The organism is Rubripirellula obstinata (assembly GCF_001642955.1).
In the GTDB taxonomy this organism is placed as follows: domain Bacteria; phylum Planctomycetota; class Planctomycetia; order Pirellulales; family Pirellulaceae; genus Rubripirellula; species Rubripirellula obstinata.
The window spans coordinates 1-52,439 of the sequence record NZ_LWSK01000033.1 but is presented as its reverse complement, the minus strand read 5'-3'; the positions used below and the strand labels follow the sequence as shown (position 1 = coordinate 52,439).

The window sequence follows — 52,439 nt, the reverse complement described above, 5'->3', positions numbered from 1 at the left end:
GACAACACAAACTGCAGCGTTGTAAAGCACGGTGGCAACGGCACATTTCCCTGATCGCCAGCATGTAGGCCGTAGCGAGCCATAGCGAGTTACGGCAATTTGCGCACCGCCGTAACTCGCTATGGCCTACTTTCTGGTTCCCGGACAAAGCCTGGCCTGATGAAAATCATTGCAACGCAGCAAATTGGGCAAGTAACAACATGGCAGGCAACACGAACTGGAACGCTGGGAAACATTGTGGCAACGGCACAATTGCCTGATCGCCAGCATGTAGGCCGTAGCGAGCCAAAGCGAGTTACGGCAATTTGCGCACCGCCGTAACTCGCTATGGCTCGCTACGGCCTACTTTCTACTTTCAAGGGTCGTGACAAGTTGACAACGACACATTTTCATCACCCCAGACAACGCCCCGCGCGTTCGTCCTGGATCTGAAAAGCACAGCGCAGCGCGCGGGGCGATGCCCACGCGGTTAAACGATGCGCACGAAAAAAACCACCTGTAACTCACAGGTGGTTTTTCGATGATTTCAACGAACGGCTGAATTAGCCGGCGGTTTTGACTAGCTTGACCAGACGGCTCTTGGTTCGAGCGGCGGCGTTCTTGTGCATGATGTTTTTGCCGGCGGCTTGATCGATTCGCTTTTGAGCCAAACGTAGCTCGGATTGCGCCTTTTCTGCGTCCCCTGCTTGCACTGCTTCGCGTACCTTGCGAATTTGGCTGCGAAGAGCACTCTTGCGAGAACGGTTCAGGAGACGGAGTTTGTCGTTTTGGCGAAGTCGTTTCTTCGCACTTGCTGTATTTGGCATAGTTTTATTGGGCCAGTTCTTTATTTTTGGTGAGGGCCGCGGTTTGATTTTTGAGCCGCGTAGTATGGCGACATGGACGGCTGCTGTCCAGAGTCTATTTTAGGAACCTTGATGGGTATAGGACGAGTCTTTTTAATCGGTGCAGGCCCCGGCGATCCGGGCCTTTTGACGCTGCGCGGGGCCGATCGGCTGGGAAAAGCCGATGTGGTGCTCTACGACGGCCTTTCCAACGTCGATTTGCTGGCCCACGCACCCCACGCAGAGCACATTTGCGTTGGAAAACACGGGCAAAGTCGCATTTGGAAGCAACCCGAGATCATCGCAGAAATGCTGGCCCACGCAGTGGCAGGGAAAACCGTTGCCAGGCTAAAAGGAGGCGATCCAGCGGTTTTTGCCAGGACATCCGAGGAAGTCGACGCACTTCGAGAAGCGGAAATTGACTTTGAAATTGTTCCTGGAATCACCGCAGCACTGGCGGCCGGGTCGTTTGCTGGGATTCCCATCACTCACCGGCGTCTGGCGTCCGCCGTCGCCCTGGTGACCGGTCACGAAGAACCTGGCAAAGTCGAATCAGCTCTCGATTGGCAGGCGTTGGCGAATTTCCCTGGTACCTTGGTCGTCTACATGGGCGTCACCACTGCCCAGGCCTGGACGAATTCGCTGATCCAAGCGGGCAAGGATCCAGCGACCTCCGCCGCGATCATCCGCCGCTGCAGTCTGCCCGATCAGCAGGCGATCCATTGCCGGCTCGACGAAGTCGCCGGGCATCTAACACCCGCGTCCAAGTTTCGTCCGCCCGTGATCACGATCATCGGACCGGTCACCGAACTGGCCGAGTCGATGGACTGGGTCACTCGCCGACCGCTCCACGGGCAAACCGTTCTGGTCACTCGTCCGATCGATAAAGCGGAATCACTGGCCGGTCCGCTACGCGATTTGGGGGCCCATGTTTTGGTCCATCCGGCGATCAAAACTGGTCCAGTCAAAGACAGGACTGAATTACAGCAAGTGACTGATCGCTTCGATGAATTTGATGCGGTGATCTTTTGCAGCGAGAACGGTGTTCGCTATTTCATGGATCACTTCACGCAGCAATCCAACGCTGACATCCGCAGCTTCGCAGGCAAGTTGATCGGATGCATCGGTTCCAAAACCGCCAACAGACTGTTTCAAGACTATCACTTGCGAACCGATGTGGTTCCGCAAGATTTCAGTGCCGAATCGTTGGCCGACGCCATAGCGGATGAATTGGCCGGAAAGCAAGTGCTGGTCATCCGAGCCAGTCGCGGTGCCGACACGTTGCCAGTACTTCTTACTCAGTCCGGCGCGATCGTTCATCAAGTGATCGCCTATGAAAATAGCGATGTCGAAAAAGCTGATCCGGCCGTCATCGATTCGATGCGAGATGGCAACATTGATTGGACCACGATCACCAGCAGCGCGACCGCCGAAAGCCTGTCGCGAATGTTTGGCGATGCTTTAACAAAGACAAAGATCGCAAGCCTGTCACCGATCACTTCCACTGCGGTTCGCAAAGCTGGACTAGAGATTTCCGCCGAAGCCAATCCCTACACCATCGATTCCCTCATTGAACAGATCCTGAAATCATGATCCCAAAGTCCTACAAGAAAATGCACGAGTCCTATCCTGACTTGATGCAGGCTTACGAAGCGTTTGGCAAAGCCGCCAAGGAAGCTGGCCCACTCTCCGCTCGTGAAGTCGCCTTGGTGAAGCTGGCAGTTTCCATCGGCGCAGCCCTGGAAGGCGCGTCGCACTCTCACTGCCGCAAAGCAATGGAAGCCGGTTGCACCGCCGAAGACCTACGACACGTCGCCGTCGTATCCGCACCCACGATTGGATTCCCAACCATGATGCGTGCTCGCAGTTGGGTCGAAGATGTCGTCGGTGATCAACCAAAATCGTGAACCACTCTTCGTCGATCCTGGGTGTTGTTCTGTGCGGTGGAAAATCGACACGCATGGGACAAGACAAAGCCGCCCTGCCCTGCCCTGCTCCGCCAGAAAGCAATGCGGCTGAGTACCACGCAGTCGGCAATTCACTCTTTGACGTCGCAACCAAACGACTAGAAAAACAATCCTTGTCTGTCGCGATCAGTGGGCATTGCTCTGTTGAACATTCGTTTTCACTGATCGAAGATCAAGTTGCCGACCAGGGCCCGATGCAGGGCGTACTTTCATCGCTTGAATTTGCCAAGGCCAATGATTTCCAAGCATGCTTGTGTACGCCAATCGACGTTCCCTTCTTGACTGACCGAGATCTGTCCTTGCTGATCGCCACTTGGAATCAAAAGCAAGAACCAGCGGTCGCGTTTTCAGATCGTATCGAACCGCTGATCGCGATCTATCCAACGTCGTTGATCGAAGGCTTACGCGTTAGCCTCGCGAACGATCAACGCAGCCTGATGAAATGGATCAAAGACATTCCTTTTCAAAGTGTCGCCCTTACGAAGACTTCCTGCCGAAATATCAATCGTCCGGAAGACCTAAAACTAGGATGACGCGGCCATCGCTTGTCAGAATTGTAGGCCGGAACAAGCGGAGCGCAGTTCCGGCCTACGTTGCTTGTGAAGCCCACGCGATTAACTTTTTGCTTGATACATTACTGACATGAACAACAATCAATACGCCTTTGACCATCCTGACGACGCACTGCGTGCCCTCGCCGATCGTCTTGCCATCCAACCGATCGACTCCGGTGCAAACGAGTGCATTGGCCGAGTCCTAGCCGATCCCGTCAACGCCGATCGCGATTCACCTGCGGCCGATGTATCGGCAATGGATGGCTACGCGATTCGCATGTCAGACCTGAAGATCACTGGTGCCATTGAGGTCGTTGGTGAATCCGCGTGTGGACAATCACCTCCGCCGATGCCAGCCCAAGGAGTGCTCAGAATCTTTACTGGGGCAATCGTGCCTGATGAATGCGAGGCGGTGATTAAACGCGAAGACACCGTTGAGTCAGACAATGCGATCGAGATACGAAGCGAAGGCAAGGTTGTCGAAACAGGTGCCAACATTCGCAGGTCCGGCGAAAACTTGGCTGCTGGTCAGTCCGTGTTCGAGCCCGGGGTTTGGATCTCGGCGGTAACTCAAGCTGCGTTGGTCAACTTCGGTCATTACTCTCCAACAGTTTTCAAACGCGTCAACGTTTCGGTGTTGACGACCGGCGACGAAGTCATTTCGCAACACGATTCGCCTAAGCCTTGGCAATTGCGCAACAGCAACATGCACTCGCTCGTCGCGATGCTGAGCAATAAACCCTGGTTACAAACTCAGTCGTCACAGCATTGCGGTGACGATCGTGACAAACTGGCAACCGCTTTACAACAATCGCTCGGCAACAGTGACGCAGTCATCTTGACCGGCGGTGTTTCGATGGGCGACTACGACTTCGTTCCTGATGTGATTACTGAAGTTGGCGGGCAGATCATTTTCCACCGATTGCCCCTGCGTCCCGGAAAACCAATCCTGGGCGCAGTAACTCGCGAAGGGAAACTGATCGTCGGATTGCCGGGAAATCCAGTCAGCGCAATCGTGAACGCTCGTCGAATGGTGCTGCCGTTGCTGGCCAAGAAGAGCGGCCAAACGAACTGGCTTCCCTCGCAGCCCAAGATTCATGTCGAGGGACTTAAGTCAAAACTGCTACCGCTGCATCAGATGATCCTGGTCAAGATCAACGAAGCGGGTCACGGCGTTGTCGTTCCATCGAAAGGTTCAGGTGACTTGGTTGCCTTGGCCCACAGCGATGGATTCATCCAAATTCCACCCAACACTGCTGACAACGAACCACGTCCGTTTTATCGCTGGTAGAGCGATAGCGTTGTTTGTGCTGGAAACGGCTGATCAGTTCGGTCTATAATCTGGGCATGAGCACAGCACTTCGCCTAACCGCTGATGAATACGATCAGATGATCGCCAAAGGGGCGTTCGATGGGATTCCTCGTAAAATTGAACTGATCCGAGGAGAGCTACGCGAAATGAACCCAGCCAGCCCAGTTCACGAAGACTACATCGACTATTTAAATCGGTGGTCCACTGACGCAACGACTTCCCGCGATTGCGTCGTTCGAGTTCAGTCAAGTATCGATTTGCTTGACAGTCGCCCTGAACCCGATTTGACCTGGCTTCGCCCTGGTCGTTACGCCGCTCGGCGTCCGCAAGCAAGTGATGTCTTGTTGCTGATTGAAGTCGCTCATTCAAGCCTCCCATCGGACATGGGAGAAAAGGCTGAACTGTATGCTGAATTCAACGTTGCCGAGTACTGGGTGATCGATGTGGCGTCTCGATGCATCCACGTCTTTGCAGACGCTGTGAACCATGCCTATCAAGACCGCGGCCAATTGACGGTTGGTCAAACACTATCGCCGCGATGCAGACCGGATGCAGTTCTCGTTCTGGCAGACTTGTTCAGCGAGACCTGAACGCCAAACAGCATCGATCACTGTTGGCTGTAAAGCGATCCGTGTCGCTTTTTGCTTTCGCACGGTCGCTGAATTGGTTGTGCATCGGATTGATATGACAGAATTTTTGAACCGCTAATCTTCGCTGATCGAACGCTAACAAAACATTAGGTGTTCTACATCACGACCGTTGGATTTGTTAGCGTTCGATCAGCGTCGATTAGCGGTTCTGTTGATAGCGATACCAAGCCGTGCCGTGGCCAAACCACTACCCTGGTTAGACCACTACCCTGGTCAGACTCCTAACCGACGCGTTGCATGACCGTGTCAAGCGTCTTGCGAAGGGCCGCACCGCTCTGAACTAGGCCTTGGACTTCCTTTGGCCACAAATCAATTTCCATCGTTGCTTGAACGCCAGTTCGGCCCAGCACCGTGGGAACGCTGAGGGCAACGTCGCGGATTCCGTAGCAACCATTTTGAATGCTACTGACCGGCAACACCGATTGCGTGTCCAAGATGATCGCGTCGATACAGTCACGGATTGCGATACCAACGGCGAATCCCGCACCGCCCTTACGACTAATGACTTCCGCACCACTGCCGCGGGTTCGAGTAAACAAAGCACTCGATAGCGACGGATTCCAACCAGGATACTTATCCAATGGCAGACCAGCGATCGTCGCACTGCTCCAGATCGGAACCATCGACTCGCCGTGTTCGCCCAAGATCAATGCCTTGGTCTGTGACGCGGGAGCCTTTAATTCTTGTGCGATCAGCGAACAGAATCGGATCGTATCAAGCTGTGTTCCCAGTCCGATGACTTGCTGTGGCGGCAAACCGAGTTTGTCGGCGGCCACGTAAGTCAAAATGTCAACAGGATTGCTGACCACCAAAACGATCGCAGTTGACTTTGGACCAGCCGCTTTGACGTTCTTCAGGATGTCAACAAACAAGTCGGTGTTGCGATTGATCAAATCCAAACGCGATTCGTCCGGTTTGCGACGCAGGCCCGCGGTGATGCAGATGATGTCCGACGTTGGAATGTGCTCGTAGCCACCGCCCGCGTAGACCGTGTTCGAGACGCTAGGTCCGCCGTGCTGCAAATCCAAAGCGTGACCGACCGCCAATTCTTCGTTGACGTCAAGCAAAGCGACTTCGTTAGCAAGTCCGCCGCACTGCAATGCGTAGGCAGCACAGGAACCGACGAGGCCACCGCCACCGATGATGGAAACTTTCATTTTTTTTGGCTCATAGCGATTAGCTGTTAGCGATTAGCCAACAGCCGATCGGGGATAAGGAATAGTAAGGATTTAGGAGACTGGGTCGTAGCCGTTTCGGCGAAGACCGGGCATATCAAAAGCTAATAGCTAAGTGCTAAACGCTAAAAGCTACTTAGACATTTGACGAATCACTTCATCAGTGATTGCCTTGACCAACTGAGCTTCATCGACACCTGCTGGCATCGCTGGTTTGGCCGACGGTGATGCGTCGCCAGTCGACTTGATTGGCGGAGGTGCTGGGAATGCACGACGCTCGACACCGGTGTCGGCCCACGATTCGCGGAAGATATCGTTCGCACAGATGTCGCAATCTTTGTAGTCCTCGGTGTTTCGAGGATCTTTGTAGCCCCACTTGTCCTTCAGGTCGAGCAACTCTTGCGACTTCTCGGCATTCAAGAACGACACGTTGCCAAGCTGCTTCGCCAGCAACAACATGCGGCAATATGCGTCAAGGATTTCGGTCCACCAATAAGCTTGTTCAACCGTTTCGCCGTAAGACACCGTACCGTGATTGGCCAGGATCATCACGTTCGTCTTGTTGACGTAGGGAATGATCGTATCGGCGAACGATTGACCGCCGGGTGTTTCGTACTTCGTGATCGGAACGTCACCCAAGAACACTTCGACCTCAGGCAGAATGCACTGTGGAATCGGTTCACGTGCGATCGCGAATGCGGTCGCGTGCGGTGGGTGGCAGTGAACGACGCTGCGAATGTCTTCGCGTTGCTTGTAGATTTCCAGGTGCAACAAAGCTTCGCTGGAACGCTTTTTACGACCCGACAATTGCTTGCCAGTCATGTCAACAAGTGAGATGTCGTCTGGCTTCAAGAAGCCTTTGCAATGCAACGTTGGTGTGCAAAGCACTTCGTTTTCACTGACCCGCACGGTGATGTTTCCGTCGTTGGCCGCAGCGAATTGTCGGTTGTAAATACGGCGTCCGATGTCGCACATGTCTTGTTTAATCTTGTGCAGGTTTTCCATGGTGAAACTCGTTGATGAAAAGGAAAAGTTAGCGGGTTAATGGAGACTAATTCGGCTTCTGGATATCGTAGGAATCCAAAATGGCCACGATGGAGGCATCAATGGGTTTGATGTCCGGTTTGAACGGTGCTGCGGCTTCGGGGCCCTCGGCGAGTGCGACGAGGTCACCGACACTGGATCCGCAAGTATCCCAGGCGACAATCAAGTCGCCGCCCGGTGTCAGATTGTCAATCTCGTCGATCGATCCAATCACTTCGACGCATCGCAAGGTCGACGAGTGCATTGCAGGATGCATCCTTGCCAGCGTTGTGTTCCCGACGACTCGAGCCATCTTCATTTTTGGCCTCCGTGTCTAGCAATTTGAGCAATCGCATTGACGATCGCGATCAAATTCAGGTGTTGCGCGTCCAGCACGTAGACCGACGGCTTGAGTTCTTGTTTGAACCGAATCACGTCATCCATTCGGTTGATCGAAACCGCTGAAACATTGTCGCTGATGCAGCGATAGACTGCGGTTGCCGGGCGACTGGATAACATCACGCCGCGACTGGCTCGATTGCAAAGTTTGATGCCACGAATCGAAAGCTGTTTTTTAACGGATTCCAAAAGAGCCGCGTCAATCGATTCATCATGTTGCAGATGGATCGGGCGAAACGGCGAGTGAGCTTTTGATTTCGAGCCGGACTTGCCGACTTGGCTAACAACTGGTTTCGACGTCGTGCGCGAGATTGAAATCCCTCGGCTACGAAGCACGTCACGAACTGCCGGTGTGACAATTCCGCCCGCTGGTAATTCAATCGTGTTCATCGCGGCTGGCACGCCGTCGATATCCGACAACGTGATCACGCGATGATCGAACACAAACGTCGTCGCTCGCGTTTCGACAGGCTGCTCGGAAATCACTTCGTCCACTTCCATTTTCTTCAGTTCATGTATCACTCGCCGAACAATCGACGCGATGTCGATGCTTGGGGTGATTTCGGCAGGAAGATGAATGGAAGACACAGGTTTTTTTAAGTAACTTTCAAGTCGTAATTTCTCAGTACCGAAGGCACGACAGCATTTAGCCTGGGGCGTAACGGCTTGTCGTTTAAATCATAGTCGCCTTTCGCTCCGCGAAAGTTGCGTCCACAAACGCTGCTTTTGCGGAGCAAAAGGCGACTATAAATTTGGATCTACTATTCAATCGACAGGCCGGTAAGCCCCAGGTTTCGCGAGTCAACCGAGTCACAAGCCCCAGAGGGGCGAAAGCAATCAATCGTCGCGTTCGTGTCGCCCCGTCGGGGCCTCTTGAATTCTTCTTTCTTTGTTCCTGGGGCTTACGCCCCAGGCTAAGTGCTGCCGCCACTTCGTGGCTTAACAGTACGATCAGTTCAGTCAATCAACCCGCACACACTCCATCGTGCGGGACAATTATCTACTCCGGTAATGTCATCGACAGCGGATCCGTCGCTGGTGATCATCACTTGGTCGCCGACACGGCATCCGAGTGAATCCAAAATCAACAAAGGCGGTCCATCCGGGCCACCTTCGACGCCAACCGGTTGAGCAATCACCAGCCTTTGTCCGACGAGCGAACTGTGTTTCGTGGTCGCTCTTGCGTTACCGATAACGTTGGCGGTTTGCATTAGACGACTCGCAATTCGTCGATCATGCTGCATCGGCGTTCGCGAGTGAATGTGTTGGGATTCGTCACGCCTTCACCCGTTGGTCCGGCGATTGAAAACGATAGGTAACCTTCGCCACCCAGCCCAAGGCTGGCCATGCTGGGTCCATTCTTGATGTACAAAGTCGTATCAAGTTCGCGGCCCATCTTGGTCATGTTGCTAACATTGCGTGAGTGAATGATCGCGGTGTGACGGAAACCATGTTCGTATTCCTTAGCCATCGCGATCGCGTGATCAACGTTGCGAGCACGGACGAAAGGCAAGAACGGCATCATCTGTTCGACGGTGACAAACGGGTGATGTTCGTCAGTTTCGCCAAAGACAAGCTCGCAACCTTCCGCGGGATGAGCACCAGCCGCACGGGCGAGGACTGCTGCATCTTGGCCGATGAATTCTTTGGCGGCAGCGTCGTGTTGGTCGTCGCCAACTTTGACGATCGCTTTCGAGGTGAGCGTTTGAACTTGCGTGGCGTCCAATCGCAAAGCACCCGCTCGCTCCATCGCAGCCATCATGTCGTCGAAAACTGAATCAACAACGAAGACTTCTTTTTCAGCAATGCAAAGCAGATTGTTGTCGTAAGCAGCACCTTGAATGATGCACTTCGCTGCGTTGTCCAGATCAGCAGTTTCATCAACCACCACTGGCGGGTTGCCGGGCCCTGCGACGATGGCTCGTTTGCCACTGCGAAGTGCGGCGCGACCGACGGCGGGACCACCGGTAACGCAGATCAGTGAAACGTCGCGATGAGTGAACAATGCGTCGGCCGACTCCAACGTTGGTTCGGCGATCACGCAGATCAGATTGTCGATGCCAACTTCCTCCGCGATCGCAGCGTTGAAGCGGCGAACGCCTTCTGCAGCAATCTTCTTACCCGATGGGTGCGGATTGACGACGACTGAATTACCGCCGGCAATCATGCTCACGGAGTTGCCGGTGATCGTGGGCAAGCTGTGCGTGACGGGAGTGATCGCGGCGATGACGCCGAACGGAGCACGCTCGATAATCGCCAATCCGTGATCGCCGCTGAATGCTTTTGTTTCAAGCATTTCAGTGCCGGGTGATAGCTCGCCGAGCGTTTTGAGTTTTTCGATCTTATGCTCAGGACGTCCGACGCCCGTTTCCTTCATCTCCATCAAGCCCAACTCTTCGCACTGATCGATGCTGATCCGGCGAATGATGTCGATGACTTGTTTGCGTTCTTCCATGCTTCGCAGGCGAAGCTGTTCTTGAGCATGTTTGGCGGCGGCAACCGCTTCATTGACATCGGTGAAGACACCATTGCGACCGGCACCGGGTGCAACATGCTTGTGAAGTGGACCAGAATTACCAGCGGGCATGGGGCCGACTTCGGATAAGACCTGAGCCACGACATTGCGGATAATGGATTCGTCAAATTGCATATTAGAAGACTCGGGTGAGGTTCGTTGTTTTGGTTTGACCGTGACTTGGGCGTGTTGCCCGAGATGAAATTCATCACAGGCTAAAAGCCTAGGCCACGGTTATTCATTCAGTCGTCGCTGCGGTCGTAGACCGCCTTCTTTTCAACATGGACGCTGTCGATAATGCCAGTGATCACGGCATCAATGGGCAACGTTTTTGTTTCGGGCGTCAGGCGTGCCGAACTCCCCTGGCACACCAAAACCAAGTCACCTTCACCTGCACCAAGCGTGTCACACGTGATGAAGGTTCGTCCCGTCGTGACCAGGCGATCACGCTTCTTCTCGTCCAGCCGATACGGTTCGACGATCAGCAGTTTATGGCCCGTCATCGTTGGCACCTTTTGAGTGCTGACAACGGATCCGGTAACGCGTGCTAGAAACATGTTTGGACGTTTGAAGTGTGAAGGGTGAAGAGTGAAAAAAGCTAATCGCTAGTGGCTAATGGCTAAGTGCTAACTTGGTGCGTTTGGCGACAATCCATTCTTCGTTGGTGGGGATAACCCAAATTTGTGTCGAACTCGATTCCGCATGCAGATAGCCCTCGCCCGGATTTCCTCCTTCGGGCGGACTGCTGCCACGGTGGTTCTGGTTTCGTTCTTCATCGAACTGGATGCCCAGTGAATCCAAGTTCTTACAAACTGCCGATCGAACGATGTCTGAATTCTCGCCAATGCCTGCCGTAAACACGATCGCATCGACGCCGCCCATGGCGACAATCATGCCACCCATGTGCCGACGAATTTCTTCGACAAAAACGTTCAGTGCTAGTTGGGACTTGGCGTCACCGTCCTCGGCGGCCAATTCAACATCACGAAGATCGCCACTTCGTTCGCTGATTCCTTTGATCCCACCTTCGCTGGCAAGTTCAGCGAGCAGTTGTTCGAGCGTTTTGCCACTTCGCTGCATCAACAGCGGCAGAGCAAACGGATCGAAATCACCGACTCGATTATTTTGCGGCAACCCAGTTTGAGGCGTCATGCCCATCGTCGTCATCACGCTTTGACCGTTTTGGATCGCGGTCAATGAATTGCTTCCGCCCAGGTGACACGAAATGATTCGTGCATCTTTACGGCCTAACAATTCGGCGGCGCGTTCGGCAACGTAACGGTGACTGGAACCATGGAATCCCCACTTTTGAACTTGATAGTCTTCTCTCCAATTTGGCGGGATCGCGTAAACGCGACGAGCCTCGGGGATCGAATCATGAAACTCAGTTTCAAAGGCGGCGACCAACGGCAAGTTGGGGAACCGATCTCGCAACAACTTCATTGCTGCGATGTAGGGCGGGTTGTGCGCGGGCGCGGCCGCATTCATTTCCGCCATCGCTTCAAGCACATCGTCATCAACCAAAAACGTTCCACTTTTGCGACCACCGTGAACGGCTTTAAAACCGATCGCAGAAACCGCCGAAGCATCCTTCAAGCAACCATGTTGCGGGTCGGTCAACTGATCCAAACACGATTGCACTGCGATGCCATGATCGGGAACCGGCATTTCGTAGACGTGGTGGTAGTCACCAATGGTGACCTCACAACGGCTAGTCGGTTCACCGTCACCTTGGGCATCACCGATTCGTTCGACCGCACCGCGTGCAAGCACACGATCATCGGGCCGAACGTCGGCGGTTAGTTCGCCACTGACGTCTAGCAATTTGTATTTGAAACTGGTGGAACCCAGATTTGCAACAAGAATAAGCATGAGGGGAAATCTTCCGTGATGGGTGGGATGGTGTGACGAAACGCTGATTAGCTAAAGTAAGCGCCAATCAAACCTTCGGCAGGCCGAGGAATGATGTGGCTGCTGACCAATTCGCCTGCGGAGGCTGCGGCAGCGGCACCTGCTTCGACAGCAGCGCGAACGCTACCGACGTCACCACTGACCACGGTTGTGACCAATCCGCCGCCAAGGTCAACTCGCTTTACGATTTCAACGTTGGCTGCTTTGGCCATCGCGTCGGTTGCTTCCACGAGCGGCAGCAAGCCTTTGGTTTCAATCAATCCAATTGCGTCGTTCATCTTGTCTATCTTTCTTTGATGGATAATTTATGGAGTAGAAGTTGCGGTTGTTACTTCTTGCCAGTCGCGGCGGGCAACTTGAGAACTTTTTCCAGGTCGCCGTGGGGACGTGGAATCACTTGAACGCTGACGACTTCACCAATGCGTCCCGCAGCAGCGGCACCAGCGTCGGTTGCAGCTTTCACAGCAGCGACGTCACCGGTGACGAAGACGGCTGCTAAACCAGCACCGACTTTGTCCCAGCCGAGGAATTGAACATTGGCGGCCTTCATCATTGCGTCGGATGCTTCGACCATGGCGACAAAGCCCTTGGTCTCGATCATGCCGAGCGCTTCACTAATTTTTGCCATCGAATTGGATGCCTTTCGTAATCAGAAACAGGAGGTAAAGAATCGTTTTCATCTTGACTGGACCCGCCAGGGTTCAGTCTGTGCTGACTGAACCCTGGCGGGCCCAGCTACATCAATCAATGTCCGCACGCACAATCGCCGGGCATCTTTTGCAGAAACACTTCCGAAGCCGCATCCAAATTGCACGCGTTGCCTTCGTCAGTATCAATGTGTACTTCTAGCTTGGCGGCCTTGTCTTCGCGGACAAGGACATCGTCAAAGATGACCGAGCAGTCGTTGCTCTTGATCACCAATTGCATCATGTCGCCATTTGAAACGCCGTAGAAATTGGCGTCATGTTCGTTGAGGTGGACGTGGCGAGCGGCGCGAATCACGCCCTGTTCAAGCTGCACGCTTCCGGCAGGCCCGACCAACACGCAACCCGGTGTGCCTTCGATTTTTCCCGAATGGCGAACCGGTGCGTCGATGCCCAGTGAAATTGAATCGGTAAACGCAAGTTCCAGTTGGCTGAAGGGACGCGTCGGCCCCAACACTCGTACGTTGGGCAACATGCGGCGACGCGGGCCAACCACCATCACGGTTTGCTTGGCGGCGTAAAAGCCATCTTGGTAAAGATCTTTGTCGGGTTCCAAAACGCTGCCAGCACCAAACAAGATCTCGACGTGTTCGTCGGTTAGGTGACAATGGCGAGCCGAAATGCTGACTCGCAAGTTTGGTTTTCCATCGACCCAACCGGCCGGCTGCGAAGAAGGACTCGCCGAAGAACTTGCGGGCGAAGCGGCAACACCCGCGCCAGACATGGATTGACGAATCGCATCGCGAACGAGGGATTCAATTTGAGATCGATCGACAGTCATGCTCATGATGAAATGGACGAACCGGATTGAGGAGAATGGTTTAAAGGCGGCACGCCGCCGGAATGATTTTGCGAAGTTTTGCGTGACGTATTCGGGTCTGCGTGTTCGGCACTTGATGCCAACATTAGTTCGACGCCCGCCGTTTCCAATACTGAATTCCACTTGGAATCGAGTCCGGTGTCGGTGACCACCCGGTCAACGTCTTGCAATCCACATATCTGGGACAGGCTGACTTTTCCGAACTTGGTGTGATCCGTCAAAACGATGGTCTGATCCGCGGCGGCGATCATCGCCTTCTCGCTTTCCACCAACATCATGTCGCTGTTGAAAAAGCCTCGCTTGGTGACCCCGGCAACCGAAAGAAACGTCTTTGAAACGTTGATACCAGCCAACATCGTGTCAGCCATCGGACCGATCGCGACCGAAGTTCGACCGCGAACGCATCCGCCAACCATGATCAGGTCAATCGAATCACTGGTGGACAAAAGATGAGCAACGGGCAGCGAGTTGGTGACCACCTGCAGCGGACGATTGACGATTCGCCGGGCCAATTCATAAACCGTGCTTCCACCGTCCAGCAGAATCGTGTCGCCGTCTTCGATCAGCGTGTCAGCGATTTGGCCGATCGCTTGCTTACGAGGCCAAGCGTCATCTTGTCTTGATTGAAAGACGCTAATCGTCGCCGATTGACCGGTCCAATAAACGCCGCCATGGGTTCGACGAGCCTCGCCAGCTTCCTCGAGCGATTCCAGATCGCGGCGAATCGTCGATTCACTGACATCCAGCAAGCACGCAAGTTCCCCCAACGCAGCAAACCCGGAGGCCTGGATATGGTCGCGAAGCTTCTCGCGGCGGTTATTAGTGGACAAAAGAGCATCTCTCGCAAAGCGACGGATTTCTATCACAAGATGCTAGTATTCTATCAGTTGAATCCGAAAACAAGTACCTACTGGGCAACAAAGGTGATTTAGGTCAAATAAAAGGGCGACATGACTGCCGCTAGATGACAGTTATTTGTCATGCAAATGGTCGTTCAGCAAAATGCCGGGCGTTTCAGACGTAGGCCGGAACAACTTCCCGATTTCCCAACCCGAACGCGTAAGCGAGGGATTTCCGCGTCAAACAAAATCCCTCGCTTGCGCGTTCGGGTTGGAATTGGGGTTGGAATTGGGATTGGGTGGCATCGCTGTTCGGGACAGTTCCTAAGCCAGAATGTCCGTGGCGACCGATCCATGGACGTCGGTCAGCCGGAAATCACGACCGGCGTAGCGATAAGTCAGTCGCTCGTGATCGAGTCCCATCAAGTGCAACAGCGTTGCGTGCCAGTCGTGAATGTGGCACTGGTTTTCGATCGCTTCGTAACCATGTTCGTCGGTTTCGCCGTAGCTGTAACCGCCTTTGACTCCGCCACCGGCCATCCACGTGGTGTAACCCTTGTTGTTATGGTTGCGACCATCGCCACCTTGGGCCGCAGGCGTTCGACCAAACTCGCCGCCCCAAACCACCAACGTGTCCTCGAGCAAACCACGTTCCTTCAAGTCTTGCAGCAGACCGGCAATCGGCTGATCGCAACCGAGTGCTCGCGCCGCATGGTCGGTCGTCAATCGCGTGTGTTGATCCCACCCGCCATGCGAAACTTCGATGAACCGAACACCCGCTTCCGCAAATCGACGAGCCAGCAGACATTGCTTGCCAAAGTTGGCGGTCGATTCATTATCGATTCCATACAGGTCACGCGTTCGCTGCGTTTCGTCGGACACGTCCATCAACTTGGGCATCGCGTCCTGCATACGAAAGGCAAGTTCATAAGATTCGATCACACCTTCGACGCCGGGCGCAAACTCTTCGCGTCGCAACTTTTCTCGGTTCAGCGATTGAATCAGGTCGAGTTGTTTTCGCTGCTGACGAGTATCCATTCGCGATGACTGAATGTCGGGAACCGCTAAACCGCCGTTTCCGACGCCCAACCGAGCGAGTGCCCGCGAACCGCTGCCACCAACAGCAGTACCGCCATAGATCGCAGGCAAGAACGAGTTCCCATAGTTTCGCGAAGTGCCAGCCGGCGGACTAAGCGAGATGAATCCCGGAAGCGATTCGTTTTCGCTGCCCAATCCGTACAACGTCCACGCACCCAGCGAAGGACGAATGAACTGCGCCGTGCCGGTATGCATTTCGGTCACCGCCGACGTGTGAACCGGTTGATCGCACTGCATCGATCGGATCAGGCACATGTCATCAGCGTGGCTGGCGACCTTCGGAAACAGATCGCTGATCCACAAACCACTTTCGCCACGTTGTTTGAATTCCCAAGGAGACTTCAACAAGCGACCGCCGTACTTACCAGCTTTCCCATGATCCTTTTCCAATTGCGGTTTGTAGTCGAACGTATCAACGTGCGACGGCCCACCCTGCATGCACAGAAAGATAACGCGCTTGGCACGAGGTTGTAGGTGCGGCTTTTTCGGTGCGAGCGGATTGGTGCTTGGCAACGATTCTTTTTCCGCCGCCAAGCTACTCAGTCCTGCAAACGCCAAGTAACCAAAACCGGCGGACGTGCTTTGCAGCAATTGTCGTCTAGTAAACATGGTATTTTTAATCCAAGTAGCGGAATTCAGCGGAAGCAAAAAGACTTTGGCAGATCGCGGACAACGTTTCGGTTGCCGAAGCGTCTCTGCCAGCGGAGCGAATGTACGATGACACGGCACTTCGTTCACCGGATGTCGGGTCACGCAAGTAGATCACCTGAAACGCTTCGGAAATCTGATCACCAACTCGCTTGTGGCGACTGGCAATCTTGTTGGCCAACGCGTCGCTTTGAGCGATCACAAAAGGGTTGTTCATCATGTACAGCGATTGATTGGCGGTGTTGGAAGATTCACGCGTTCCGATGACAGAGTTTGGATCGGCAGCGTCAAACACTTCCATCGAACGAGCCAATTCATCGCGGACGACCGGCAAATACACGCTGCGGCAAGTTGCATCTTCCATATCCAACTGGTTTCGGATTTTTGAAATTGCGGCTGCGAAGGATTGACGATCTGGACGACCACGGCCGAAGAAACCGGATCGAGAGCGTGAACGTTGCATGGTTCTCATCTGACTCTGAATCATGTCACGAGCATTCCCGAGCACTCCATCGCGGACACGCACGTAGCCCGCCTTGGCGACCTCGCTGCCATGAACCCGATCCAAATCTAATTCTCCGCTCGCCTGCAACATCGCGTCTCGCATTGCTTCAGCATCCAATCGGCGCGCAGAATGACGCCACAGCAATGTGTTGTTCGGATCAGCATCGAAATGCGTTTGATCGAAATCTGAACTCATTCGATAGGTCCGCGAAGTCACAATGTTGCGGATCACCGACTTGACCGACCAATCGTTTTGCATGAAATCGACCGCCAGGTAATCCAGCAACTCGGGATGCGAAGGCGCTTCGCCGGTCGTGCCGAAATTCTCGGGACTGGCGACGATGCCGCGTCCGAAAAGATGCTGCCAAATTCGGTTCACCATGACTCGCGCCGTCAAAGGATTGGATTCGCTGCCAATCTCTCTGGCGATTTCAAGACGACCACTTTTCTGATCTTCGATTTCGATGGGTGTGCTGCATAAGACTTGCGGAAAACCTCGCGGCACGGTCTGTCCCGGCGCGTCGATTTCGCCGCGGACCAAAACCGGGACATCTTGTTGAATCTCGTCGTCTTGCACGCCCATGCAATACGTTCGCGGTTTCCCTGATTCGTCAACCGTTGAAATCTTGGATGACAAATCAGCAATCTGATTGATCAATCGAATGCGTTGGCTCTGCACTGCCCCGCGTCCAAGCTCTCGCAGATCGCCTTGAAGACGACGAATCTGATCACGCATGCCATCGAGTTCATCCACGGTGTACGAACGACCGATCGGATTCGGATCATCAACGGGCATGATCAACAAACTGCTTTGACGTCTTAGCTGAGCCGTTTGGATCTCACCAAATTCGGAGGGTGGGTTTCCAAAGTACGTTTTCATGCCGGCAAAGATGCCCGCCATCGCGTAGTAATCGGTTTGCGGAATCGGATCAAACTTGTGGTCGTGACACCGGGCGCAGGCGACCGATTGTCCCAGGAAAACTCGAGTCGTTACGTCGATCTGTTCATCCACCAAATCGGCTTTGAACTGAACCGGGTTCCGTTCGTTCAAGTCCTTGGAACCCAATGCCAAGAACGTCGTCGCGACAAGGTTCTCGGCCCACTTTTCATCCGTCGGTGCGGGCATCAAATCGCCCGCAATCTGTTGAACAACAAATTCGTTAAAAGGCTTATCGTCATTAAACGAATCGATCACAAAATCACGATACCGCCATGCGTTGGGATAGGTCATATTGACGCCGCGTCCGGTTGATTCAGCGTACCGAGCGACATCTAACCAGTGTCGTCCCCAACGCTCGCCGAATTGGTCGCTAGCCAGCATTCGATCGGCCGCATTGGCAACCGCCTGATCAGGGTTTGCTTTCCAATCGGATTCAAAATCTGCAAGCTGCGCCGGAGTAGGCGGTAGACCGATTAAGTCAAAACTCAAACGTCGCAGCAACGTTCGGGCATCGGCACCAGGTGCGGGTGCGAGGCCTTCTTGATTAAGTTTGGCGATGACGAATCGGTCGATTACATCGCTGGTAGTGGATCTTGTTAAAGATCCGATTGTTGACCGATCTTTAGCAAGATCCACTACACCAGTATTCGCGAATTCTGATTTAGGCACATCAACTTTGCGAGGCGTTTGATAGGCCCAGAAATTCGCTTTGGCGTTTTCGATATCGTCGGCACCAATCGTTGACTTGATGGCGGTGACTTTGGTTTCGCGAGGATCCGGTGCCCCCATTTCGATCCACTTTTGGAAATCGTCGATCGTGCTTTGCGGCAACTTTCCTCGCGGCGGCATTTCGTAGCTGTCATAGTTGATCGCCGCCCAAATCGAACTTTCGTCCAAGTCACCCGGCACCACCGCCGCGCCGGCATCGCCACCGATCAGGCACAACTGCCGCGTGTCCAGTCGCAACCCGCCACGCGCGTTACCCGTCTGATTGGAATGGCAGCTATAGCACTCTCGGATCAAAACAGGACGAATCTTTGATTCGAAAAACGCGACGCCCGCCGGATCCAATTCCTCTGCTTTGACGTTTGAAACCATCCCGGCCAACATGACAAATCCAACAACCAAGCAGGCGATTGAGCGGCGGAACAAAGTGGTTTTCGTCATCAGTTCGCTCGCGATAGGGACATTGAATCGACGATCATCGACCACAGATGCTGTTTCGATGAGTTTCAGATGGTCGTGGGTCGCTAGTTGAATAACCCCTGTGCTCCGCCCAAGTTTCGCTGCGTCCTTCCAACAAATCGCTAAAATGAACAGGATAGAGAGCAAGATTTACAAAAAACCGTTCCGCAAGACACCTTCATCAACATGAATCCGACCCTATCGTCGTCGAAACCGCCCCTGATTATTGGTGAAGTGCTGCTGGATCATTTCCCCGACGGAAAGAAAATCCTCGGCGGTGCTCCGTTCAACGTCGCCTGGGATCTGCAAGGACTGGGCGTGGAAAGCCTGTTCTTGTCAGCAGTGGGCGATGACGCCGAAGGAAAACAAATCCGCGATCGAATGCGAGACTGGGGAATGGATGTCGCCGGACTGGCAACGGTTGATTTTCCCACCGGCCAAGTCGCTGTCACGTTCAACGATGGACAACCTTCTTACGACATCGTTCATCCCGTTGCGTTTGACTTCATCGCCATCGAAGACGCCAAGACGTTCGCAGACAAGCATTCAATCCTGTATCTCGGATCGCTGGCCTTTCGTGGAGAGGTCTCCAAACGTTCCATCACCAATCTGATCAACCACGCCAACTTGCCCCGTTTCGTTGACGTCAACATTCGACGGCCGTGGTTCAAAGAATCAGACTTAGAGATTTTGATTGGCGGCGCGACGTGGGTGAAACTGAGTGACGAAGAACTCCCTGAACTAACATCGCTAGATTCCTGCGAAGACGAAGCAGCGATCACTCGCGGTGCCAACGAACTTAGATCGCACTACAACATCGATCATGTTTTGGTGACGGCCGGTTCCAGCGGTGCCTACCTGATTAGCGATGAATCCGTCATCCATGCGCCGGCACCCAAGCCACCCAAAATGGTCGATACCGTGGGAGCTGGCGATGCATTCGCTGCCGCCACCATCGCCGGACTGGTTCGCGAAGTTGAGCCCCACGAATTACTTCACAAAGCGGTCGGGTTTGCATCGCGAGTGTGCTCACTTGGCGGAGCAACCACCAATGACCGAGACTTCTACCATCTTGATTCGTAGATTTTCGGAATTAATTCTTCTTTGCGTCTTCGCGGCCTGGCGACTTTGCGTTCGATTCATTGAGAAGACATCGAGAGTGGGTTGTGGAAGATTTCAACGCAAAGACGCGGAGACGCTAGGTCGCAAAGGTTTTGGAATTAAATCTTCTTTGCGGCTTTGCGGCCTAGCGACTTTGCGTTCGATTCATTGAGCGAAAATCGAGGGTGGGTTGTGGAAAGTTTCAACGCGAAGACGCGGAGACGCTAGGTCGCAAAGGTTTTGGAATGAAATCTTCTTTGCGTCTTCGCGGCCTGGCGACTTTGCGTTTCTATTCCTAGATCCCGATTTATAGATTGTTCACTACCCGATGAATGCCATCTTTGACCAACTTCTCGCCGAAGTTGACGATTAAGCCAAGTTTCAAGTTGCGTAGTCGTAGGTAGGTCAGGACTTGGGTAGCAAAAATCGCATTGTATTGAGCGACCGCTTTACATTCGACGATGACCAAATCATTGACCAGCAAGTCGATACGCAGCGGCGTGGCGAGCGTAACACCTTTGTAATGAATAGGAGATTGCGATTGTCGCTGGACGTCGCATCCTGCTTGCTGTAGTTCGTAGGCCAACGCTTCCTCGTAGACGGATTCAAGCAGTCCTGGCCCACCAAGCGTCCGGTGTACTTCAATCGTGGCAGTAACAATGATCTTGCTGATTTCGTTTTCATTCATTAGTTGAACCCAGGTTAGAAGTGAGTGGCTGTCTAATGATTGAACGCGAAATCACCAACTAACAAACGCAGAGTTTTTTCGGAAATAAATCTTCTTTGCGGCCTGGCGGCTTTGCGTTCGATTCGTTGAGCGGAAATCGAGGGGCGATAGTGGAAGGTTTCAACGCAAAGACGCGGAGACGCTAGGTCGCAAAGGTTTTGGAATTAAATCTTCTTTGCGTCTTCGCGGCCTGGCGACTTTGCGTTCGATTCGTTGAGCGGAAATCGAGGGGCGATAGTGGAAGGTTTCAACGCAAAGACGCGGAGACGCTAGGTCGCAAAGGTTTTGGAGTTAAAACTTCTTTGCGTCTTTGCGGCCTGGCGACTTTGCGTTCGATTCGTTGAGCGGAAATCGAGGGGCGATAGTGGAAGGTTTCAACGCAAAGACGCGGAGACGCAAGGTCGCAAAGGTTTTGGAATTAAATCTTCTTTGCGGCTTTGCGGCCTGGCGACTTTGCGTTCGATTCGTTGAGCGGAAATCGGGGTGGCGATGGTGGACGGTTTCAACGCAAAGACGCGGAGACGCTAGGTCGCAAAGGTTTTGGAGTTAAAACTTCTTTGCGGCTTTGCGGCCTGGCGACTTTGCGTTTTGATTTGGTCGATGCCACGTAGAGCTGCGTGTTGCGCGCGGCTTGCTTTATTGATGCCGTGTGTCGTGGAACTCCACAGGGCCTACCATCACGACGCTTCTCGTCCAGAAAACTGGTGCTTGGATCAGGTTCCGAATGCGCTACGGAAGGCGGCGAAGTCGGTCAGGCCGATGATTGCGTCGCCGTTTGAATCTAGGCTTGGTTCGTATCCGCCGTCACCGGCTTGCAGACCGAATGCGCCACGGAAAGCTGCGAAATCGGTTAGGCCTACCTGGTTATCGCCGCTGAAGTCGCCGTACTTGCGGAAGAAACTATCCGTCGCCTTTGTGCCGTACGAAACGTCGCTGGCCAGGTTCACACCGCCGCCGACGGATGCAATTTTTGAGCGATCAATTTCTAGTCGGTAACTCGCATCGAGTAGTGTGAAGTATCCGCCGACCGGATTCGGGCTGACGAGATTGCTTGACGCAGCAAACGTCAACACACTGACAGTCCGGCCGTCGACCAATAAGGAATCGACGTTCAGACCATCCAGGACGGCACCTGAATCCTGATCCACAATCGAAAACGCTTCGTCGGCTGCAATGACTTTGGCGTCAAACATGACTTCGATTTGCGTCAGAGCACTTCGTTGAGATTCCCCGCCGTTGATCTCGACACGCTCCACCGCCGGAGCCCGACCTGCGGTGATGGTGACCGCATAATCCTCGACTTCGCCATCGGCCGCCAAACCGGTCACGCCCAGGTTACCAGCAGAACTGACACGCACGCGAGCAAACGTTTCGCCGGCGACAACGTCAGCGGGAATGGTGTAGTTGAAGGTCTGCAATCCACTCCGCACCGACTCGCTCGTTAAAACCTGTTCGTCAAAATCCCACGAACCATTTCCGTCAAAATCGATCCACGCATCCACGTAAGCTTGGGATGCGTCTTGCAGGTCGATATTGATTCCACCCAACGGGTTACCGACATCGATAACTCCAAACGTTACGCCATCTTCGTCGCTGCCGTCGCCGTTGGCGGATGAAGTCGCCGTCCCATCGCGTTCACGATCGCGATCGTCACCCAAACGCGGACCTTCGGCGACATGGCGAGCACCATCGCGAACCAATTGTGTTGGATAAGAGGTCGGCGCGTCGCTGAAATCCAGTCCGTCGGAAAGCTCAATGAACAGCTCTTCAGAACTGAGCGCCCGATCAAAGAACTTGGTTTCATCCAGCGATCCAGAGAACAACGGATTCCAAGATGCTTGGCTCTTGCCCAGATAGTTTTCGGGCGAATTGATCTGCGATGGATTCAGAGTCATCGAGTTGTTCGTCGCCACGACTTCGCCATTGACGAACAGTTTGCCGGTGTTCCCGGAAAGCGTCACCGCCACGTGCGTCCAAACGCCCGGTGACAGTACCGGTGCGTTGAGTTGTTGAATGTTGCCGCCATCTCGGATCGTGAACTGAAGGTTTCCGCTGGGCGATCGAGGAGTCAAGTAAAGCGATTCGCTATTGGTTATTCCGAGGTCAAAAATTCGTTGACCTGCGGCACCGCCATCCCAATTGACCCATGTGCTGAACGTGAAGTCTTCACCGTCACCCAGGGCAGGCGAGAGTTGCAAGAAGTCATCTTGCCCATCCAGTTGAATCGCTGAACCGTGTTTGCCTTCCACAAACGTGTTCGCACCTGATTGCAGGATCGGATGACCGTAACCGGATTCGTCCAGTGCAACATCATCGAACGAATAGGCGGCGTTGGGGTCCGTTCCGGGGTCCGGCAGGGCTTGCCTGTATGAAATTTGCGAAGCCGTATCGCGATAGATTTCGCCTGCTGGCAACAAGGTTCCCAATGGATCGTCCCACTGGAATCGCCGTGTCCGTTCGACCCAGTTGAACGGTGCGTAACGTTCGACAAAGGGTGCGTCTTCAAGCATCTGCACCATTTCGGCAACCGCGGCAGCTTGCTGATCCCAGGTGGGATCGTCGTGAGTCGTCCAGTCTGCACCGTTGTTCCATTCCGTCACCCAAATCGGCAACCCAGTCCGATCGTGAATGCGTTCTAGGAAATTGTAGAACTGAGTCGCGGCACCGACGGGATCTGCCGGATCGCGACTGCGGTAATAGTGAACGGGAATGAAGTCGACCCGCATCCCTTGGGCTTCGGCACCGTCGAGAAATTCGTACAGCCAGTCCAACCCGCCGTCGGTGACCGCAGGCGCGCCCAGTCGCAAACCGGTACTTAACAAGTCTGGCCAAGACCACAACGCATCGACCACTTCGATGTCTGCTTGGCCAGGACTGTCGGGTTCGTTGTAGCCGAGCAAATGGTTAACGCCGCGTGCCTGCCAATCCTGTTCCAGTCCAGGCCACCATCGCACGTGGCGAATCGCGACGTATTCCTGATCCAAGCTTGATTCGTGGTTGATGTTCCAGTTGTACCACCACTGCGTATCCAACTGCTGACCAATGTCACCGGCGATACCTTTCTTGGTCACCCATCGCCACGGAAAGACTCGAATGAAACTGATGCCATCATCCAAATCATCCGGCAAGAGGTTGATGTTTAGATCGCCGTCCTGCGCAACGTAGTTGCGGCTGGCTCCGGTGCCGTTTGAATTCACAGCTACGGTTGCGGTGTAGCCACGTTTCAGAGTGAAAGAACTGATTGTGTTGTTGAAGCTGCCCAGCGACACGTTGTTGTACTGCGTGTACTGGCTGACTTGCAGCGACGATCCACCAAAGTCGCTATCGGTGAACACTTCCAAAGGCGTGAAGTCGGGAGCGTGCGGAATCACCACCGCACCTAAACCATGTTGCACCACGCGAACGTTGTCATCAAGAACCGCGGCGGCACCATTGACCTGGATTTGGTCCAGCAGCGTTGCCGCGACCGCCGATGGTCGGATGCTGTTGAAGAACACCCAGGAATCGGGCGAGTTCAGGTGGACGACGCTTCCCGCGATCGGATCGCCGGTTCCGGTCAGATGCAGTTCCGACGTTCCAGTCAGGATCGCAGTGGTGTCGGGCAGCGTGTCGGCACGATGGATGTCGTCTTGAATGGCCAGCGATGCATCCATGACGACTCGCTGTTCAAGGTTCTGGATGCGTGGCCGATACGTGGGCCGTTTTATCGACTTCGCTTTTTCACTGCGAGAACTTAAGCCAACAAGATTTCTTAGGCTGCGATAAAATGCGGGTTCATCCAGGGACACGTGATTTGCTTTCTAAAACGCTAATTCATGGTCAGTGAAAGATCTCCAAAAGGGACTTTGATTCAAGCAAATGCCCGCCTGCATATTCCGAATGCCCCAACGCACGATGGGAAGCGATTTGAATTCACAGCGTTTCCCGCGGTTAGCATTGATACCGCCTGATTCCCAATCATCCATCGTGCACGCACATGATACACAGGTATTTCAATCCGGCGTTTCACGATCACCGCATGGCTTTTCTGAAATGCGTCTAATTGGTTCACAGCGAGACCTTTTAGGACACTTCTCGGTGAACGCCACCAATTACCGGGAATGGAAGATCGGAATTTGGCAAAAAATGGAAACCCGTTCTTCATTGGTTTCTCCTGTATTTTCATTCTTTGCCCATCCAGCTTTTGCCATCACCAAACTGTTCCAGAACCAGACGAGTGCTGATCAAATCGTGAGTCCCAAGCCGACCACTTGGTAGCGTTCACCGAGAGTTGTTCTTTTTAGGAACTGTCCCGAAATAACTTCCCGGTTTTCCCGTAGCTGGTCCCGCCAGGGTTCAGTTCACTACTAGCTGTACCCGACTGAACCCTGGCGGGCCCAGCTACGAAGGACTTCGCCAAATACGGAACTTGTTTCAGGACCGTTCCTTCGTCCCGTTTAGATTTCCCACAATCAAGTTCACCCATCGTAACGGAGCCGACTGTGATCGACCCAAACGAAGACCGAGTTGACCGACCGAGATCGGCAGAGAATTTACGCAGCAATTGAAAAGCGGAAGGAAGAAATCGGCACGACGGAGTGGGATCTGATGGACGACTCGGTTGGCGTGCTGCATGGGACTGTTGGACTCGTTCACTACCGCAGGAACCACTACGCCGGATCAGGGATGATTTTTCCCGTTCGGTCGTCGACTCGGTGCAGACGCGTGGTCTCGGCCGTGGCACCATCGCCGGTTTTTAGCGAGACCAACCAATACGGATCGTCGGGCACGTTGGCGGCGACCATCGCTCGCAGGACTTCGAGGTCATGAACGCCGTTCTCGCTGTACAGTTTCGCGTAGAAATCTTTCTCGCGAGCGATCCTGTGTTTGTCAAAGAACACCGCCGAACACTTCGTGCCGGGGGCGACGTTGCCGAAATGTTCGATGACGATCATGATCGCCGCTTTTTGGTCCATCACGCTCTCGGGAATTTTTGGTAAACTATGGAAATGTCAATCTCTCTTCGTATCTCACCTTTGCTAACCCGTTTTACACAAACAAGATGACCTCAGCATCCTCGTTTGATCCGATTCGATCTCGCGTCATGCAGGCTAACAGCATATCGCCCGAGCAACGCGTGCTGGCAGGCATGGAGCAATCGGAAGTGGCGTTTCGAGTGGTTGAAGATGGGATTCGCGACCACCATCCGCTTGCCGATGAGGCGACGGTCAAACGACTGTTGGCCGAACGCATCGAGTTGATGCGTCGCATGCAAAACCGGGGACCATCCAGCCCGTGAATCTTCAACAAGCAGTATCGCGACTCATTGCCGCACTGAATGAGGCGGGATTGGACTACATGCTCGTCGGTTCGTTCTCAAGCATGTATTACTCGTTCCCACGTTCAACCACCGACGCGGACTTTGTGATTGGGACGGCTGATCTGGACGTTTTCTCGCTCGCGAAATCGCTTGGCGGCGAATTCAAGTTCGACCCGCAACTTTCGTTTGAATCTTTCGGCGGATCAATCAAAAACGAAATTCACATCGAAGGGACTCCGTTTCGGATCGAGCTGTTTCGGCTGACCGACCAGCCGTTCGATCGAGCGCGTTTTGACCGCCGCCGGAAGGTGACCCTTGCGGGCGATGAGGTGTGGCTTCCAACCGCCGAAGACGTCATCCTGCAAAAACTCATTTGGTCGCGGCGCAAAGACAACGACGACGTCTTGGGCATAATTGTGGCGAACCACAAAACGCTTGATCGAAAGCATCTCGACGAGTGGGCAGAGACGCTTGGCGTTACCGATGAGCTTGAAAAATTATGGGCACTGGCGTTGGAGTCCACCGAATGAATGTCGATGCTTTCACTTGTTTGATTGAAATCTAACCAATGCGAATTGTTTCTCTATTGCCCAGCGCGACCGAAATCATCTGCTCGTTGGGGCTGCGTGAACAGTTGGTCGGCGTGACGCATGAATGTGATTTTCCGGCCGGGGTGGAAACGCTACCCAAGGTGACTCGGACGTTGATCCCGCACGATGCGACCAGTGCGGAAATTGACGCGTTGGTACGAGAACGGTTGAAGACGGAGAAGGCGTTGTATTCGCTCGACATGGATACGTTACAGCGGATTGCACCGGAGTTGATCGTAACGCAGGCGTTGTGCGACGTTTGTGCGGTGGCTGAGAAAGAGGTCAACGAGGCGGCTTGTTCGCTGCCCGGATCGACGCGCGTGATCAACCTGGAACCGACTTGTTTGGAAGAAGTGTTCGATTGCATCCGAGCCGTCGGGTCGGCGGTTGGCATCGAAGGTCACGCGGCCGAGGTGGTCGCCCGGCTGAAGGCTCGTGTCGATGCAGTGATCGAGCGTCGCGAATCGCTTTCGCACCGGCCTTCGATGATGTTGCTCGAATGGATCGACCCGCCGTTTAGCGCGGGGCACTGGAGTCCCGAGCTTGTCGAGATGGCGGGTGGACGTGAAGTGATCGGTGTTGCCGGTCAGCGATCGACGACGGTGGCTTGGGAACAGATTGTCGAAGCGGATCCGGAAATGCTGGTCATCGCGTGTTGTGGGTTCACGGTCGAGCGAACACGGCAGGATTTGCCGATCTTGGAATCGTATCCCGGTTGGTCGTCGCTGGCTTGCGTGCGAAATGACCAGGTTCACATCGTCGATGGTTCAGCGTTCTTCAGCCGGCCTGGTCCGCGACTGGTCGACAGTCTTGAGATCTTGAGCGATCTGATCGGTCGCTATCAACCAGCGGCCCCGCTGACATGACCAAACCAGATTTGCCAACGATGGCGATCCTGATCACCGCGGCCAGCTTTGCGGGGTTCACGGTTTGGTTGGGCGTGGCTGGTTTCTCGTGGCGAGGCGACTGACGATGATTCGGAGCTTGGTGGTTAGGAGCTTGGTGGCTAGGACCGGGCGGGAAAAACGAATCTTGAGCTGAGGCCTAACGCGAGGCAACCAAAGGCCAAATAGCAACTTCCTGCCCGTTTTTTATCTTCAAGTGTTTCCACTTCGCTCAATGCGATTCGTTACATTTAATGGAAGGCCTTTCAGCGAACACAGAAGGAGTGAGAAAATGGACCAGGAAAACGGTGCGGTCGCGGTGGTCGTTATTGATTCGTCCGGGTGGCAAGTGGCGAACAATCTTAATGTTGATACCGCGACGACTCTGATTGCTTTGGCTTCCGAAGATCCGGGCGATTGGGCGGAAGCGATGGGCGTTTGGCCTCGCTATCGAACGCCGGCGGTTTGTGAATTCGTCAGCTGTGTGCCGCTCGAACAAACGGATTCGGGTGATGCGATGAACCGCTTGCTTTCAGCGGAAGCCTTCGTTGTCGTCGACTTTTGTGACAAACGTGTCTTGATCGGTGGCGACTTCATGCCGGTGGGGCGCGATGCGGCGTTTGCGATGAGCAAAGACGAATCGGGCAAGCAGCATTGTCCGCTGAGTGTCCATTTGCCGCCGTGGTGGGAATTACGTGAAGGCGTTTCGCCCGATGCGGTCAACGATCCTCGCCAGACGCCGATCAACAAACCGTATGTCGATCGCGAAGTACTGTTTGGCGACGCGTTGCTTGCCGACATCGCCGCGCGAGTTCTGCAAACGGTGCAAACCGATGCGTGGAAAGAGAGTGAGGCGTCCGGCGAGCAACAGGCCCGCTATCCGTTCACGATTTCGGTTCATCGCGATTGGTTGATGACGCCGCGAGAAGATTTGGACGGGCGGACGCCGCGTGAGTTGCTGCACGGGGCGCAGGATTGGAGCGATCAAGTGACGTGGGGTCAGCGGATGCGGTTTGAAGACGGCGGACCGATGGTCGCCGCGCCGGATGATTGGGACGGTTTTGAAACCGCGCCGATGGGTAGCCAAGAAATGATTCTGTACTTCGATCTTTGTCGCGAACTGATCGGTGCGGCTTGGTTTTGGTGTGAAAGCGAGCAGGGAACTTCAACGCGAGCCAACCGTGACGATGCCGCAAATGAATTGGTTGGCTTTTTGCGTGGCGTCCGTGACGAATGGCACGAAAGCCCTTTTGAAGGCGGTTCGCCACCGAGATTCATGATCGAATGTGGTCGGCGGCGGGTTCCGCGTGGGGCGGGCGTGACGATCGAGGGCATCGACGCGGTTCAGACCGAGCAACACATTGCCGATTGCGATTGCCCGATTTGCGAAATGATGGCGGACGGATTGTTCGGCGTCGGATTCACCAGCCTAGACGGACATCACTTGGACCTGGACGACGAGTTCGCTTTTTCGATTCACGAGACGCGTGAAGCTTGGGAAGAGCAACAGCGCGAGTATGCCGAATTCAATGCCGAGATGGATCGCAAGCATGCCGAGCGCGAAGCGGCCGGTTATTTCGGTGACGAGCAAGACGATCCGCTTGCGTCTGCGTGGTCAGGAATCCAAGACGATCGTCCCCTGCCCGGCGACGCAGGCGGCCATCTAAAAATGGCCTTCATGGTCGCGGAAATCGTTTCAGACCTGGAACGGCTCGACGCCTCCCGCGAGGAAATCCAATCCCTCAACGCGTGCTTTGCCAATTACCGCCGCGCCGACGAAGAACACCTTGACGAAGAGGCGTCACGTTTGAAAGCGAACTTGCAAACGCTTGCCGAACATCATCAAGAACTGCTCTCGAAGTCCGCCGACTTGCAAAGCCGAATCGACGAGGCTCAGCGTACGCTGGCAACACCCAACGACGATCCCGACGTACCATTTTGAAATATGGGGAGTGGCTTCGCCGGGGTCAGGGCTTGCGATGGATTTTCGTTTGGCTGAATAACCAACATAAAGCCTGGCGCTCGTGAAGCGTTGCCGGGTTAGCGATCAACTTTTGGGCAAAACGATGAAGGGGCAAAACGATGGTGCGCGGATGGTAGAGCCAGAAGAAGACTGCGCACCATCGTTTTTCCCCTTCATCGTTTTGCCCATTTTCAGAAAACTCGGCTCGATCAAAGAATCGCTGGCTAGCCGTCACAACGAGATCTCTGCACCAAACTGGTCTTCAATCGCTTTAAAAGCCTCATCTCTCGCTTGACTTCCTGGGCAGATTAAAAGTATCCCCTATTTGGGAGCGAAGGATCGGGCCACGGGAGGTCTGCCGCCGCGGACGCACGACGGAAGCGTCATCAAATAAAGGTCGATGGGATGCCCGCAGTTTTCTTCGCTTTGCTATTTTTAGCATTTGGCTTCTGTGTGGGCAGCTCGGATGTTGCTGCGGACTCGATGACCGACGGCCTGGTTAACGGCAATGCGGACCTGATCGCAGCCCAGTCTGCCGTCGCTGGTTTCCAAAGGAATCCTGATCAACTGCATCTACTTCGGCTGATCAATGTCACGATGGCTCATCAGCAATCGGCCAATGTGGTGTTGAAAGATCTACAGACTCAACAAACTCAGTTGCAACTGGATCTAAGCAGGCTCGATCAAGGTCAGATCGATGAATCGCCGCCCTATTCGATCTTGCTTTTTGATCGACTGACCGATTCAATCACCCGCAACGAAGTGAAACGCGAATCGCTCGAAGAGTCACTGCTGTCAGCACGCGGCGCGGTCGAACGCGCCAGTGGTGATGTGGCGGATCGACAGCGATCCATCAACCAAATCAGCGAATCTGATTCCGCTCTTTTTGCAAACCTAATCAGGACAGCGGAGTCCGAACTGCGATTGGCTCAGGAAACACTGATCCTGCGAAGACAAGAACTTGCGACCCGGCAGACCGAATACTCGATCAACCGTCTGGAATCGCGTTTCCTAAAAGGCAAACGAGATTTAATCTCCCCGTCGGTCGTTTTCAACAAAGAAACGATCGACGCGAAAACCAAACAACTCGATTCACGAGAAACCGAGATTCGCCAGAAGGCAGACTCAATTCAGTCCGACATTCAAACAGCCGAGCGGCTTTGGATGGACGCTCGGCAAAAGCTTGGCACGACTGCGTCACCAACCGCAGAACTGGTCGCGGAAGTTGACGCATTAAAGACTGCTCTGGAAACGCTTCGCATCGCCGGCGGCGTCAACCACCAGCGGATCGTGCGTTTGCCGATCATGCGTCAGTACTGGCTTCGGCGATATCACTTGGTCACCGGCCAATCCACTCGCCCAGATAGACAGGCTTGGTTGGTCGAAACAAATGAACAGATCGAGCAGTTCGATCGAGAACGTCGGTCGCGTGAATTGGCTTTGCGAGAAACAACGTCGGCATTGGCATCGGCCACAACCCAGACGCAAGAACAGGATTTACAGAGCGAGGAAATTCATCAGTGGCTGACGCGAATGACCGATTCGCTTAGCCAGCAGAGTGATCTGCACAACCGAGCCATCATCGGGATCGATAGCGGCAGACGAGCGCTAACGCGTTTGCAATTCGAGTTGGAAGGCGGCCCATCGCGCAGCCTGCAGGAATGGGCGGCCGACGGTTGGGCGGCGATTCGGCGATGCTGGAATTACGAACTGACCCGAATCGAAGACACATCGCTGACCGTCGGTCGAGTGCTTAGCAGTTTGCTGTTCATCATCTTTGGGTACTTCGCCGCTGGATTGATTAGCGGCTTGATCGCTAGGCGTCTTCCAAAACTTGGCGTTAACCCTGCTGCCGCCCATGCAATCGAGTCGCTGTCGTTTTATGCACTCGTGATCGCGTTTGGAATGACGTCGCTGCGATACGCCAACGTGCCGTTGACGGTATTCACATTCTTGGGTGGTGCAGTCGCGATCGGCGTTGGATTTGGAAGCCAGAACATCCTCAATAACTTCATCAGCGGTCTGATTCTATTGGTCGAGCGACCGATCAAGGTGGGAGACTTGATCCTGATTGATGATACGCACGGCACCGTGACTCAAATCGGCGCTCGCAGCACGCAGGTCCGTACGGGTGACAACTTGGACATCATCGTTCCCAACAGCAAGTTCCTGGAAAACAATGTCGTGAACCTAACGCGGCTTGATGATCGACTTCGTACATCGATCAAGATTCAGGTCGCCTACGGGTCATCGCTGGACCATGTGATGTCTCTGTTGAAACAGGCGGCGATCGGGACGCCGGGCGTTCATTCGGAACCTGAACCGTTTGTGTGGTTCAACGAGTTTGGGGAAGAGTCGCTAGAGTTCGAGGTCAATTTTTGGCTGAGCGTGCGATCGGTCACTCAGCGCAGGGACTGCGAAACGTTGGTCCGACTTTCGATTGATCGCATCTTCCGAGAACACGGCGTATCGATTGAACTACCGCGTCCGGACATGCAATTGTCATCGTCCACGCCGATTGAACTTCACATGGTCGCGGCTGCAGAAGACGCGCCCAACACGATTCCCCTGACACAAGTCAGGGACCGGGCAAGATCCCGCCGTGAGGTACAAGGCGGCAAGACCAAGCCGCGAGCGGCGGGATGAGGAAATGCACCAAACGGTTTGCAGAAGATGACTGAGTTTGCTGGGGTCCAGGCTTTACAGAAAGTCTAGCCTAGAAACGTTATCAATGCTGCGCTACCCAGCCAATCTAGCCGCGGAGCGGTGAAAGCCCTTTGCCGGGTGCGCAGCACCCGGATCATGCCGCCCCCATGTTTGTCTCAGCCTCGATCGATCGGCGGCTTTGCCGCCGATCGATCGAGGCTGAGAGGGTTGTTTTTTGCTTCGTATCCGGGTGCTGACGCACCCGGCACCGAGCTGTCGTTAGGACAGTCGGAACAATAAATGGCGGGACAATTGGTAGCGAAAGTCGCCAAGACTTTCGGTTTGTCGAGTTGCCGAAACTCTTGGCGAGTTTCGCTACGCCAGTTGTTGTTCCGACGCTCTCTTCAGACGCTCTTACTCACAGGTGGAATCGCGAGAGCATCACGTGTGAGTATGAGCGGCTAAAGCCTGGACTCCAACGGTGCGGGCTGCAAACTGTCAGTTGCACTTCATTGCTACGCCGGCCCCATGCCGATGGCTCGACGCCAAGCACTGATTTGGCCCATGTGAATCATGAAGTGACCGCCAACGTAAAAGCCGTGCATGGCTCCGGTGGTTGGAAACTTCTTGCGCATGACTTCGTTGGAATTCTCCGTCAGGAAAATAGTGTCGTCGGACTGTTCCAATGCGTCGGCGACCGCGGTGTAGCCTTCAATCAGAACGCGACGTAGCTCATCGGCCGACGGATACAGCTTTTGATCGGAATCGTCTTGGCAAGTCGCGTCTTTAGAGAACAACGCGTCGTAGGATTCCGGCGGCCCGATTGCGGAGGCGTCTTGGCCCAGGTCGGCCAAAATCTTCGGCGCATACAGACTCAAGTGGCCACACACGAATGCGGGATGGTTTGATTTGATCTGGCCGTTACCGACTTTTGCGAAGGCTCCGAACTTTTCGGCGGGCACATCACCGAGCAGTCGCTCCGCGTATCCGAGCCCCAAACGGGCGGAAGCGGCGATCATGGGACCAATGTTCTTTGTCATTTGAGATTTTTCATCGAGGTAAAAACGAAATCAAGCACAATGCCAGCTTGTGTGGTTCACGGTATTCTAAGCGAGTTCCCGTTTAAGCATATTCCCCGCGTCCCCAGTTTTAAAACCATGCTGAAACACTTTCCATCCGCCGTCGCTTGCGTAAGCCTGTGCGTTTTCAATGTCATTGGCCCCAACGCCACCGGCCAAGAAGCAGCCCACCAATCAAACACCATGAACTATCCCGAAACCGCGACGGTCCCTGTTATCGATGACTACTTTGGCCGCAAAGTGGCCGATCCCTATCGATGGCTCGAAGACACCGAAAGCGAAGCAACCGCGGCTTGGATCGAAGCACAGAACGAGCTGACCGACCAGTACCTGGAATCGATCCCCGAGCGTACTGCGATGCGAGAAAAGCTGGAACAGTTTTGGAATTACGAACGATTCGGAATCCCCAGTCGTCGTCGCGAACGTGTTTTCTATTCGCACAATGATGGGCTGCAAGATCAGAGCATTCTGTACAAGGCGGATTCGTTGGACGCACCGCGACAAGTTTTGATCGATCCCAACACGCTTAGCGAAGACGGCACCGTTGCACTGGCGGGCACAGCGTTGAGTGACGACGGGCGGTTGATCGCTTACGGGATTGCCGACGGCGGCAGCGATTGGCGAACCTGGAAAGTTCGCGACGTTGAAACCGGTCAGGATTTGGAAGACGAAGTGCGTTGGGTCAAGTTCAGCGGCATCGCTTGGAAAAAGGACGGCAGCGGATTCTTTTACGGTCGTTACGAGCCACCCGCCGACGGTGAACTGCTAACGGGAACCAACGAAAACCAAGAACTGTACTTTCACCGCATCGGCGATCCGCAATCCAGCGACACGCTGATTCTAAAGCGGCCCGATCATCCCAAATGGGGATTCAGCCCCGAGGTCACTGACGATGGGCGTTACCTGATCATCAATAATTGGCAGGGCAGCGAACCAAAGTCGCAGTTGTTTTACAAAGACCTGACCGACGACGATTCTCAGGTAACCCCGCTGATCACCGGTTTTGATGCCGAGTACGAATTCATCGCGTCTGATGGTTCTACGTTTTTCGTGATGACGGACGCTGATGCCGATCGCCGCCGATTGATTGCGGTTCCCGCCCAAGCGGAAGATCGATCGGCATGGACCGAAGTGATCCCTCAAACCGATGACGTCTTGCAAACAGTCAGCCTGTTTGGCAATACGTTCTACGCTGATTACTTGAAAGACGCTCGAGCCAAAGTGACTCGTCACAAGATCGACGGCGAATTGATCGATGAACTGGCACTGCCGGGCGTCGGTTCGGTCGGCGGGTTTGGTGGTGACCGTGATTCGACCGATACCTTTTTCTCGTTTTCCAACTACGTCACGCCAACGTCGATCTATCGAGTTGATTTGACCACCGGCAAAACCAGTTTGTGGCGGCAACCCGAAGTCGCGTTTGATGTTGATCAGTTTGTGACCGAACAAATGTTTTGCACCAGCAAAGACGGAACCAAGGTGCCGATGATCGTGACCCGGCGAAAGGATTCTGTCTTGGGCGGATCCAATCCGACGCTTCTGTACGGTTACGGCGGATTCAATATCTCGATCACGCCTTCGTTTTCACCAGCGACGGCGGCTTGGATCGATTCAGGCGGCATCTACGCGGTCGTCAATCTTCGCGGCGGCGGTGAATACGGTCGTCAGTGGCATGAGGACGGCATGCGGCTAAAGAAACAGAACGTGTTCGACGATTGCATTGCTGCCGCGGAACTGTTGATCGAAAAGCAGTACACTCGCAGCGAGCACTTGGCTTTGTCGGGTCGCAGCAACGGTGGATTGTTGGTCGGTGCCGTCATGACTCAGCGACCCGACTTGTTCGCCGCATGCTTGCCGGGTGTCGGCGTGATGGACATGCTGCGGTATCACAAGTTCACGATCGGTTGGGCGTGGGCGGCTGAATTTGGCAGCAGCGATGAAGAAGATCAGATCGACAACTTGCTGTCGTATTCACCGCTACACAATTTGAAACCTGGCACCTGTTACCCAGCCACGATGGTGATCACGGCCGACCGTGATGATCGCGTCGTACCGGGACACAGTTTCAAGTTCGCCGCCGCGCTGCAAGCCGCTCAAGCGAAAACATGTCCGCACCCAACGTTGATTCGAGTCGAAACACGAGCAGGTCACGGCGCGGGAACCCCGATCAGCAAGAAGATCGAAGAGTACGCGGATTGCTGGGCGTTCCTGATCGACAACCTGCGATGATTGCTCGAGCAGTTTCAGAGTTAAAGTAGGCCGGAACAAGCGGAGCGCAGTTCCGGCAATCCAAAGATTTACAATGCAATTGCCGGAACTGCGCTCCGCTTGTTCCGGCCTACGTCGCCCCGCCCCTATTCACACCTAAGACACGATGCTTCAATCGCCCGCCGAAACACCTTACGACCTTCACTTTCCCGTGCTTGGTTTTCCCGTTCGCGTTTCGGCATGGTTTTGGCTGGGGGCGTTATTCTTTGGGTTTTCGCTGGCCAGAGGACTGGATCGTTTGTTCGAGGACGGCAGTCCGGGCGTCTTACCGCTGTTATTGATGTGGATGGCGTGTTTGCTGGTGTCGATCGTGGTCCACGAACTGGGTCACGCATTAGCATTTCGCCGTTTTGGCATTGAATCGTCGATCGTTCTGTACCACTTTGGCGGTCTAGCGATCCCGGAACGGTCGAGTGATTTTCGAGGCCGCAGTGCGTCGTCGCTCTCGCCGATCGAAGACATGATTGTGGGTTTGTCGGGACCACTTTTGCAGATGGCATCGGGGTTGTTGTTGTGGGCGATCATCAAGGTTTCGGGTTACGGTTTAAGCTTTACCGGTTACTACCCAATGTCGATTTGGCCGTTTGATTTGATCCCGGGTTTTACGTCTGGAAATTCAATCGATCGACCGATTCTTTACGCGGTAACCGTGTTCTATTTGTTCCCAAGCTTCCTTTGGGCGCTTTTAAATTTGATTCCTGTGTTACCGCTTGATGGTGGTCGCATTTGCAGCGCATTGGTGCGGTTGAACAACGGACCGATGTCGTTGTCATTTAAGATCAGCTTGGCCACGGCTTGTCTTGTCGCGTTTTACGCATACAGCAACGGCGACACTTACTTGGCGATGATGTTTGCGTTGTTCGGATACAACAACTATCAGATGTTGGATCAGTACGGTGGTCGTCGCTTTTAAAGCATCACGAACGACCAAGTTGTCATTGCGGCGTATCAAAAAAAAATGTTTTTGCAACCACTTTTTTGGCAAAAAGATGTTGCGAAATTTCAAGAAGCACGTACAGTTACGCGCAGTTTACAGATTGAAAGCAATTCAATTAACGATGTTGGACATCAAATGAATTGTGTTCAATCAATTTTTGACGATTGGTGAGCCGTGGCCGGTGACTTCCAACACAAGTTTTTTAACCTGTTGAAAGTCTCGAGGACTCACTGACGTTTCTTTCCCTAGCGGAGGAAAACATGGCCAAGAAGAAAGCCAAGAAGAAAGTTGCAAAGAAAGCAACAAAGAAGAAGGTTGCTAAGAAGAAGGTAGTCAAGAAGAAGGCTACTAAGAAGAAAGCAACTAAGAAGAAGGTTGCTAAGAAGAAGGCAACCAAGAAAAAAGCAACTAAGAAGAAAGCTGTGAAGAAGAAGGCAGCTAAGAAAAAGGTTGCTAAGAAGAAAGCTACCAAGAAGCGTGCGACCAAGAAGAAGGCCGCTAAAAAGCGCCGCTAGTTCACGTTTCAAGTCGCAGTAACACGTTTCTGCGAACTGCTACCTAACAAATCAAGCCGCAGCGGAACTTCTCCGATGCGGCTTTTTTCGTTGCTGCATTTAATCTCGTTAACACAGGAAATTCTAGCGTCAAAGCCTGGGAACGAGGACGTGCCAAAAGTAGGCCGTAGCGAGTGAAGCGAGTTACGGCAGGGATGCAAAATGCCGTAACTCGCTTTACTCGCTACGGCCTACATCTACACCTACATCTTAGGCAATGTCTTGCGGGCTCCGACTGCCGGGGCGTGAAGGCGAGGCGAAACCGCAAATACGCGCGACACGCGAGATCGGCTCTAAAGCGTTGGCAAACTGGGTTTTGCGGGTGCCTGAGCCGTTTTGGCGGACAAATTTCGGATCAACGCCTTGGTGATGGCATCAACCGGAGCCCGTGACTGATCATTTTCGGCAAGGACTTCAGCCAAACGGCCTTCATCACCCGCGATGCGAAGCGTGATGTCGATGGGAAGCGTTCCCAGGAATGCCACGTCTTTCTCCTCGGCCCTTTCACGAGCACCACCGCGACCGAAAATGTCGTACGTCTTTCCGTTGTCGGGACAAAGGAAACCGCTCATGTTTTCGACCATTCCCAAGATCGGAATCTTTACCTTGCGGAACATGCTGATCGCTTTGATCGCGTCAAGTAACGCGACTTCTTGCGGCGTGCAAACGATGACCGAACCGGCGATCGGAATCGCTTGCGAAAGTGTCAGTGCGACATCGCCGGTGCCCGGTGGCATGTCGATGACTAAATAATCGAGTTCGCCCCAATCGGTTTCGCCCAAGAATTGATTGATCGACCCGTGCAACATCGGGCCTCGCCAAATGACGGCTTGATCAGGTTCAACTAAAAAGCCCATCGACATCACTGGCATGCCACCAACCGTCTTGATCGGTTCGATGCGTTTGGATTCCGTGATCGCTGGACGACCATCCAAGCCCAACAATTGCGGAATGCTGGGACCGTAAACGTCGGCGTCCATCAATCCAACTTTGGAACCGAATTTTTGCAGCGACAACGCGATCGATGCGGCCACGGTGCTCTTACCGACGCCGCCTTTACCACTGCCGACAACAATCACACTCTTCACCTTCAAACCGGCTTGTCCCATCCTGGCCGCCATTCGGCGGAACTCAACCACATCGACCTTGATGTCGGTTCCTGGGAAAGCTGTCACGATCTTGGACGACACTGCATCAGCGACTTCGTCGGCAATCGCCGCTGAATGAGAAGTCAAACCAAGTTTGACCGTGATCGATTTCTGTTCGACTTGGATATCAACGATCTGATCTGTTTTGCCGATCGGACGTCCGGTTTCGGGGTCGGGATGGTCGGCGATCGATTCACGGACAGCGGCGACGGATAATTCAGGCATGGAAATCAAGCTTTGGTGAGGCGGAACAGCAAATTCACTGATCCCTACTTTAAGCCGCCGTCAAAGCTTGCGAAGTGGGCTTGAATCAGCGGTCCAAACTTCGGCAAGTCCTCGGGATGCCGCAGGAACACCGAAACACCGATTTCCGCCAACGCCAATTCACCCGCACGGCTCAGACGATCACATGCAACGATGGGCAAAACACCGCTGCCCAAAGTCAAATTGGAATGATTCGCAAGCAAGATAACCTGGTCTAAAACCGTCAACACATCTTCGTGCTGAAAGTGCCATAACAGCACACTTGGGTTGCCGCTGCGAACCAACGACGCCACCGATTCACGCCCCTGCAACAGCGAAATCGATCGGATGCTGGGTACCGATCCAGCGGGCGTCATCGCTGGTGCGAACCGGAAAGCGACATCGACAAACCGATTTTGATCGTCACAGATCAGCCATGGACAAAGCGAAACCTGGCCGCTGATTGCTTCCGATGGGTCTGCCGCAGTCACGGTGTTTCGCCGATTTTACGAAGCAACCGTGCGCGACTGATTCCCAACCGACGCGCCGCTTCGGCTCGGTTACCGCCGGTGGAATCCAACGTTTGATCAATCAGACGTTGTTCAAAACTGGCAACGGCCTTATCCAAATCCACCGCAGCATGCTTTGCGATTAACAGTGGGTCGCCGGGACGATAAGAACGAATCGCCAATGGCAAATCCGCTGGACCGATCGCGTCACTGGTGGCCGAACGCGCGGCGTGACGAATCGAATGATCCAGTTCATCAAACTGCCCTGGCCAAGGATAAATTACCATCGCATCCAGTGCCGCGCGGTTAAAACGATCCGCTTTCGTTTCACCGGCCGCTCGACGACGATCCAACAATGCGGATGCCATCACCGAAAGGTCTTCCACTCGATCCGAAAGCGAACCAATCGGAATCACGCAGGCACAAAACAGATCAATCAGCGGTTCAGACAAACCGTGGGCTTGAGTTTCGGCCCAGTTCAATTTGCCTGGATCAGAATCACGATCTTGACTGCCATTCAAATCTTGACCATCCGCAGTTTGGCTAAGCCCGATCAATCGCAAACGACCCGAAAATTGTTGGTGCCAATACGCCAACCGAACCTGTGCATCGACTGGCATTTGTTCCAGGTCGCGTATGATCGCTGAGCCAAAAATTTCCGCTGAATCGGCCAGCGAGCTAGACGTTGAACTGGTCAGTGAATTTGTAAGCGGTGAAAGGGTCGCGTCCAGCAGTTCGCTGTCCATCAACGGGCCATCAACGACGATCGACGACTCATCGATCATCCCCTTTGCAATTCGCTCGCTGCCACAACCACGTGGTCCAACCAGCAACACATCCGTGCGTGCCAAAGACGCGACGTGCAACCGATGACGCAACCGCCGAGCGATCGTCGAGTCACCCGCGGTAACGATCGATGCTTGCTTGGATGACATTTTTCGCCAGTTGTCGATACGCTGGCGGATCGCAACGGCGTCTTGAACCTCGACATCAACCGCCCGGTCGTCAAAGGCACCGGCCACGCCAAAGATCAGCGCGTCATCATTGTCACCGACGCAAAAGAATCTTGCCTCGGTTGTCGCCACGGACTTTGTTACTGACGATCCTTGCAGCGCACCGATCCGCAGCGACGCCGTGCCTCGTTTTTCCAAACCAGGTGGCGGCGATAACATGGCGGCGATTTGATCAAGCGGATCGTCCGACACCGGCGAACCGGCAACGCAGCGGCGTCCAAGCAATTGCTCGGGCGAAACGTCTAGCCAGTCCTGAATACCGCCGGACAAATAGACCAGCGTGCCATCAGGACCGATCACCCAAAACCGAGCGTCGCTGGAATCCAACAGCCGCGATAGTGGCCGAATTTTCGTACCGCTCATGCACCATCGCTCCATTGCCGACGAACTGTTCCGAAACGTTTAGTAACGAACGGAAAACAATTGTCGTAGCTGATCCCGCCAGGGTTCAGTCGAGCTTAGGCAGATCGAAAACTGAACCCTGGCGGGATCAGCTACGTTCTAACACAGGTTCCTAGCCGACCTCAGTTTAAAACACGTCCAGCATAAAGTGGTGGCCGGAGTGGTAACGGCGACTGCTTGGATAAAAGTTGTGCCACTTACGATTGTAGACCGGAATCCGCATTTCTTGGGGATAGCGATGGTACAAACTATCGCTACTCTTGAAATGGTCTTGCCCCTGGAAATTGTGGGGGTAATAGACATAGGGATAGTGGTAAAAGCGGTTCCAATCACGCGTATCGGCCTGCCCGCCCCAGTTTTGGCCGTAGGCGCGTTGGCCTTGTTGTTGCCCACCTTGCTGATAACCATAGCCTCCCTGTGCGGAAGCGGTTTCGGCGGTCAGGGCAAGGCCAGCAGCCAACAGGGCGGCCATCACCAATGGTTGTATTTGTGGTCGATTCATGTGAGCGTCCCCCCTTTCGAGACACACGTCAAAACGTCTTTGCAAAACAGCGTACCGGATCTATCGGCACAATCAGTCGTATCGGTTGAGCCGTTCAGGGTGACATTCTGCGGCAAAAATTCCTCCGGTGACCATCATCACAACTAATTCAGACGCTCCGAGCACCAATTTGACTTCTCAAGTCCTGGGCAAGACGCCTATCATGCAGCCAGAAATCGAATTACCGCCTAGACTTTAATAAATCCGATGAATCTCTGCCTAATAGATCTGCTGATATGAATCCAGCCCTTTTGAACGCCCCCATCCCGGCGATTGCCCTGGCAGCCGTCATTTTAGCTGGCACCGTGACCCCATCGATCGCGTGCCCGTTTTGCAGCGCCGTCTCGCAAACCCTGCGGCAAGAAATGGAGGTCATGGACGCGGTCGTGATTGCTTCTTGCACTCAAAGCGACGTGACCCGCAATCACAGCACCGGCGAGACCACGATGCGGATTGAAAAGGTCTTGATGGGCGACGACCACATCAAAGTCGGCGACGAAGTGACAGCGGTTTACTACGGTGAAGTCGCCGTCGGTCGCCGCTTCATGCTGTCCGGCGTGGACCCGCCGGATTTACAGTGGTCATGTTTGCCGGTGACCGAGCGAGGCGAAGCCTACGTTATCAAAGTTGCGGAACTCGCCGACGCTGACCCCGCCGAGCGACTGCGTTACTATGACGACTTCCTTCAAGACGAAGAAACCATGCTGGCGCGTGATGCCTATGACGAGTTTGCGATCGCTCCGTACAGCGTGATGAAGGAATTGCATGACCACATGGATCACGATCAATTAGTCGAATGGATTAGCGATCCCGAATTGTCGAGCGATCGAAAACGTTTGTTCCTGACGATGCTGGGCATTTGCGGAAACAAAGACGACTTACCGATGCTGGAAAAAATGCTTCGCAGCACCAAAAAGAGCACTCGCGGTGGCTTGGATGCATTGATCGCTTGTTACTTGACGCTCGCCGGCGAAGACGGTCTGCCGCTGATTGACGAGCTTTTCCTGAACAACAAAAGCGCTCCGTATGCCGACACTTATGCCGCGATCATGGCGGTTCGATTTCACGGAACCGAAGGGGAAGTGATCCAGCGAAGCGCGTTGGTGGAATCGCTGCATTATGTTCTCGATCGCAAGGACTTGGCCGACCTGGTGATTCCAGACTTGGCGCGGTGGGAAGACTGGACACAGATCGATCGACTGACGGATCTGTTTCTGAAATCGGATCCCGACAACAATTGGATTCGCGTCCCCGTGATCAACTATTTGCGAGCTTGTCCTTTGGATAAAGCGAAGGAAGCGATCGCCAAACTAGAAAAAGTCGATCCAGAAAGTGTCAAACGAGCCAACACCTTCTTTTCGATTCCCGTTCCCGCACGCGACGACAACACTCAACCCGCTGACAGCGATGCTTCTGCGACGTCCAATCCCGACCATTCGATTGCTTCAGTGATCGCGGCCCCCGCGGCGGTCGCGATGACGCCAGGTGTCAAATTGGCGTCGGCTGTACCGCTAAAAGGGCCTCAAATGGGCGTCGTTGCCGGTACCAGCATGCTGATGGGGCGTCGCAATGTCGCGGCGGTGGACCAACCCGATCGATTAGCGAACCTACTGCAGCTTGGTTTCGTAATAGCCGTCGCGATTAGTACTTTGATGATCGCCCAGTTTTTACTATTAACCGGCGGCACGCTTCCACAGCAGGAAACCGCATCGGCCATGAATGAGAATACTTGATGTCCGCAAATACTGAAATTGAACCCCGTCCAAACTCGACGACGGCATCTTCGACTGCTGAATCGTCAACGACTGCATCGTCAACGACTGGTCAAACCAGTGAGATGTTGAGCGGCGGGTTGTCGGCTGGGTTGTCATCATCGGGGACCGATACGGCGGAATTTCCATACAAGGCCATCAGCCGCGGTGCTGTCGTGGCGATCGTGATGGCGGTTCTGGCGATCCCTGGATTGATCTCCGAATTCGCTCCCTTGTTGGCTCTTTGCATTTTGGGAGTCATTGGCGCAATCTTCGCCTTGCGATCGATTCGTCGTTACCCGGAAGAGTTCAGTGGTCGAGGACTCGCGATGGCGGGACTGGTGGTCAATGCTGTGTTGCTGTTTGGCGGCGTCGGCATGCATGTTTACACGTACATGACCGAAGTACCCGACGGGTACACTCGCGTCAAATTTTACGAGCTTCAACAGGAATCGCTCGGAAACAATGTTCAGGGGCCGACCGAGAAGGCGATTGAGGTTCATGACCAGGACATATTCTTGAAGGGATACATCCATCCATCCTCCGGCAGCGGACTGCTAAAGCACTTCATCCTGGTCCCCGATTTGGGAACTTGCTGTTTTGGCGGGCAACCCGAAAGCAGCGATATGGTCGAAGTCACGCTTTCGGGCGGTCAATCCACGGTCGCCAATTTGCGAAAGAAAAAACTAGCCGGGAAATTCCGGGTCAACCAAGCGCCGCAATCGCTCACTGATTTCGACAATGCGGTTTTCTACCGACTGCGTGCCGACCAGATCAAATAATCTGGCTGCACTAAGTAGGCCGGAACAAGCTTAGCGCAGTTCCGGCAATCCAATGTAGAGTCATGCAATTGCCGGAACTGCGCCGAAGCGGCTTGTTCCGGCCTACAAGGGCTACAAAAATCAACGAATAAATCGTTCTAGCGATCAAATTGCGTTAGGCAATACAATACGACCGTTCGAGTTAAACGTCGCCGACGATCCATCACGACGATCCATCCCAACGATCCATCATTGATTGCTCATGCTTTCCACTTGCGTCCACACCCGAATCCTGATCGGATTCCTGGCGATCACGTTTGCCTCGACCACGATCGTTTTCGCGGATGAAACAGAAACTCGCGAGAAAGTTGCCGACCGTAGCAGCAGCGCCGCGTCGAAAGCCAAGGGCGAAATCAATTTTGATGACCTGGTATTTGACATCGAAAAAGATCAGGCATTCGACAAGTCCCAACTAAACGAGGATGTCAAATCCTTGGTTGGCAAGAAAGTCAAACTACGCGGCTATATCTTGCCAGCAACCTTGTACAAGGAAAAAGGGATCGAGCAATTTGTCTTAGTCCGCGACAACCAAGAATGTTGCTTTGGACCGGGCGCGGCTCTCTTCGATTGCGTCTGGATCGACATGGTGCCTGGCAAGACGACCGACTTTGTGACTCGCCCCGTCACAGTCGAAGGCAAGTTCGAGATCGATACCGAAACCTACAAGTACCCCGACGGTGCCGGTCCCAAAGGTGCATCCCACTTTGCGATTTTTCGCATCAAGGGAATTTCGGTCAAATGATCATGGCCGCGCGAGTTGTTCTTACGCTCCCGGCGTCCAACCCGGACGCGGCGTCGCATGAACTTCAGCCGGCTTTTCTTCTCGTAGCTTTTCGATCTTTTGACCAAACTCGGTGACGCGTTCTTTCGTTGTCAAAGGATGCAGCGTCACGCGAAAGCTTTTGGTTTCGCCACCGGCAAGTTCTACCACCCTGCCCTGTTCCTGCTCGAATTGGCGAACGTTTGGATAGTTCGTTGCTGGTTCCATCCCGACCACGTAGCCATCAGAAATCGCGGCGGTGTTTTTCCACAAGATGAATCTTGGCAAACCGGTCACGTTAAAGCTGACCGCCATGCCGCTTTCTTGATCCGCTGATCGTAACATGGTGGTCGTGACATTGTTTTCATCGGCTTGCAACCGAGCAAAGTAAACACGTTCGGCGAAACCGTCTTGGGGTGGACCAACCTGATTCCAAGTTTCAATTTCACTCGCCGACAAAGCATCCTTGGGTGCCAACGATTCTATCGCAGCTTCCACAACAGCACCCTCGGTCAAAACCGGGGTTCCGACGTTGATGTGATACAGCAATTGCATGCTGGCTGGCCCTGCCAAATCGTTGGTCACATCATCCAACAATTCCACATCGTCGCTGCCGGCGTGAAAACGGATTCGACTTCGCAATCGCAACCGCTTAAAAAACAAACGCGATTCAACCATTTCGCCGATCACTTCCAAACGACCCGACGCTTCGTCGTATTCAATCGACAGACCCGCCGCGGGCGTTCCCGCGATGCGACCGTGCAATGGATAAACAAGTTGACCGTTGTCATCGAACTGGGGCGCACCGTTGCTTTCCAAACCACAACGAACAACCAGTTCATCGAAACCTTCTAACCAACCCAGACCGCTTGGATCGAAAGTCGGAACATGATCTGGGTGAATGGGTCCGGCAACGGGCGACTGCCACGCAAAATCGATTCCGCTTGATCGCATTCGCCAGATCGACATGCCTCGCGTCGGCAGGATCATGGTCGTTGTCTCGCCGGTATCGACTTCAAGCACTTCGACGCCATCACTGGCACCGCCGACGAACTTTCCATATCGCGTTTTGATCATGCCCGAACGAGTTTCGACCTGCATCGTCAAAGAAGACGATTCATCCCATTGGATGTTTTCATGTCGAGGACCAAGAACACGTTGTGTCAGAGTTTTTGTTGGCATTGAAAAAGTCGCAAAAGTGTGAGAATCGTTGGGTGGCCTGCAAAGATGCTGAGTAGGTTGTTTTGCAAACAGCCAGCCCTTACAACAGATAGACAACGCACCTATCGGTCGACTGGTTAGCATATTTCACGCCACAAGAACCTTCTATACCACAGAGACACAACAGCCATGAGCAATGTGAAGTTGGACGACGGCCTAATCAAAGGCGACAGCGTTGGCTCGATCCTTGAATCCGCCATGAACGCCGGCGACGGGTTGCTAAGGCTGACGCCGACATGGGTTCCGCGATCATTCCTGCACCCCGGACGACGAATCAAGTTGCATCCCGGCGACTACTATCGATTCGGAGCCGATCGCGGCGGGATCGACGAACGTTGGTTTGGCAGCACGACCGAAGCCGCCAATGAAGGTCGCGTCTGGCACGAAGGCCTCAGCATGTGCAGCTTCGACGGCAATAAGTTCCTGCTTCGCGATGCGGTCGCCGAATCCGGTAACGCTTTGGTCGGCGAAGCAATCTTCAGCAAGTATCAAAAGTGGCCTGTCTATTCCAAGTTCTTTGACAACATGGGCCCGATCCCGCATCACATGCACCAATCGTTCGAGGATGCGAAACTGGTCGGTCAAGAAGGGAAACCGGAAAGCTATTATTTCCCGCCTCAACTGAACAACGTGGACAACAATTTTTCATACACGTTCATGGGTTTGGAACCGGGCACGCAGAAATCAGATGTACGTCGCTGCCTTGAAAACTGGAACGAAGGCGACAACGGCATTCTGGATCTTAGCCGCGCCTACCGACTCAAACGTGGTACCGGCTGGTTGATCCCGCCAGGCGTGTTGCATGCACCGGGTTCGCTTTGCACGTACGAACCGCAATGGGGCAGCGATGTGTTTGGGATGTATCAGTCGATTGTCGAAGGCCGGTATGTTCCCTGGTCGTTGCTGGTCAAGGATATGCCCGAAGAGAAACACCAAGACCTTGACTTCATCGTCGATCAATTGGACTGGGACAAAAACGTTGACACTCATTTTAAAAACAGCAACTACCTGGAACCCGTTCGCGATGAAAACCGCAGCGGCGATGGCTACGAAGACCTTTGGATTGTTTACGGCACCGTTGACGGCGAACAATTGTTCAGCGCAAAAGAGTTAACAATTCAGCCTGGTGCAAAATGCATGTTGAAGGATCCCGGTGCCAGCAGTTGGATCACGGTTCAGGGTCGCGGACGAATTGGTTCGCTCGATTTGCAAACCCCTGCCATGATTCGATTTGGTGCGGAAACCACCGATGAAGTCTTCATCACCCATACTGCGGCGACGGCGGGCGTCGAAATTGAAAACACCGGCACCGAACCTTTGGTTGGATTACGTTACTTTGGACCCAACGTGCATGATGATTTGCCGAAGGCTGGTTCGTAGTGTTTCGTCCGCGCCAGTATTTTGCAGAGATGTGCATTGGGTGAATTGATGTAGGCCGGAACAAGCGGAGCGAAGTTCCGGCAATCCAACACTCAGCAATGCAATTGCCGGAACTTCGCTCCGCTTGTTCCGGCCTACGTCGCTCCGACTAAGTTATCTTCGACTCGCCGCAATCACCGTCTCAATGGAAACGAAACCATGACCGATCATCCAAACCAATTCCCGAAGCTTCACAATGCGGCTTGGCCAGGCGTGGTCGGTAAGGGTGGCGATGGGAACGAGCCACCGATCGACCTGGACACGATGCTGGATCTAACGGCTGCGGCCGAAGTCGATGGACGAAAATTCGACGGCGTTGATCTGTTCCTTTTTGATCCGCATGTTTCCATCGACGCGACCGACCAAGAACTTGAATCTCTGGCAGAGCAAGTTCGATCGCGTGACCTTGTCATCGGAACCGTTGTCGCGCCCGTTTGGCCACCGACCGATGGCGGTGCGGCGGGCGGCGATAGCGACGAAGTGGATGCTTATTTGAAACAAGTCCGAAAGGGTTGCACGATTGCGCAAAAGCTTCGGCAGATGGGCGTCCGACCAACGGGTGTCGTGCGGATCGATTCCGCGACCTCGGTCGAAGATTGGTCCAAGGCACCAGAAGAATGTCAATCAAAGATCGCCGACACGATGAAAGCCGCATGCGACATCGCCGAAGAATATGACGAGCGTTTGGCAGCGGAAGGCGAAATCTGCTGGGGCGGAATGCATAGCTGGAAGATGATGGTGGATTTGCTTCGCCGAGTCGGCCACCCGGAACGTCTGGGCTTTCAAGCCGACATGGCACACACGTTGTTGTACTTGGTCGGACACAACGCGCCCGATGATGCGATCTTGCCTGTGGATTTTGACTGGAGCGACAACGAGCAAAAGAAAGCTGCACTCAAAAAACTGACTCACTCACTGCGCGAGTGGACCATTGATTTTCACGTCGCACAAAACGACGCCACCGTTCACGGCACCGGCAGCCATGACAAGACCGGACGTCACTGTTTGCCTAATGACCCGAATGGCAAACTCAACATCGCCGAAGACGCTGGGTTCTGGTTGCGTGACGAACATGGCGACGTGCTAAAAACATGCCGCCACATTTGCTGGGACGGTTGCATGTTCCCCAACGAACAAATGATGAAGCCGGAAACCTGGAACAGCATCTTGGCGTCCATGCTGGCCGTCCAAGATGCCCACGGCTGGAACGAGTAAAGGTGTTTTGAGCGACACCTTCTCCAGTCAGTGGTTTACCTCCACCGCGCATAGGCTGTGAATAAATGAGCAATCCCAAAACTTGTACTTCAACTTTTTCTTAAACTTCAACTATCACGACGGAAGTTTAGGTTGAAGTTCAAGTTGACGTTTAAGGATGAGAAAACTTCACAGCCTAGCTGCGGGTGAGGTGAAAGATGACGAAACCTATCAAACCTATCAACTCGCGAGATCAAATTGCAGAAACCACTGAACATCGGACTGATCGGTTACGGCTTCATGGGCCGTACACACAGCAACGGCTACAAACGCGTCAACGACTTCTTTCCTGAACTAAAGCATCGCCCGGTTTTAAAAGCCGTCTGTGGACGCAGCCCGGAAAAATTGAAAGCGTTCGCCGATCAGTGGCAATACGAATCGACCGAAACAGATTGGCGTGAGCTGATCAAGCGAGATGACATCGACGCGATTGACATTGTCACGCCCAACAATTCACACGCGGAAATCGCGATTGCAGCAGCCGAAGCCGGAAAGATGATCCTTTGCGAAAAACCACTGGCGCTGAATCCGACCGAAGGCGAAGCGATGGTGGCGGCGGTTGAAAAAGCCGGTGTCGCAAATTCAGTCTGGTACAACTATCGCCGAGTGCCAGCGGTGACAATGGCAAAGCAGTTGATCGACGAAGGACGACTGGGACGCATCTTCCATTACCGAGCCAACTTCTTACAGGATTGGACGATTTCCGACGATGTACCTCAAGGCGGCGCGGCATTGTGGCGTTTGGATGCCGCCGCAGCCGGCAGCGGTGTGACCGGCGACCTGCTGGCGCACTGCATCGACACGGCAATCTGGCTCAACGGTTCGATCAGCAAGGTTTCAGGAATGACCGAAACGTTTGTCAAAGAACGAGTGCATACCGAAACAGGTAAGGTCCAACCGGTCAGCATCGACGATGCGTGTGCATTCCTATGCCGGTTTGAAAACGGGTCGCTCGGACTGTTCGAGTCCACTCGATACGCGCGAGGTCACAAAGCGCTTTACACGTTTGAAATCAATGGCGAGAACGCATCGATCCGATGGGACTTGCATGACCTGCACCGACTGGAATGGTTTGACCATGGCGACGAAGGCAAGCTTCGCGGTTGGCGTTCGATCCACGTCAGCGATCACGACGGCGAACAACCCTACATGGACCGTTGGTGGGTTCCCGGTTTGAATATCGGTTACGAACACACCTTCGTTCACCATGTCGCCGACTTCCTGAAATCACTCGACACCGGCGAAACCATGCACCCCAATTTCCGGGACGCTTTGGAAACGCAAGTCGTCTGCGACGCTGTTCTAAAAAGTGCCGCCGAGGAAAATTGGAAAGTCGTGTGAGGTTCGTTTTGAAACGTAGCTGATCCCGTCAGGGTTCAGTGCTGCCTCGACTGAACCCTGGCGGGATCAGCTACGATTTCGGGCAGACTCTAACCTCTAGCCAAGCCCTAGCAAATGTCTCAACATTGCCCACCAATGGACGGACAATTTCGCATCACCCGACGACTTCGCTTTCAACGATGCGAGAGCCCGACCGTTGTGTTGGAATTGAATGTCCTGACTGGTCTGCTTGGAAAACGCCTTCAGCCGATTTTTGGCTTCACCGATTTCTCGTAGCGACAACGACGGCAGTTTACCTTCCGATGAAACGTTCAGTGTCCCGTCGGCGGCCGTCGAAACAGTGATTTCAGCAACGACAGCATCGCCGTCTTTCTGTTGCAGTACCAAGTTGGCTTCGACTGTCGTGGTTGTTGGTGATCGGTGACGTGATTCCGGATCAGCCATTAGATTTCAGGTCACTGGTGCGGATCTTCACGATGCCGTTCAGAGTCCAATGAGCTTGTTTGACGTCGGCACCGCCAGTGCTGGCCGGAACGTGGACGTGCATGTTCTCGAATTCGTAACAGATCTCGGCATTGCGTCCTGTCAGAGCGTCGTAGAGTCCGGCCGCCAGTTCGGGCCAGGTGTTCGTTGCTTGATCGGTACTCATCGTTAATTTCTCGCTGTGTGTGGATCGCTTTGTCTGAAACGTCGTAACGAAGGAACTGACAAAATTGCCAACATCAATCCCTCGTTCATCCACTCTATGACCGCAGCAAGTCCTGGGTTTATCGCTGGGCCATTTCACTCTAACGTAGCTGGGCCCGCCAGGGTTCAGTTGGGAACATCGCCTGTGCGACTGAACCAAGCGCCGGGAAGGGTTTCTAAACTGTTTAACCGCGTGGGCATCGCCCCGCGCGCTTGGCCGCACGACGCGCGGGGCGATGCCCACGCGGCTTAACAAAACAGGCGGTTTTACCAGACAAAATCCCTTCACGGCGTTGAATATCGCCTGTGCGTCTGAACCCTGGCGGGCCCAGCTACGGGAAAAGCGGCAAGTTATTTCGCCACAGTTCCTATGGACTTATTGCCATCGTGGTGGCAACTCTTCACCGCTTTCGATATCAGTTGGATAGTTCGCATTGTTGCTGGTTAGATGATTGATCAGCTTCTCAGCCATCGCCGCGGCTTTTTCGGGATACTTGCCAACCAGGTTGGACCTCTCGCCAATATCTTCGCTCAAATCGTAAAGCTCCCATGTCTTCGTGGCATAGAAGTAGATGAGCTTCCAATTGTTTTCGCGTACAGACGATTCAGGCCCACTGTGTGCCCAGAAGTTAGGCTCGTGCCAGAAGAAAAGATCTGGTCGAACATCTTGCCCCTTGCCTGCAAGCAGGTCTGTGATGTCGTAGCCATCCAGAACGTCTGGGTTGGGATGCTCGGTCCCGGCCAGACGAAGCAGGGTCGGCATCCAATCTTGGTGAATGAAAGGGCGGTCATCGACACGCCCGGGCGCAAGCGGCATTCGTTGCTGGTACGCCAGCGAATTGTCTTGCTCTCCCCACGCAATCAAATTTGGAACACGGTGCCCGCCTTCGTAGGCGTCGTTCTTTGATCCCTTTAGCGGCGCGTTACTCCAAAGGCTGCCGTTATCCGCGGTCCAGATAACGAGCGTGTTCTTGGCCACGCCAAGTTCCTTTAGTTGCGTCATCACGTCGCCCAGGCTCTTGTCGGCACCTTCCACCAAGGTTGCGTAGGCTCGATCACGTCCAGTCAGGTTTGGGTAATTCTGGCTGAAACGCTTGTCTTCCAGAATGGGCGTATGCACCGCGTAGTGCGACAGATACAGAAAGAATGGTTTGTCATCTTGAACCGCTTCACGGATCTCCGCTTTGGCCTCAAGCGTTAGGGCCTCGCTGAGATGCACCTGTTCGCCACCGCGATCGACGTGATACGCATCGTTGCCCCCGAAATCTTTGCCAACCGGCGAACCATAGTGATTGGCGTAATGAATGCGATCGAAATCGAGATTCCTAGGGTCGCCCGCAAACTTATCCCCGTCTCCGAAGTGAGCCTTTCCGATGCAAATCGTGCGGTAACCGGATTTCTTTAACAGAGCAGGCAGCACGGTATCATCTTTCTGGATACCGTCATTATCCTGTACCGCCGATCGCATCGTCTTTGAGTTAACGCCAGGCGTACCAATGATGAACGTCGTCCCGTGTCGAACTGGATTCTGTCCAGTCAAGATAGAAATTCGCGAAGCGGTGCAAACGCTGCACGCGGTGTAAGCGGTGGTGAATTTCACTCCTTGCTTCGCCAGCTTTTCCATGTTGGGAGTACGAAAGCGGTCATTGAACTCGGTGCGGTTTTCCCACATCGGTTCAGAAGTATCCTGCCAGCCGTAATCATCCGTAATGAAGAAGACGATGTTGGGCTTACCTTCATCGGCAGCACGTAATGTTGTCGGCGCGATGGCGAAGCAAACCAAGGCAACCAGTGGAATCAAAAGTGAGCGGCACAATAAGTTCTTCATAGTGTTTCTGTCTTTAGATCTCGGACGTTAGCGGGCAAATGGAGCAGCCTCAAATTGTAACCTGAAAATCCTGAGGCCCGAATCAGCAAATTGGCCGTTGAATTGGATGAGTTCGCTGGCCACTAACACTTTGTCGCTCGTAGCCGCCGGGGCCATGCGAACAGAGAGAAGGAAAGAAAAGAGAAAGACGAAGAAAGGAAAGTTGCAGACGCCGGGAAACCGAGACTTAACATCCGCAACGACAGCCTCGCAGCCTGGAGGATTCCGATTCGCCAACATCCTGTTCATCAAGGCGGACATTCCAAGTCCCACTCAGGTCAATTGCATTGGCGTGGCCCAGCGAAGAACTGCAAACAATCAGCAGTAGGAAACTACACACAAGTCG

49 protein-coding genes are annotated in these 52,439 nt (G+C 53.9%); 21 read left to right on the top strand and 28 right to left on the bottom strand.

The window, feature by feature from the left end:
- Positions 1 to 542: 542 nt before the first annotated feature.
- Positions 543 to 806 (bottom strand): 30S ribosomal protein S20, encoded by a 264-nt coding sequence (rpsT, locus tag RC85_RS10645; RefSeq protein ID WP_068262248.1) that lies wholly within the window; start codon positions 804 to 806, stop codon positions 543 to 545.
- A 111-nt stretch (positions 807 to 917) separates the two neighbouring features.
- On the opposite strand from rpsT, the gene cobA reads away from it, so the two are divergent.
- The 5 genes from cobA to RC85_RS10620 all read left to right on the top strand — a co-directional run bounded on the left by cobA (position 918) and on the right by RC85_RS10620 (position 5,247).
- Positions 918 to 2,417, top strand: a complete 1,500-nt coding sequence (gene cobA, locus RC85_RS10640) for a uroporphyrinogen-III C-methyltransferase (RefSeq protein WP_068262245.1) — start codon at positions 918 to 920, stop codon at positions 2,415 to 2,417.
- Positions 2,414 to 2,731, top strand: coding sequence for a carboxymuconolactone decarboxylase family protein (locus RC85_RS10635; protein ID WP_235033332.1), 318 nt, complete (start codon positions 2,414 to 2,416; stop codon positions 2,729 to 2,731). The genes cobA and RC85_RS10635 overlap by 4 nt, the downstream gene beginning before the upstream one ends.
- Entirely contained in the window at positions 2,728 to 3,324 is a 597-nt protein-coding gene (mobA, locus tag RC85_RS10630) for a molybdenum cofactor guanylyltransferase (RefSeq protein WP_068262243.1), read from the top strand. The genes RC85_RS10635 and mobA overlap by 4 nt, the downstream gene beginning before the upstream one ends.
- Positions 3,325 to 3,433: 109 nt before the next feature.
- Positions 3,434 to 4,636 (top strand): molybdopterin molybdotransferase MoeA, encoded by a 1,203-nt coding sequence (locus RC85_RS10625; RefSeq protein ID WP_068262240.1) that lies wholly within the window; start codon positions 3,434 to 3,436, stop codon positions 4,634 to 4,636.
- A gap of 56 nt (positions 4,637 to 4,692) precedes the next feature.
- On the top strand, positions 4,693 to 5,247 hold the full coding sequence (locus RC85_RS10620) for a Uma2 family endonuclease (RefSeq protein ID WP_068262239.1): 555 nt from the start codon (positions 4,693 to 4,695) through the stop codon (positions 5,245 to 5,247).
- A 281-nt stretch (positions 5,248 to 5,528) separates the two neighbouring features.
- On the opposite strand, the gene RC85_RS10615 is transcribed toward RC85_RS10620, so the two are convergent.
- The 14 genes from RC85_RS10615 to RC85_RS10550 form a co-directional block, all read right to left on the bottom strand.
- Positions 5,529 to 6,464 carry a lactate/malate dehydrogenase family protein gene (locus tag RC85_RS10615; RefSeq protein WP_068262238.1) on the bottom strand — a complete coding sequence of 312 codons (936 nt, stop codon included), beginning with the start codon at positions 6,462 to 6,464 and terminating at the stop codon, positions 5,529 to 5,531.
- A 150-nt stretch (positions 6,465 to 6,614) separates the two neighbouring features.
- On the bottom strand, positions 6,615 to 7,487 hold the full coding sequence (locus RC85_RS10610) for a class II aldolase/adducin family protein (protein ID WP_068262237.1): 873 nt from the start codon (positions 7,485 to 7,487) through the stop codon (positions 6,615 to 6,617).
- A 46-nt stretch (positions 7,488 to 7,533) separates the two neighbouring features.
- Positions 7,534 to 7,824, bottom strand: coding sequence for a EutN/CcmL family microcompartment protein (locus tag RC85_RS10605; protein ID WP_068262236.1), 291 nt, complete (start codon positions 7,822 to 7,824; stop codon positions 7,534 to 7,536).
- On the bottom strand, positions 7,821 to 8,492 hold the full coding sequence (locus RC85_RS10600; RefSeq protein ID WP_068262234.1) for a hypothetical protein: 672 nt from the start codon (positions 8,490 to 8,492) through the stop codon (positions 7,821 to 7,823). Before RC85_RS10600 ends, RC85_RS10605 begins: the two co-directional genes overlap by 4 nt.
- A 368-nt stretch (positions 8,493 to 8,860) precedes the next feature.
- A complete protein-coding gene (locus tag RC85_RS10595; protein ID WP_068262231.1) occupies positions 8,861 to 9,115 on the bottom strand; it encodes a EutN/CcmL family microcompartment protein in 255 nt (84 codons plus the stop codon).
- On the bottom strand, positions 9,115 to 10,554 hold the full coding sequence (locus RC85_RS10590) for an aldehyde dehydrogenase family protein (protein WP_068262229.1): 1,440 nt from the start codon (positions 10,552 to 10,554) through the stop codon (positions 9,115 to 9,117). Before RC85_RS10590 ends, RC85_RS10595 begins: the two co-directional genes overlap by 1 nt.
- A 107-nt stretch (positions 10,555 to 10,661) precedes the next feature.
- Complete coding sequence (locus RC85_RS10585; protein ID WP_068262228.1) at positions 10,662 to 10,976, bottom strand: EutN/CcmL family microcompartment protein; 315 nt, start codon at positions 10,974 to 10,976, stop codon at positions 10,662 to 10,664.
- Positions 10,977 to 11,031: 55 nt separating this feature from the next.
- Positions 11,032 to 12,291, bottom strand: a complete 1,260-nt coding sequence (locus RC85_RS10580; protein ID WP_068262225.1) for an acetate/propionate family kinase — start codon at positions 12,289 to 12,291, stop codon at positions 11,032 to 11,034.
- A gap of 47 nt (positions 12,292 to 12,338) precedes the next feature.
- Positions 12,339 to 12,608, bottom strand: coding sequence for a BMC domain-containing protein (locus RC85_RS10575; protein WP_068262223.1), 270 nt, complete (start codon positions 12,606 to 12,608; stop codon positions 12,339 to 12,341).
- 50 nt (positions 12,609 to 12,658) lie between these two features.
- Positions 12,659 to 12,958, bottom strand: a complete 300-nt coding sequence (locus tag RC85_RS10570) for a BMC domain-containing protein (RefSeq protein ID WP_068262220.1) — start codon at positions 12,956 to 12,958, stop codon at positions 12,659 to 12,661.
- Positions 12,959 to 13,074: 116 nt separating this feature from the next.
- Positions 13,075 to 13,821, bottom strand: a complete 747-nt coding sequence (gene pduL, locus RC85_RS10565) for a phosphate propanoyltransferase (RefSeq protein WP_068262216.1) — start codon at positions 13,819 to 13,821, stop codon at positions 13,075 to 13,077.
- The gene (locus RC85_RS10560) at positions 13,818 to 14,684 is read right to left on the bottom strand and encodes a DeoR/GlpR family DNA-binding transcription regulator (protein ID WP_068262214.1); all 867 of its coding nucleotides are present in this window, start codon (positions 14,682 to 14,684) and stop codon (positions 13,818 to 13,820) included. The genes pduL and RC85_RS10560 overlap by 4 nt, the downstream gene beginning before the upstream one ends.
- Before the next feature lie 333 nt (positions 14,685 to 15,017).
- The gene (locus tag RC85_RS10555; protein WP_068262212.1) at positions 15,018 to 16,400 is read right to left on the bottom strand and encodes a DUF1501 domain-containing protein; all 1,383 of its coding nucleotides are present in this window, start codon (positions 16,398 to 16,400) and stop codon (positions 15,018 to 15,020) included.
- A 7-nt stretch (positions 16,401 to 16,407) separates the two neighbouring features.
- Complete coding sequence (locus RC85_RS10550; protein ID WP_068262259.1) at positions 16,408 to 19,050, bottom strand: PSD1 and planctomycete cytochrome C domain-containing protein; 2,643 nt, start codon at positions 19,048 to 19,050, stop codon at positions 16,408 to 16,410.
- Between the two features lie 204 nt (positions 19,051 to 19,254).
- Between RC85_RS10550 and RC85_RS10545 the strand changes: the two genes are divergently transcribed.
- Entirely contained in the window at positions 19,255 to 20,151 is an 897-nt protein-coding gene (locus RC85_RS10545; protein ID WP_068262209.1) for a PfkB family carbohydrate kinase, read from the top strand.
- 325 nt (positions 20,152 to 20,476) lie between these two features.
- Here RC85_RS10545 and RC85_RS10540 read toward each other — a convergent pair whose 3' ends face one another.
- Both RC85_RS10540 and RC85_RS10535 read right to left on the bottom strand, forming a co-directional pair.
- Positions 20,477 to 20,857, bottom strand: a complete 381-nt coding sequence (locus RC85_RS10540; RefSeq protein ID WP_068262207.1) for a GxxExxY protein — start codon at positions 20,855 to 20,857, stop codon at positions 20,477 to 20,479.
- A 752-nt stretch (positions 20,858 to 21,609) separates the two neighbouring features.
- A complete protein-coding gene (locus RC85_RS10535) occupies positions 21,610 to 24,684 on the bottom strand; it encodes a glycosyl hydrolase (RefSeq protein WP_068262206.1) in 3,075 nt (1,024 codons plus the stop codon).
- A gap of 289 nt (positions 24,685 to 24,973) precedes the next feature.
- Between RC85_RS10535 and RC85_RS28450 the strand changes: the two genes are divergently transcribed.
- Positions 24,974 to 25,153, top strand: coding sequence for a hypothetical protein (locus RC85_RS28450; protein WP_238383118.1), 180 nt, complete (start codon positions 24,974 to 24,976; stop codon positions 25,151 to 25,153).
- Between the two features lie 392 nt (positions 25,154 to 25,545).
- On the opposite strand, the gene RC85_RS10520 is transcribed toward RC85_RS28450, so the two are convergent.
- Complete coding sequence (locus RC85_RS10520; protein WP_068262200.1) at positions 25,546 to 25,851, bottom strand: hypothetical protein; 306 nt, start codon at positions 25,849 to 25,851, stop codon at positions 25,546 to 25,548.
- An 86-nt stretch (positions 25,852 to 25,937) separates the two neighbouring features.
- On the opposite strand from RC85_RS10520, the gene RC85_RS10515 reads away from it, so the two are divergent.
- The 4 genes from RC85_RS10515 (at position 25,938) to RC85_RS10500 (ending at position 29,611) form a co-directional block, all read left to right on the top strand.
- Positions 25,938 to 26,174 (top strand): hypothetical protein, encoded by a 237-nt coding sequence (locus RC85_RS10515; RefSeq protein WP_068262197.1) that lies wholly within the window; start codon positions 25,938 to 25,940, stop codon positions 26,172 to 26,174.
- The gene (locus RC85_RS10510; protein ID WP_068262193.1) at positions 26,171 to 26,725 is read left to right on the top strand and encodes a DUF6036 family nucleotidyltransferase; all 555 of its coding nucleotides are present in this window, start codon (positions 26,171 to 26,173) and stop codon (positions 26,723 to 26,725) included. Before RC85_RS10515 ends, RC85_RS10510 begins: the two co-directional genes overlap by 4 nt.
- 38 nt (positions 26,726 to 26,763) lie before the next feature.
- Positions 26,764 to 27,651: a cobalamin-binding protein gene (locus RC85_RS10505; RefSeq protein ID WP_068262190.1), complete on the top strand. Its 888-nt coding sequence runs from the start codon at positions 26,764 to 26,766 to the stop codon at positions 27,649 to 27,651.
- Positions 27,652 to 27,961: 310 nt separating this feature from the next.
- Entirely contained in the window at positions 27,962 to 29,611 is a 1,650-nt protein-coding gene (locus tag RC85_RS10500) for an AAA family ATPase (protein WP_068262183.1), read from the top strand.
- 25 nt (positions 29,612 to 29,636) lie between these two features.
- Here RC85_RS10500 and RC85_RS28445 read toward each other — a convergent pair whose 3' ends face one another.
- Complete coding sequence (locus tag RC85_RS28445; protein ID WP_068262182.1) at positions 29,637 to 29,867, bottom strand: hypothetical protein; 231 nt, start codon at positions 29,865 to 29,867, stop codon at positions 29,637 to 29,639.
- 170 nt (positions 29,868 to 30,037) lie between these two features.
- Between RC85_RS28445 and RC85_RS10490 the strand changes: the two genes are divergently transcribed.
- Positions 30,038 to 32,278, top strand: a complete 2,241-nt coding sequence (locus tag RC85_RS10490; RefSeq protein WP_068262181.1) for a mechanosensitive ion channel domain-containing protein — start codon at positions 30,038 to 30,040, stop codon at positions 32,276 to 32,278.
- 515 nt (positions 32,279 to 32,793) lie between these two features.
- Here RC85_RS10490 and RC85_RS10485 read toward each other — a convergent pair.
- Positions 32,794 to 33,318 (bottom strand): hypothetical protein, encoded by a 525-nt coding sequence (locus tag RC85_RS10485; RefSeq protein WP_068262180.1) that lies wholly within the window; start codon positions 33,316 to 33,318, stop codon positions 32,794 to 32,796.
- A 117-nt stretch (positions 33,319 to 33,435) separates the two neighbouring features.
- Here RC85_RS10485 and RC85_RS10480 point away from each other — a divergent pair, with 117 nt between their 5' ends.
- The 3 genes from RC85_RS10480 to RC85_RS10470 all read left to right on the top strand — a co-directional run bounded on the left by RC85_RS10480 (position 33,436) and on the right by RC85_RS10470 (position 37,077).
- Positions 33,436 to 35,586, top strand: a complete 2,151-nt coding sequence (locus RC85_RS10480; protein ID WP_084422552.1) for a prolyl oligopeptidase family serine peptidase — start codon at positions 33,436 to 33,438, stop codon at positions 35,584 to 35,586.
- A gap of 145 nt (positions 35,587 to 35,731) precedes the next feature.
- Entirely contained in the window at positions 35,732 to 36,538 is an 807-nt protein-coding gene (locus RC85_RS10475; RefSeq protein WP_068262177.1) for a site-2 protease family protein, read from the top strand.
- A gap of 284 nt (positions 36,539 to 36,822) precedes the next feature.
- The gene (locus RC85_RS10470) at positions 36,823 to 37,077 is read left to right on the top strand and encodes a hypothetical protein (protein WP_068262175.1); all 255 of its coding nucleotides are present in this window, start codon (positions 36,823 to 36,825) and stop codon (positions 37,075 to 37,077) included.
- A 332-nt stretch (positions 37,078 to 37,409) separates the two neighbouring features.
- Here the strand turns inward: RC85_RS10470 and RC85_RS10465 are convergent, their stop codons facing one another.
- From RC85_RS10465 to RC85_RS10450, 4 genes are all read right to left on the bottom strand, one after another.
- A complete protein-coding gene (locus RC85_RS10465) occupies positions 37,410 to 38,489 on the bottom strand; it encodes an Mrp/NBP35 family ATP-binding protein (RefSeq protein WP_068262173.1) in 1,080 nt (359 codons plus the stop codon).
- Between the two features lie 44 nt (positions 38,490 to 38,533).
- Positions 38,534 to 38,998 (bottom strand): hypothetical protein, encoded by a 465-nt coding sequence (locus tag RC85_RS10460; protein ID WP_068262171.1) that lies wholly within the window; start codon positions 38,996 to 38,998, stop codon positions 38,534 to 38,536.
- The gene (locus tag RC85_RS10455) at positions 38,995 to 40,392 is read right to left on the bottom strand and encodes a helix-turn-helix domain-containing protein (RefSeq protein ID WP_068262169.1); all 1,398 of its coding nucleotides are present in this window, start codon (positions 40,390 to 40,392) and stop codon (positions 38,995 to 38,997) included. Before RC85_RS10455 ends, RC85_RS10460 begins: the two co-directional genes overlap by 4 nt.
- Before the next feature lie 166 nt (positions 40,393 to 40,558).
- A complete protein-coding gene (locus RC85_RS10450) occupies positions 40,559 to 40,933 on the bottom strand; it encodes a calmodulin-binding protein (RefSeq protein WP_068262167.1) in 375 nt (124 codons plus the stop codon).
- Positions 40,934 to 41,208: 275 nt separating this feature from the next.
- Here RC85_RS10450 and RC85_RS10445 point away from each other — a divergent pair, with 275 nt between their 5' ends.
- From RC85_RS10445 to RC85_RS10435, 3 genes are all read left to right on the top strand, one after another.
- Entirely contained in the window at positions 41,209 to 42,705 is a 1,497-nt protein-coding gene (locus RC85_RS10445) for a hypothetical protein (RefSeq protein ID WP_068262164.1), read from the top strand.
- Positions 42,705 to 43,505: a DUF4190 domain-containing protein gene (locus tag RC85_RS10440; protein ID WP_235033333.1), complete on the top strand. Its 801-nt coding sequence runs from the start codon at positions 42,705 to 42,707 to the stop codon at positions 43,503 to 43,505. The genes RC85_RS10445 and RC85_RS10440 overlap by 1 nt, the downstream gene beginning before the upstream one ends.
- A gap of 241 nt (positions 43,506 to 43,746) precedes the next feature.
- Positions 43,747 to 44,286, top strand: a complete 540-nt coding sequence (locus RC85_RS10435; RefSeq protein WP_084422550.1) for a DUF3299 domain-containing protein — start codon at positions 43,747 to 43,749, stop codon at positions 44,284 to 44,286.
- A gap of 21 nt (positions 44,287 to 44,307) precedes the next feature.
- Here the strand turns inward: RC85_RS10435 and RC85_RS10430 are convergent, their stop codons facing one another.
- A complete protein-coding gene (locus RC85_RS10430) occupies positions 44,308 to 45,486 on the bottom strand; it encodes an aldose 1-epimerase family protein (protein WP_068262161.1) in 1,179 nt (392 codons plus the stop codon).
- Positions 45,487 to 45,654: 168 nt separating this feature from the next.
- On the opposite strand from RC85_RS10430, the gene RC85_RS10425 reads away from it, so the two are divergent.
- The 3 genes from RC85_RS10425 to RC85_RS10415 all read left to right on the top strand — a co-directional run bounded on the left by RC85_RS10425 (position 45,655) and on the right by RC85_RS10415 (position 49,539).
- A complete protein-coding gene (locus RC85_RS10425; RefSeq protein ID WP_068262155.1) occupies positions 45,655 to 46,905 on the top strand; it encodes a cupin domain-containing protein in 1,251 nt (416 codons plus the stop codon).
- A 198-nt stretch (positions 46,906 to 47,103) separates the two neighbouring features.
- Entirely contained in the window at positions 47,104 to 48,159 is a 1,056-nt protein-coding gene (locus RC85_RS10420; RefSeq protein WP_068262153.1) for a sugar phosphate isomerase/epimerase family protein, read from the top strand.
- Between the two features lie 237 nt (positions 48,160 to 48,396).
- Entirely contained in the window at positions 48,397 to 49,539 is a 1,143-nt protein-coding gene (locus RC85_RS10415; RefSeq protein ID WP_084422549.1) for a Gfo/Idh/MocA family protein, read from the top strand.
- Positions 49,540 to 49,635: 96 nt separating this feature from the next.
- On the opposite strand, the gene RC85_RS10410 is transcribed toward RC85_RS10415, so the two are convergent.
- The 3 genes from RC85_RS10410 to RC85_RS10400 form a co-directional block, all read right to left on the bottom strand.
- Positions 49,636 to 49,983, bottom strand: coding sequence for a hypothetical protein (locus tag RC85_RS10410; RefSeq protein ID WP_068262150.1), 348 nt, complete (start codon positions 49,981 to 49,983; stop codon positions 49,636 to 49,638).
- On the bottom strand, positions 49,976 to 50,188 hold the full coding sequence (locus tag RC85_RS10405; protein ID WP_068262251.1) for a hypothetical protein: 213 nt from the start codon (positions 50,186 to 50,188) through the stop codon (positions 49,976 to 49,978). The genes RC85_RS10410 and RC85_RS10405 overlap by 8 nt, the downstream gene beginning before the upstream one ends.
- A 414-nt stretch (positions 50,189 to 50,602) precedes the next feature.
- Positions 50,603 to 52,054 carry a sulfatase gene (locus RC85_RS10400; protein WP_068262149.1) on the bottom strand — a complete coding sequence of 484 codons (1,452 nt, stop codon included), beginning with the start codon at positions 52,052 to 52,054 and terminating at the stop codon, positions 50,603 to 50,605.
- Between the last annotated feature and the right edge of the window lie 385 nt (positions 52,055 to 52,439).

What these genes read in the sequence shown, in the direction of transcription:
- rpsT (WP_068262248.1), bottom strand. Translation starts at nt 806, where the DNA reads ATGCCAAATACAGCAAGTGCGAAGAAACGACTTCGCCAAAACGACAAA.
- cobA (WP_068262245.1), top strand. Translation starts at nt 918, where the DNA reads ATGGGTATAGGACGAGTCTTTTTAATCGGTGCAGGCCCCGGCGATCCG.
- RC85_RS10635 (WP_235033332.1), top strand. Translation starts at nt 2,414, where the DNA reads ATGATCCCAAAGTCCTACAAGAAAATGCACGAGTCCTATCCTGACTTG.
- RC85_RS10625 (WP_068262240.1), top strand. Translation starts at nt 3,434, where the DNA reads ATGAACAACAATCAATACGCCTTTGACCATCCTGACGACGCACTGCGT.
- RC85_RS10620 (WP_068262239.1), top strand. Translation starts at nt 4,693, where the DNA reads ATGAGCACAGCACTTCGCCTAACCGCTGATGAATACGATCAGATGATC.
- RC85_RS10615 (WP_068262238.1), bottom strand. Translation starts at nt 6,464, where the DNA reads ATGAAAGTTTCCATCATCGGTGGCGGTGGCCTCGTCGGTTCCTGTGCT.
- RC85_RS10610 (WP_068262237.1), bottom strand. Translation starts at nt 7,487, where the DNA reads ATGGAAAACCTGCACAAGATTAAACAAGACATGTGCGACATCGGACGC.
- RC85_RS10605 (WP_068262236.1), bottom strand. Translation starts at nt 7,824, where the DNA reads ATGAAGATGGCTCGAGTCGTCGGGAACACAACGCTGGCAAGGATGCAT.
- RC85_RS10595 (WP_068262231.1), bottom strand. Translation starts at nt 9,115, where the DNA reads ATGCAAACCGCCAACGTTATCGGTAACGCAAGAGCGACCACGAAACAC.
- RC85_RS10590 (WP_068262229.1), bottom strand. Translation starts at nt 10,554, where the DNA reads ATGCAATTTGACGAATCCATTATCCGCAATGTCGTGGCTCAGGTCTTA.
- RC85_RS10585 (WP_068262228.1), bottom strand. Translation starts at nt 10,976, where the DNA reads ATGTTTCTAGCACGCGTTACCGGATCCGTTGTCAGCACTCAAAAGGTG.
- RC85_RS10580 (WP_068262225.1), bottom strand. Translation starts at nt 12,291, where the DNA reads ATGCTTATTCTTGTTGCAAATCTGGGTTCCACCAGTTTCAAATACAAA.
- RC85_RS10575 (WP_068262223.1), bottom strand. Translation starts at nt 12,608, where the DNA reads ATGAACGACGCAATTGGATTGATTGAAACCAAAGGCTTGCTGCCGCTC.
- RC85_RS10570 (WP_068262220.1), bottom strand. Translation starts at nt 12,958, where the DNA reads ATGGCAAAAATTAGTGAAGCGCTCGGCATGATCGAGACCAAGGGCTTT.
- pduL (WP_068262216.1), bottom strand. Translation starts at nt 13,821, where the DNA reads ATGAGCATGACTGTCGATCGATCTCAAATTGAATCCCTCGTTCGCGAT.
- RC85_RS10555 (WP_068262212.1), bottom strand. Translation starts at nt 16,400, where the DNA reads ATGTTTACTAGACGACAATTGCTGCAAAGCACGTCCGCCGGTTTTGGT.
- RC85_RS10550 (WP_068262259.1), bottom strand. Translation starts at nt 19,050, where the DNA reads ATGACGAAAACCACTTTGTTCCGCCGCTCAATCGCCTGCTTGGTTGTT.
- RC85_RS10545 (WP_068262209.1), top strand. Translation starts at nt 19,255, where the DNA reads ATGAATCCGACCCTATCGTCGTCGAAACCGCCCCTGATTATTGGTGAA.
- RC85_RS10540 (WP_068262207.1), bottom strand. Translation starts at nt 20,857, where the DNA reads ATGAATGAAAACGAAATCAGCAAGATCATTGTTACTGCCACGATTGAA.
- RC85_RS10520 (WP_068262200.1), bottom strand. Translation starts at nt 25,851, where the DNA reads ATGGACCAAAAAGCGGCGATCATGATCGTCATCGAACATTTCGGCAAC.
- RC85_RS10515 (WP_068262197.1), top strand. Translation starts at nt 25,938, where the DNA reads ATGACCTCAGCATCCTCGTTTGATCCGATTCGATCTCGCGTCATGCAG.
- RC85_RS10505 (WP_068262190.1), top strand. Translation starts at nt 26,764, where the DNA reads ATGCGAATTGTTTCTCTATTGCCCAGCGCGACCGAAATCATCTGCTCG.
- RC85_RS10500 (WP_068262183.1), top strand. Translation starts at nt 27,962, where the DNA reads ATGGACCAGGAAAACGGTGCGGTCGCGGTGGTCGTTATTGATTCGTCC.
- RC85_RS10490 (WP_068262181.1), top strand. Translation starts at nt 30,038, where the DNA reads ATGCCCGCAGTTTTCTTCGCTTTGCTATTTTTAGCATTTGGCTTCTGT.
- RC85_RS10485 (WP_068262180.1), bottom strand. Translation starts at nt 33,318, where the DNA reads ATGACAAAGAACATTGGTCCCATGATCGCCGCTTCCGCCCGTTTGGGG.
- RC85_RS10480 (WP_084422552.1), top strand. Translation starts at nt 33,436, where the DNA reads ATGCTGAAACACTTTCCATCCGCCGTCGCTTGCGTAAGCCTGTGCGTT.
- RC85_RS10475 (WP_068262177.1), top strand. Translation starts at nt 35,732, where the DNA reads ATGCTTCAATCGCCCGCCGAAACACCTTACGACCTTCACTTTCCCGTG.
- RC85_RS10470 (WP_068262175.1), top strand. Translation starts at nt 36,823, where the DNA reads ATGGCCAAGAAGAAAGCCAAGAAGAAAGTTGCAAAGAAAGCAACAAAG.
- RC85_RS10465 (WP_068262173.1), bottom strand. Translation starts at nt 38,489, where the DNA reads ATGCCTGAATTATCCGTCGCCGCTGTCCGTGAATCGATCGCCGACCAT.
- RC85_RS10455 (WP_068262169.1), bottom strand. Translation starts at nt 40,392, where the DNA reads ATGAGCGGTACGAAAATTCGGCCACTATCGCGGCTGTTGGATTCCAGC.
- RC85_RS10450 (WP_068262167.1), bottom strand. Translation starts at nt 40,933, where the DNA reads ATGAATCGACCACAAATACAACCATTGGTGATGGCCGCCCTGTTGGCT.
- RC85_RS10445 (WP_068262164.1), top strand. Translation starts at nt 41,209, where the DNA reads ATGAATCCAGCCCTTTTGAACGCCCCCATCCCGGCGATTGCCCTGGCA.
- RC85_RS10440 (WP_235033333.1), top strand. Translation starts at nt 42,705, where the DNA reads ATGTCCGCAAATACTGAAATTGAACCCCGTCCAAACTCGACGACGGCA.
- RC85_RS10435 (WP_084422550.1), top strand. Translation starts at nt 43,747, where the DNA reads ATGCTTTCCACTTGCGTCCACACCCGAATCCTGATCGGATTCCTGGCG.
- RC85_RS10430 (WP_068262161.1), bottom strand. Translation starts at nt 45,486, where the DNA reads ATGCCAACAAAAACTCTGACACAACGTGTTCTTGGTCCTCGACATGAA.
- RC85_RS10425 (WP_068262155.1), top strand. Translation starts at nt 45,655, where the DNA reads ATGAGCAATGTGAAGTTGGACGACGGCCTAATCAAAGGCGACAGCGTT.
- RC85_RS10420 (WP_068262153.1), top strand. Translation starts at nt 47,104, where the DNA reads ATGACCGATCATCCAAACCAATTCCCGAAGCTTCACAATGCGGCTTGG.
- RC85_RS10410 (WP_068262150.1), bottom strand. Translation starts at nt 49,983, where the DNA reads ATGGCTGATCCGGAATCACGTCACCGATCACCAACAACCACGACAGTC.
- RC85_RS10405 (WP_068262251.1), bottom strand. Translation starts at nt 50,188, where the DNA reads ATGAGTACCGATCAAGCAACGAACACCTGGCCCGAACTGGCGGCCGGA.
- RC85_RS10400 (WP_068262149.1), bottom strand. Translation starts at nt 52,054, where the DNA reads ATGAAGAACTTATTGTGCCGCTCACTTTTGATTCCACTGGTTGCCTTG.